Source organism: Corynebacterium nasorum, from assembly GCF_022347325.1.
In the GTDB taxonomy this organism is placed as follows: domain Bacteria; phylum Actinomycetota; class Actinomycetes; order Mycobacteriales; family Mycobacteriaceae; genus Corynebacterium; species Corynebacterium kefirresidentii.
In genome coordinates this window covers 1-56864 of sequence record NZ_JAKRDU010000011.1, presented here as the reverse complement: position 1 = coordinate 56864, position 56864 = coordinate 1, and the positions used below count along the sequence as shown (strand labels likewise).

Sequence of the window (56864 nt, the reverse complement as noted above, 5' to 3'; positions counted from 1 at the left end):
ACTGCGCGCCTTCGGATCCGTCCTTGGCCCGCGCCGTGCCGCGCCGCTCCAGCCCCCGTACCGCAGTACCGGCCGGTGCCGTAGGCATTGCAGGCGAGTTTTCCGCGGTTTACCCACGCGTCTCCCCAGGTGGCTGGCAGCTGCTGGGCACCACCAATACGCCGATGTGGGATTCCAATGCCAACCCGCCAGCCTTGGTGCAGCCGGGCGACCGCGTGCGCTACCGCAGCGTGGATAAGCTACCGGAGCTCGTCGATCACTCTGCGCGCTCTAAACGCGCTCCTGCCCGCCTGCCGCGCATGGAGGTAATCGATGCCGGCCTACTCACTCTCTACCAAGACTTGGGGCGCCCAGGCGTGGGCGACCTCGGCGTGACCCCATCGGGTGCTGCGGACCGCGCCGCCGCCGCGACCGCCAATGTGGCCGTGGGCAACCCGCGCGGAGCAACCGTGCTGGAAAATATTGGCGGCATTAAGCTCCACGCGCTCACCGATACCGTCATTTGCGTCACCGGTGCGACCGCCCGTGTCCGCCTTGGTGAGATGCCGGTTCACCTCGCCCGTCCTGTCCTGGTCACGGCCGGGCAAACCGTCACGGTGGATCCCGCAACGGTAGGCATGCGCAACTACGTCGCTATTCGCGGCGGCATCATCGCCGAATCCGAGCTTGGCTCCGCAGCCACCGACGTCCTGTCGGGCCTCGGCCCAGACCCCGTCACCACCGGCGATGTCATCGGTGTGCTGCCGCGTTCTACCGGCATGACCGATGCCCAGCTTTCCAACCCACTACGAGTACGCGAAAGCTCCGATGGCAAGACCCGCGCTACCTTGCGCTGCGTGCTCGGTCCCCGCGATGACTGGTTTGGCGATAATGTCTCCGCCTTCCTGGATGCTGAATGGACCGTCACCTCAGATTCCAACCGCGTGGGCCTGCGCCTCGATGGCGATGAGCCGATTGAGCGCGTTAAAGACGGCGAACTTCCGTCCGAGGGCATGGTCGCCGGATCCATCCAAATCCCGCCCAATGGCAAACCCGTAGTCTTCCTGCGCGATCACGCTGTGACCGGTGGCTACCCCGTCATCGCCACCGTTTTGGAAGAAGATATTGATATTGCCGCGCAGCTGCCGCCCGGCGCACGCGTGAATTTTGAACTCGTAGCACCTCAAGCCTTGAACACTGGAGATAAAAATGCAGATTAAAACCGTCCTCATTGCTAACCGCGGCGAAATTGCCGTGCGTATCGCCCGCGTCGCCCGCGACCTAGGCATTAAGTCCATCGCCATTTACTCCGAAGCAGATGCGGGTGCTTTGCATACCCAGGTAGCAGATGAAGCTTATGCGCTGCCGGGCAATACGGCTGCCGATACCTACATGAACGTACCCGCGCTGCTTGATATCGCGGTGCGTGCCGGTGCAGATGCTATTCACCCAGGCTATGGCTTTTTGTCCGAAAACGCCGACTTTGCCCGCACGGTGACTGAAGCCGGAATGATTTGGATTGGCCCTTCGCCCGAGCATATTGAGTTACTCGGTGACAAGATTGCTGCCCGCCGCGTGGCCGAAGAGGTCGGCGCACCACTGGCACCTGGTACTTCTGATCCCATCGATGATTGGCAAGAAGCCCGCACCTTTGCCGAAGAGCACGGTCTGCCCATTGCCATCAAGGCCGCTTATGGCGGCGGCGGACGCGGCTTGAAGGTCGTAGACAATATGGAAGAAATCGAGGGCGCGTTCAACTCCGCTGGCCGCGAGGCCATGGAGGCTTTCGGCCGCGCGGAGTGCTACGTAGAAAAGTTCCTCACCCACCCGCGCCACGTCGAGGCCCAGGTGCTGGCCGATACGCACGGCAATGTGCGCGTGCTCGGCACCCGCGATTGCTCCACCCAGCGCCGCTTCCAAAAACTCATTGAGGAAGCCCCAGCACCCGCGCTTTCCGACGCCCAACGCAACGGCATCATCGAAGGCGCCCGCTCCATTTGCGCCAAGGTGGGCTATGTCGGTGCCGGCACTGTCGAGTACATCGTCTCCGAAGACGGCACCATATCCTTCCTCGAGGTCAATACCCGTGTGCAGGTCGAGCACCCCGTTACCGAGGCGGTCACCGGTACCGATATCATCGCTGAGCAATTCCGCATCGCGGCCGGCGAGCCGCTGTCCTTCGATGAGGATCCACAATCCCACGGCCATGCTTTTGAGTTCCGCATCAACGCCGAAGACATCCTCAATGGCTTCGCTCCGTGCCCTGGCACCATTGTCTCCTTCGAGCCGCCGACCGGCCCGGGCATCCGCGTTGATTCCGCGGTACGCTCTGGCTCCATCATCCCGCCCTACTATGATTCGCTGATTGCCAAGCTGGTGGTATGGGGCCCGACCCGCGAGATCGCCTTGGCCCGCGCCCGCTTTGCCCTGCGCGAATTCACCGTCACCGGCGTGCGCACCGTGCTGCCGTTCCACCGCGACATGATGGATGAGCCCGCGCTCATCGGTACCGCTGCTCCGGCAGAGGATGCCGCTGCCGCGGGGGCTTCCGAGATTGGTGTCTTTACTGACTGGGTTGACCACAACTACCGCCCATCTGCCGCCAACCAGGTGGAAAAGGTCGAAGCCATCTACACCCAGCGTCGCAATGTTGCCGTGGAGATCGATGGCAAGCTGGTCAACGTTGGCGTTCCAGTAGATTTCCTTGCCGCACCGGGCGCCGCCTCGGCCGGCGGCTCTGCATCCACGGCACCATCTTCGGCTGGTGCGCAGTCCACCGATGACAACGCAGTCACCTCCCCATTCGAGGCCAACCTTGTGGCGTGGAACGTCGCGGACGGCGATACCGTAGCCGAAGGCGATGCCATCGCCACCGTAGAGGCCATGAAGATGGAATCTGCTATTAAGGCGCCGCGCGGCGGCACCATCAAGCTCTTGGCTGCTGAGGGAGACCGTCTGGATTCCTCGAAGGTTATTGCGACCATCGATTAATGCTCGTGTAGGGGTTGTACACCTCATATTCAATGTGAGGTGCACAACTTTTTAGTACAGTTGTGAGCATGCTTTCCCAGTCTGTCGCCTCCGCGTTGCGCGAAGCCATTTCCGCAGGCGAATTCCAGCCCGGCGAGCGCCTCAGCGAGGTCAAGGCAGCCGAACGCTTCAACTGCTCGCGCAATACCCTGCGTGAGTCCTTCACGAGGCTCGCCGCGGAGCGCATTGTCGAGCGCATCCCCAACCGGGGTGTCTTCCTCGCAATGCCAGATGCAGACTATATCCGTGATCTCTTCGCCGCCCGCGCAGCCATCGAACCGGCGGCGGTGCGTTGGGGCGCTTTTGCCGACGCCCCCTCACTCGTCACCCTCACTTCCTCTGCCTTCGACTACGCGGCGCGCGGCGAGCACCAGGAAGTCTCCGCCATCAATCAGCGCTTCCACCGCACGCTGGTGGCCGCGCTAGGCTCCCCCACCCTGAATGAGCAGATGGATAATCTACTCGCCCGCATGCGGCTTACCTTCCTCTTGGCCATCCCGCGCTACCCGCAACTACATGCGGACCATATTCAAGGAAATATCACCTTGGCCACGCTCATCGCAGATGGAAAACGGGATGAGGCTGCCACGCTTACGTATGACAGCCTCATGAATACGTGCGGCAAGATCCTCGCCGTGCTCGAGGATTAAGGAATGAGAAAATCTTGATCGCGGGCATTTGTCACTAACATTTGCCCCGGCGCGTGCGTGATAGCCAGGCGCGGCTTGGATTCCATCACGATGGCTTGTGGGGTGACACCACAGGCCCAAAAGACCGGTAGGCAGCCGTCTGTTACTTCTACCGGCTCGCCAAAGTCTGGACACGAGAGATCCGCAATGCCGATGGCCGCTGGGTCACCTACGTGCACTGGGGCGCCATGAACCGAGGGGTAGCGGGAGGTAATGCGCACGGCATCGGAGACTTGTGCGGCCGGGATAGGCCGCATGGACACCACCATGGGACCGGAAAAGACCCCGGCCGGGGTGGTAGGAATCGAGGTCTTGAACATCGGCACATTGCGCTGCTGGGCAATGTGCGCGACCTCTATGCCGTTATCCTGCAGGGCAGTTTCAAAGGTAAAGGAGCAGCCGATAAGGAAGCTGACCATGTCTGGGGTGTAGTACGAGGTGGCGTCGCCAAGCGTGGCACTGTGCTCACCGTTTTCAAAGACGCGGTAGGCGGGGATATCGGTGCGGATATCTCCACCTGGAAGTAGCTCGGAGGTGTACTGCCCCGCCTCTAGCACGCCCACAATTGGGCACGGCTTGGGGTTGCGCTGGGCAAAAAGCAAGAAATCGAAGGCGTATTCCTGCGGCACCGCCAGCAGATTAGCCTGCATAAAGCCACGGGCATGGCCAGCGGTGGTGGCCATTTCATGGGTGCGCGCATACTCGCGCACCTGCTCCGGGGTCCGCATTAAGCCCATAGTTCGGTGATGCCGGAAAAGGCCTTGAAACCAATAAAGATGGTCAGTACCCACGCCAAGGCGCCAATGACCAGAAGCCACTTGGGGTACTTATAACCATGCAAAAGGTCGCGGCGGCGCCAGGCCACCCACATCACGAGGGCAAAGCCAATGGGCAGGATAAGGCCGTTGATGGCACCAGCGAAGATGAGCAGCTTCTGCGGAGCGGAGTTAATGGCCACGAAGACCACCGTGCACACCACAATGAAGACTATGGTGAGGATATTACGGGTGCGCGTCGAGGTCTCCTGGGAGGTCACAAAGGACACCGAGGTATAGGCCGCACCGATAACGGAGGACAAACCGGCAGCGAAGAGGACTACGCCGAAGGCACGCAGGCCGAACTCGCCAGCGGCATGGTAGAACGCATCGGCCGCGGTGTTGTCATCGGAAAGCGCCACCCCAGTGGCTACCACGCCGAGCACCGCCAAGAAGAGGAGCATGCGCATGATGCCGGTTACCACGATGCCGCTGACCGAGGTATAGGTAATGTTCTTGACGTTTTCCACGCCGGTGTGGCCAGAATCAATGAGTCGGTGCGCGCCGGCAAAAGTGATATAGCCGCCCACGGTGCCACCGATGATGGTGGTAATGACGAAGAAGTCAATCTCGCCTGGCGCGACGGTATTCTTTAGTGCCTCGCCCACCGGTGGTTGGCTGACCACCGCGACGTAGAGCATGAGCAGGATCATGACCGCACCGAGGACGGCAACAAGGCGGTCAAGTGCCATGCCGGCTTTGCGGGAGAGGAAGATAAAGACGGCGATAGCTGCGGCGATGACGCCGCCGATGCGCGCATCGATGCCCAGCATCGCGTTGATACCGAGGCCCGAACCGGCGATATTGCCAATATTGAAGACCGCGCCGCCGATAAAAACGAATACGGCGAGGACCCAGCCCAGGCCGGGGAGAACGGTATTACCCAAGGTATTTGCGCGCATGCCGCTTACACACAGCACTCGCCACACATTGAGCTGGATGGCAATGTCAACGAGGATGGACAGCATAATCGCAAACGCGAAAGAAGCCCCCATCTGCACGGTAAAGACCGAGGTCTGGGTCAAAAATCCCGGACCGATGGCGGAGGTGGCCATGAGGAACATGGCACCGGCCATGGCGCCGAGGCCCTTTGGCGGGGTCTTGTCCTCCGCCCGCGCCGGAGTGGCGTGTGATGTCTCAGCACTCACTAGATTTTACCTTTCGTGATGCAGGTCGCATTAAATTTGTGATGCGCATCATCTTAAGGGTTGCTATGCCTTTTGTTCAACAACTTTTATGCTTTGTGGGGTGGCGCGGGGGTGATCTAGGCTACTTTCCTGCCGCGTTTTCCCAAGTGGCTAGCAATTATCCGCAATGCCTCGTCCGACGCTTTCACCTCGCTGGAACCAAAGCGCAGCACCACGTATCCGCGGTTTTCTAGCGCTCGCTGCCTTTTTATCTGCTGCTTGACCACGTGGACGGGCTCCTTGCCGTAGGTACCGTCATATTTGGCATCGCCATCGACCTCGACCACCAGCCAGCCATCGAGACAGAGATCCGCCCGATACTTCCCGAGCAGCGGTTTCTGCGGCTCAATTTTCACCTGCGGGAAACGCTCGATAATGAGGGCTCGCAGATAGGACTCATAGGGCGATTCCGATCCGCCATACGCGTGCTCGATAACCTTACGCATGGCTGCTTGTCCCCTAGTGCGCTGCATTCTTGCCAGTTCTTCGCGCAAGTCATAGGTGGTGACGCCGTGTTGCCTGAGAGCAGAATCGGTAGCTACCAGGCCATCTGGGAAGCCGTGTAGCCGGGCGATTTCGAGGCAGGTGCGGGCGGGATGCGTGGTGCGCACACCTGCTACCGTCACCGTGGATTCCTGGAGGGACTTTACCCGGCGGTACCGATAGCCCTTCGCGGTGAGCCTGCGTGGGGGAACGCTTCCCGAAGGCACCGCTAACTCCACCTCCTCCCCTTTCCTGGAAATTACCCACATTCCCCACAGCCGCGCGGCCGATTTACTGATGAGGACGGCGCGGTGGGTGCTCCACCCGGCAGCGACTACTTTGGCGAATTGTTGTTTATGGCGCACCCATTGCCTCCAGGTGGCCGTGGGAACGGCGACCCAGGGCGCTATCTGGGTGAGCTCACCGCACTGGAGGGCTAAGTGGTGCGGACTTTCGGCTCCGGCGTAACGAAGGTTGATGAAGTGATCTGTAATCATGGTTTCATCTTCACTGCTGGAGGGGCGGAGCACGCGTTATGGGGCTCAGGAAGGTGAACTTCCGAGAACCTTCAGTGAGAGGCGGAACTTTAGGTCCAAGGTAATCGGGCCGAATTGAGAGCGTTGAGGCTGAGTTGAGGGCGGGTTGTGCTCAGATCGGCTCGATCACATTCGACCTAAGGGGAAGTAGTTCAATGCGGTGGTGTGCGGGGATAATTCAGCAGCGCGGTTAACCGTGCTTTACTAGAGATAATGGAACCCATCGAGCTCTCAGAACTTACCGGTACGCAATCGCGCACCTACGGTACCCGCAAGATCACCTCGGACATGGTCTCGGCACCAATCCATGTTGCGGTCGCGCTCTGGGACGAGCGTTGGGATTCCGCCCCCAACGGCACCATCGAAGGCTGGGTCATCGCGGTCAATACTAAGCAGACGCGTTTTGTGCGCCGCGGCCAGACTAAGAAGGGCGATATCGTCGATATCGCCGTACGGGAGGTCAAACGCGCACTCAAGGGACTCGACGGACGGGTGTGGATTGTCACTGGTCGCAGGCAGAATGCGTTGCGAGCGGCACTCACGGCAGACGGTTTCACGGTGACGGGAAGCTTTGCGGAAGAAAATAGGGCTTCGAAGAGCGCGAGCTCCGTGCGCCGAAAACAAGCCGGCCTTACTGCACGGAAGGCGCGCAAGATGGGTGAGGCACCGAAAAAGAAGCAAGCGACACAGGTAGAGACGCCGAAAGCACACTGGTGGCCGAACTTCTCGCGCGCCTCCTCATGGTCCAAGGGCGACGTGGTTCGCATAGCCACCGACGCTTCCTCGGATACCGTATTCAAGGGGTCGATGTGCTTCGTTGCGGGCAACGGCGACTACCGGTTACGAACTCGAGAAACCAAGGCGAGCACGGATGAGCTCGAGCTCGAAGCACTGACGCTCGCGCTGAAATACCTGCTCAAGGTGGGTGCGCGCAAGGCGGTTATTGAGTCCGATTCCGTAGCCGCTTTGGAGGCGGTCGAGCAGATTGTGCATAAGCGCGGCTCTAAAGCATCGCGGCCGGGGCGCACGTGGCGAGGGGTGTCTTCGGGTGCGCGGTCCCGATTCCAGCAAGCTTGGGGCGATATCCAAGGCCAATGCGAGGTCGACATTCGCCGTGTACTTGGGCATGCGGGTGATCCGCTGAATCGGGCGGCCGACCAGATTGCGTACATGGGGTTGCGCGCGATTGCGCATCCGATGAAGCAGTCTCGCGAGACTCTGCGCGAGGGGATCCAGAAAGCTCTCTTGGCGTTGTGACCCGAACGCTTAGGGCTTTGGGGTTGATCTGATCAAGCCGAATTGAGGGAATTAAGGCCGATCTGAGGCGGCCCGGCCTTCAGATCAGCCTGATCAGTATGGACCCAACGACAAGAGGCGCGCTGGGAGGGTCGCGGCTAAGCCGAGCCGGGCCGCGGAGTCAGACCAAGCGCCTGGCGCCTTCACCCGGACGCGCAACCAAGAAGGTAGGTTCCGGAAAGCCGCGCGAAACCGCAGCATCATAAATGGCTTGGGCGGTGGACTCGACGGAGGAGTGCGGGATGAGCGCGATAACCGCGCCGCCGAAACCACCACCGGTCATGCGAGCGCCCAGCTCGCCGGCCGCGGTAAAAGCGGAGTCGAGCTCCGGAGTGGTGACCTCATAAAGGTCGCGCAGAGAGATGTGGCTCTCGCGCATAAGACGCCGGAATGTATCTAGATCGGAAGATGCCAGCGCGGTAGCGGCATCTAGGGTCCGGTTGGTTTCTTCCACCACGTGGTGCACGCGGCGGCGATAGAGTTCCGCTTCGGCGGGATTGACGGTGGCGGCAAAGTCCACGGCATTCGAGATCTCGCGGATGGAGCAACCGGCGGCAGATTGGACGGCGTCGATGATGCCGCGGCGGGAGGCGTATTGGCCGTCGGAAAGCGTGTGCGGGGCATTGGTGTCCGCGATGAGCAGCACCATGTCTTGGGCCTCGATATTGAAAGGCACGCGCTCGACGGCGCCAGTGGAAAAGTCCAAAAAGAGGGCCTTGCCGCGCTGGCCAAAGAGACTGGCGTTTTGGTCCAATCCACCGGTAGAGGCGCCGACCACCTCGTTTTCGGCGCGAATGCAGGCTTGCGCCAGCTGGCTGCGGGCAGCGTCATCGGGAGAATGCCCGTGCGCGAGCTCATACGCGGCCACGGCCGTGGAGCACTCGAGGGCGGCAGAGCTAGACAGGCCAGAGCCGACGGGGACATCGGAGACGATGGCGATATCAAGGCCCGTGCATGACAGCGTGCCCGCCGCGGTAGCGGCCCACACGGTGCCAGCAACGTAGCCGGACCAATCGGCGGGGTGGCCCGGACGAACATCGGCGAGCGGCACCTCCGCATGGGCGATGGAGCCGTCGAACTCGGAAGCTATGCGGATAAGCCCATCGCTGCGAGGCGCGACAGCAACGGCGGTATTTTGCTCCAGCGCAAAGGGAATGGAGGCGCCGCCAGCGTAATCGATATGCTCGCCGATGAGGTTCACGCGGCCGGGAGCGGCCCACACGCCGGCGGGCTCGGGCGAATCCGGGAAGGCAGAGGCGAAGAGGGCGCGCGCAGCGGCAGCGAGCTCCTCATCGGTACGGGTCTCAATCCAGTTAAGCATCCCAGATCTCCTTGAACCGGGCGGCAATGCGCTCCGGGGTGGTGTCATTAATCCACACCGCCTGCGAAGACTCGGAGCCGGCGAGGTACTTCATGCGGCCGGGCGATCGCATAAGCGAAAAGAGCTGCAGGTGCATGCGGATGCCTGGGCGCAGTGCCTTGTCCACCGGTGCCTGGGTCCAGCCGGCGATATAGGGGGTCTTGTCCACGCCATCAAAGAAGCGATCCACCGCGGAGTACAGCTTCTTAAGCAAGGGCGCGAGGTCGGCACGTTGGGCGTCGCTAAGCGCGGCGAAGTCAGGGATGTGTTCATTGGGCAAGACCATAGCTTCCAACGGCCATTTGGCGGCGGCGGGGACGAAGACGGTGAAGTGCTCGGTCTCAGCAATGATGCGGGTGCCGGCGGCGCGCTCACGATCGAGGAGATCCTGAAAAAGGTCACCGTCGTAGGCTCGGGCGGAATCCACGATGGAGCGCAGGCGCGGCGAGAGGAATGGATAGGAATAAATCTGGCCGTGCGGGTGCTGGAGGGTCACGCCGATTTCTTCACCACGGTTTTCGAAGGGGAAAACCTGCTGCACACCGTCAATCTGGGACAACGCGGCGGTGCGGTGAGCCCAAGCCTCAATAACGGTGCGAATGCGGGATTCGGGCAAATCCTTAAAAGAAAGGGCGGGATCCTCGGTAAAACAGACCACCTCACAGCGGGCGCGCGCAGGAAGGCGCGGCACCATGCCAAGCAGGTTATCCTCCTCGGGGTGCTCGATGTCGGCCGCGGTAGCAAAAGACGGGAAGCGGTTTTCAAAGACCACCACGTCATAGCTAGGGCTGGGGATCTCCGTGGGCAGCTGGCCTTCGCGCGTGGGCGCTAGCGGGTTCTCATTGGCCGGTGGCAGGAAGGTTCGGTTCATACGGTGGGCGGCAAAGGCCACCCAGTCTCCTGTCAGGGGATCCCGGCGCATCTCAGAAGCAGGGGCGACGGTAGGGATATCGCGGGAATCAACGAGCACGCGATCAGGGTGGGGTTGGTCGTCGAAGTAGAGGATTTCGCGGCCGTCGGCAAGCGTGGCGGAGGTAATCTCAACCATTAGTCTTCTCCTGGGATGGTGATGGGCTTCAGGCGTGCCCACAGCACAAAGGCGGCGGCCACGGCCAGCAAAGCAAGGCTTGCCCATAGGTTATCGCTGACGTTTTTGGCCTGCCCGGTATCTGGGTTAATGCCTGGGTCAAGGAAGAAATAGCAGCCGAGCAAGATGAGGCCGTAGAGGCCGAGGAGTGCGGCGATGACGTTGCGCAGGTCGAATGCGCCCGCGCGCTTTTTCTCAGACATGTTGGGCTCCTTAGGCAAAGATGACGTTGAGTGCTACGGCCATAACTAGGCAGATAATGCCCAGCGGGACGGTCTGTTGGTACCACGGCAAGGACTTTTCGGTGTAGTCCTCAAAGTGGTCCTTGGGGGTTACGGAGGAAACGAAGCCGACCAGCTCGGCATCCGGCTTGGGCTGGGTAAACAAGGTAACCACGATGGAGACCACGATATCCACGGCGAAGGCCACGCCGGCCGCGACGAAGGCGGTGCCCTGGCCTGGAAGATTAATCATGTCCGTGAAAGAAGCGACGTACCAGAAAACGATGGCGGAACCAGTACCGGCCACCAGTCCGGACCAACCAGCGTGCGGGGTCATGCGCTTCCAGAACATACCCAAGATGAAGGTGGCAAAGAGCGGCGCATTAAAGAAGCCAAACAGGGTCTGCAGGTAGTCCATGATATTGCCAAAGTTCTGTGCCAAAAGCGCGGTGAAGATGGCAATAGCGGTGGCGATAACCGTAGCGATGCGGCCGAACTTCAAGTAGTAGTCATCCTCGCGGTCCTTGACCACGTAGGTCTGCCAGATGTCATAGGAAATGACGGTATTAAAAGCCGAGATATTTGCCGCCATGCCGGCCATGAACGACGCCAAGAGACCGGCAATTGCCACACCCAATAGGCCATTGGGTAGCAGGTCGCGCATGAGCAGCAGGATGGCGTCGTTCGGCTCGGCGCGCTCCTCCATCAAGTCAGCCACGGACACGGAAGCAACCATGCCCGGAATAACCACCAGGAAAGGTACGAACATCTTGGGGAAGGCACCGATAATCGGGGTCTTGCGGGCCGCGGAAATAGAATCCGAGGCCATGGCGCGCTGGACTTCTACGAAGTTGGTGGTCCAGTAGCCGAAGGAGAGCACGAAGCCTAGGCCTAGGACGATGCCGATGACAGACCACACCGGGTTTTCGAAGCCGGAGATGTCCGTGCCCGGCCAGGTGTGGAAGTGAGAGTCATTGGCCACGGCGTCTTTTAACCCGCTCCAGCCGCCCACGCGGTTCAACCCAATAATGGTTAGTGGGGCAAGCGCGGCGATGATAACGAAGAACTGCAGCACCTCGTTATAGATGGCGGCCGAAAGGCCCCCCAAGGTGATATAGGACAGCACAATAAACCCGGCGACCAAGAGCGATACCCACATCTGCCAGCCCAATAGGGCCTCTACGATGGTGGCCAGCAGGTACAGGTTCACACCTGCAATGAGCAGCTGGGCTACGGCAAAGGAAATCGCGTTGACCAAGTGCGCGGCATTGCCAAAACGTTTGCGCATAAATTCCGGCACCGAGCGGACCTTGGAGCCGTAGTAGAACGGCATCATCACAATGCCCAAAAAGACCATGGCGGGGATGGCACCGATCCAGAAGTAGTGCATGGTTTGGAAGCCATACTCCACACCATTGGCGGACATACCGATGATTTCTACCGCGCCTAGGTTGGCCGAGACGAAGGCCAGTCCGGTCACCCAGGCGGGCAATCCTCGACCGGAGAGGAAGAAGTCGATGGAACTAGACACCCTGGCCTTGGCGGCCCAGCCGATACCTAGAACGAAGAGGAAGTAGATGGCTACCAATAAGTAATCCACCCAAGAGGCATCGAGCCTCAATACGGATTCAGCAGTCTCCATGGCTGACCTTTCTAGTTATTATTTTCTGCTGCCAGCAGCAGCGTATAAGTCTGCGAATTTTGAGCACTCAAGCGCGCGAGGTCTTCCCCGCTACGCAGCGCATTCGGCGGCGCGCTCATGGGCTCTACCGCAAGCGCCTTGCCTGGGCCTTGTTCCCGCGGGAAGTCGGCCGGGGTAAACATCTGCACCCAATTCAGGCCCTCGCCCATCTCCAGCCGCACGCCTTTTCCACCGGCTGTATATATGGCCGTCAGCGGCCCTTCACCGTGGAAGCAATCGTCCCAATCCACCTCGGCGATGGTTTGGTTGACAATGCGCACCTGCTCCGTCTTACCCGTGGGCAGGTTGCGCGCGTCTAGCACGTGGCGCTTGCCGACGTCCACGCTCAGCACCGCTTCCTCCGCCCCAGCTCCCTGAGGGGAGAGGTAGAGGTGGAGCCCATAGGCGAAAGGAACCTCGCCGGGGTCCGCGGTGCGGGCGGTGAGCTGGTGGTGCAATCCTTGCTCATCGAGAGCATAGGTAGCCTCCAGCTGAATGGCCCATGGCCAACCGTGCCGCGGCTCAATGTCAAAAGCGAGGATCACTCGGCTTTCTGTGCGTTCTTTTACCCGCCACCAGTCCACCGCGAAGCCGTGGATGGCGTTATTGCGCTCCGGCTCCGTAATTTCTAGCTGGTGGGCGCTCCCCTGCCATTCAAACCAGCCATCTTCGGTGCGATTGGGCCACGGCGCCAGCACCACCCCGGCCATGAGCGGTGGTTTACCGTCGTAGCTTTCCACCAAAGGCGCACCGCGATAGGTCAGCGCCTTGATTGCACCGCCGAACAGAGCAATCTCGGCCGCGTAATCGCCATGAGAAATGGCGACGCTGGGGTATTCAGCGTCAGAGCCAGCCGCTCCTCCACTGGTCATAACAAAGACCTTTCTGGCTATAACTTTCGTTGGATTTAGCCTAGGAGCACGGCAAAGCGCCGGTCAATCGTTTGCATAATAAGGAGCGTATATCTACCGTTTCACCAGCTCACCGCCATGGAGTTAACCTGCAGTTAACCTCTTTCGGGGGTTGAGGACACCTGGAAGGGACTCAACAGCCCCCCCAACTAAGCAGCAGTGCTATCTACACACCCGCCGCCACGCTATTCGCGCTGCGGAGTGCGGGGTAGCTAGAACTTCACGCAGATAGTTACGCGGCATTAACCGCCACGGGGTGCGCGCGGGATGCACGCGCACAGCAATACCTAGGTGCCGGGCCCACAGCGTTGTGCGCAGGACATGAAAATCATTGGTCACCACCTGCAAAACGGCGTGCGGGGCCAAGCGGTGTGCATTTTCCAGGTTCTCATTGGTACTCGTGGCGTCTGGCTCCACCACTACTCGCTCAGCAGGTACGCCGCGCTCAATAAGATAAGTGGCCATCGGACCTGCCTCGCCGCGACCAGAGACAATAATCTGCTGGCCATGATAAAGGGCCAGCGCTTTAGCCAGACGCGAACGCAACATAGCGCCGGGATAGCCGTGGGTTACGCGGGAACCCAACACGAGGAGCGGGTCAGACATGGATACCAGCATAGACTCGCCACACCTTGACAGAAAGATAGAAAAGGCCTTAGGTTTAACTCGAGCATGCAATCGATTGCATCCCGTAGGGCCAGACGATGGCTCATACGCCTTAAAACCCAAGGAGGTCAGCATGGCCGGAACCACCCTTAAAGACGTGGCCGCTGCTGCTGGAGTATCCATTTCTACCGCGTCCCGCTCACTCTCGGGCAACCCTGCTATCTCTGAATCCACGCGCCAACGCGTCAAGGACACGGCCGTCAAGCTGAACTATAGGCCCAACGCCCAGGCCCGCGCCTTGCGTAGCTCTCGGTCGAATGCCATCGGCCTAGTCATCCCCAGCCTGGATAATGCCTATTTCGCCGCGATGGCGGCAGCCGTTGAAGAGGCCGCCGATAAACATGGTCTAGCCACAATGATTACCAGTTGCGGCGAGGAACCACAGCGGCTAGTCAAGGCCCTCGATGCCCTCATGGAACGCCAGGTGGACGGAATTATCGCCGTACCGCTCGAAGGTGCCGAAGAAGCGCTCGAGCAGGCGCGCACCTACCGGCCGCTCGTGCTCATTGACCGGACCCTGAGCCAGATTCCCGCAGTGCTATCAGATCCACACAAGGGAATCGAACAGGCCGTGGAACAGCTCAAGGAGAAAGGGCACACGCATATCGGCTACCTGTCCGGCCCGCAGGAAACCTCCACCGGCCGGCAGCGACTCGAAGCATTCAAGGCCGCCACGCGTGGGATGCCTACCCACATCCACCACGGCAGCTACCGCCACCGCGAAGGTTATAAGGGAGCCATCGCGCTCCTGCAGGAGGGCGTCACCGCGCTTATTGCCGGCGATTCCATGATGACTGCCGGTGCACTAGAGGCCTGCCATAATGCGGGTAAGCGCATCGGAGAAGAGATCGCGCTCGTGGGCTTCGATGATTTTATCTACCTGCGCTTCCAGCCCTCCCCCATCTCGGTAGTGGACCAGGATGTTGCACGGATGGGCGAGACCGCCACGGCTAAGCTCATCGCGGCTATTAACGAAAAGCGCCAGCCAGAGGGCGAAGTGCTAGACACCCGCTACATCCCACGCATGTCCACCGCCCACCACCTCAATGAGGCCACGCCATGAGTGACCACGTATTGCGCTTAGAAAGCGTAACCAAATCCTTTGGCCAGGTAGAAGTCATTAAAGACGTGGATCTCACCGTCCGCCGGGGTCAGGTCCAAGCCTTGCTGGGTGAAAACGGCGCCGGAAAATCCACGCTCATCAAGATGATTGCCGGTGTCCACCAACCAGATTCCGGCCGCATTGTGGTGGATGGCGCAGAGGTTAAAATCCCCGACACCAAGGCCTCCGAGGCGCTGGGCATCGCCACCATCCACCAAGAGCTCAACCTCGTTCCCACCATGTCGGTGGCCGAGAACATCATGCTCGGGCGCACCCCGCGCCGCTTCGGGTTGGTCAACCACAAACACCTCAAGGCACAGGCCCAAGCCGCGCTGCATCTCATCGGCTTGGACGTGGACCTGGATATGCCGGTGGGTGAGCTCGGCGTCGCCAAGCAGCAGCTCGTAGAAATCGCAAAGGCGCTGTCCATGAATGCGCGAATTCTTATCCTGGATGAGCCCACGGCCGCGCTCACCGGTAAGGAGGTCGATGCCCTCTTTGCCGTGCTTGAGGAGCTCAAGGCCAAGGGCGTGGCCATGATTTTTATCAGCCATCACTTGGAGGAACTAGCGCGAATTGCAGAGACCATTAGCGTGCTGCGCGATGGTTCTTTCATTGCCGAAGTCCCTGCCGATACGGACGAGGACGAGCTGGTCCGGCTCATGGTCGGCCGCGAGATTGAAAATCAATACCCGCGCAAGGTTCCCCCTGAACACGGCGAGGCCCTACTAGAAGTCTCCGAGCTGACTTCCGACGGCGCCTTTCACGACGTCACCTTCTCCGTCCATGCCGGCGAAGTCGTCGGCCTAGCCGGACTCGTGGGTGCTGGCCGTACCGAGGTCATTCGCGCCATCGCAGGCGCCGATCCTTACGATTCCGGCTCCATCCGCGTTGGCGGCACGCAGCTGCGCAGCGGCGATATACGCGCCGCCATCCGCGCCGGCGTGGGCCATATCCCGGAAGACCGCAAGTCCCAGGCGCTCGTCCTTGACGCCTCCGTGGGCGATAACCTGGGGTTTGCTACCCTCTACCCCACTGCCAAGACAGGGCTTGCAGACCGCAGCGGCCAACGCCGCCGCGCCGGTGCGGTAGCGGAAAAGCTGCGCATCCGCATGGCCGATCTCTCGCAGCCCATCCGGAACTTATCCGGTGGCAACCAACAAAAGGCGGTCTTCGGCCGCTGGGTACTGGCCGGTTCCAAGGTCCTCCTGCTCGATGAACCCACCCGCGGCGTCGACGTCGGCGCCAAGGTGGAGATTTACAACATCATCAATGAGGTCACCGCTGCCGGCGGCGCCGTGCTCATGGCCTCCTCCGATTTACCCGAGGTGCTCGGCATGTCCGATCGCATCCTCGTCATGTCCGGTGGACAACTCGCCGGCCAACTACCCAAGGACTCCACCCAAGACGAGGTCATGGCCTTCGCCGTATCCAATGTGACCTCCGCTACTTCCGCCGCTGCTGCCGCACCTGCCGGAACTGACCCCAAGGATGAAGCTTGACCAAGAATCGAGTAGTTAACTGGGCGATGAATAATGGCGCTCTCGTTGGCCTCATTGCCCTGTGCATCGCGCTTTTTATCGCTACCCCGTACTTTCTTACCGTGGCGAACCTGCTCAATATCGGCATCCAGGCCGCCACGGTGGCGATCTTGGCCTTCGGCATGACCTTTGTCATCGTCACCGCTGGCATCGACCTTTCGGTAGGTTCGGTCGCCGCGCTCGGTGCCATGGTCTCGGCCTATATGTTCTCCACCGCTGGCCTACCTGGCTGGCTCACGTTGCTCATCGGCCTTATCGTAGGCGCGCTGGCCGGTGCCATCTGCGGCATGGCCACCGCGTGGGGCAAGATTCCGTCCTTCATCGCAACGCTGGCCATGATGTCCATCACCCGCGGGCTTACCCTGGTCATCTCTCAAGGCTCTCCCATTGAAACCGCCCCAGCCGTCAACGCCTTTGGCGGCGATATCGCGGGCTTCCCAGTGCCAATCATCATGATGGTCATCGCCGGGCTCATGTGCTGGTTCATCCTAGAGCGCACGGTACTCGGCCGTTCCATGTACGCCATCGGCGGCAACCTCGAGGCCGCCCGTCTCTCGGGCCTGCCGGTCAAGCGCATCCAGATCGCCGTCTTCGCACTCTCCGGTTTCTTTGCCGCCTGGGCCGGCATGGTCATGGCAGGCCGCCTCGAATCTGCGCAACCTCAGGCCGGCACCGGCTATGAATTGGATGCCATCGCGGCCGTCGTCATCGGCGGCGCCTCGCTCTCCGGCGGCCAGGGCAAGGCCACCGGCACGCTGGTCGGCGCGATCCTTTTGGCCGTTATCCGCAACGGTCTGAATCTGCTCAATGTCTCCTCGTTCTGGCAGCAGATCGTCATTGGTTTGGTCATTGCGCTGGCCGTCGGCTTCGACGTTATCCGTAATAAGACGGCCAGCTAAGGAGCACCCACCATGAAAAAGCTCATCGCCACCCTTCTCGTGCCTGCGCTTGCGCTTGGCCTTGCCTCCTGCAATCGTTCGGAAGAAGACCGCAACCGCATCACGCTAGCGCTGTCGACACAGACCAACCCCTTCTTCGTTGAGCTGCGCCACGGCGCACAAGATAAGGCCAAGGAGCTCGGTGTTCCGCTGGATATCCAGGACGCCTCCGATGACCCCGCCCAGCAGGTCAATCAATTAGGAAACGCCACCTCGATGGGAGCAAAGGTCGTCGTGGTTAACCCCACCGATTCCGATGCCGTCGCCCCGGCCGTGCGCGGCATCAAGGATGACGGCGTGCCGGTTATCGGCGTGGACCGCGACGTCAACGGCGTAGAACTGGATTCCATGGTGGCCTCCGATAACGTCGCCGGCGGCGCACAGGCGGCGGATACCCTCGCCCACTCCATCGGGGAAAATGGAGAAATACTTATCCTGCAGGGAACCGCCGGTACCTCCGCCTCGCGCGAGCGCGGCAAAGGCTTTGCAGAGCAGATTGCGAAGTACGGGGATATTCGGGTCGTCGGCAAGCAATCGGCGAATTTTGACCGTACGGAGGGCCTCAACGTCGCCACCAACCTGCTGCAAGCCAACCCCAATATCAAGGCGATCTTTGCCGAGAACGATGAAATGGCGCTCGGCGCGGTCGAAGCCTTGGGCTCGCGCGCCGGTACTGAGGTAAAAGTCGTGGCTTTTGACGGCACCTTTGATGGCCTCAAGGCAGTCAAAGATGGCAAGCTGGAAGCTACCATCGCCCAGCAGCCCGCAGAGCTTGGTGCCCGCGCCATCGAACAAGCCGCAGCGCTCCTGCACGGTGGCACGGCGGAGAAGAAAGTCCCCGTCGAGGTCATCACCGTCACCCGCGACAATGTAGAGGATTTCCAATGAGCAAGCTAACCGTCGTCGGATCCATCAATGCCGATCTCATCGTCCACGCCGAGCGCCACCCGCAGCCCGGCGAGACCCTGCTGGGCTCCGGCGGCGAGATTTTAGCTGGAGGCAAGGGCGCCAATCAGGCCGTTGCGGCGGCGCAGCTGGGCGCCAACGTGGCCTTTGTGGGCGCGGTGGGCTCCGATCCTTATGCCGAGCCCGCCATGCACTATATGCACACCTCCGGCATCGATCTGAGCGCTGTAGAGCAGGCCGATACCAATACCGGCCTCGCCGTCATTACCGTCTCGGCCGATGGCGAGAACACCATCGTCATCTCCCCCGGCGCCAATGCGCTTGTCGACGCCCCCTTTGTCACCGCCCGCGCCTCCACCATCGCCGATGCCGACGTGGTGCTCCTCCAAGGCGAGATCCCAGCCTCTGGTTTCCAAGCCGCCGTGGAAGCGGCCCAGGGCCGTGTGGTGGTTAACCTTGCTCCGGTAGTAAAGGTCGACCGCGACTCGCTTCTGCAGGCCGATCCCCTACTCGCCAACGAACACGAAGCCGGGCTTATCTTGGACCAGCTCGGCCTGCCAGCTGAAGGCGCCCCACGCGAGCTCGCCCACCGCCTGGTAGAGGCAGGCTTCCGTTCCGTTGTGCTGACCCTTGGCGCCCACGGCGCCTACGTTGCTACCCCGGATGGCGGCGCGGATATCCCCACCCCGCGCGTGACTGCCGTGGATACCACCGGCGCCGGCGATGCCTTTGCTGGTGCTTTCTGCGCCCAGCTCCTCGCTGGAGCCTCGCTTGTCGATGCCGCTACATTCGCCGCCCGCGTCGGCGCCTTCGCCGCCACCGGTAACGGCGCGCAGCCCTCCTACCCCACGACCGCATCCACTTTGCCGGAGGTCACCAATGCGTAAGTCCGGTCTCCTTAATCCCGCGCTCGCCGGTGCCGTTGCGCGCCTTGGCCACACTGATACCTTTGTCATCGCTGATTGCGGCCTGCCCATTCCTCACGATGTTCCAGTCATCGACCTCACGCTTACCTTCGGCATCCCCACCTTTGCCGATACGCTGGCCGCCCTCCTCGACGAAGTCGTAGTCGAAGCCGCCACCATCGCCGATTCCACCCCGACCGAGGTGCGTTCCTTGCTTCCCGCAGTACCCCTCACCGAGGTCTCCCATGACGACCTCAAACGCGAAGTTGCCCGCGCCTCCTTTGTCGTGCGCACCGGTTCCACCACGCCGTTTGCCAATGTCATCTTGCGCTCCGGCGTGCCCTTCTAGCGTTCGTCGACGTCACCGCGCAGAAGACAAGCACGCTTTGCCGAAACCTCCGCGGTTGTGGCTAAACGTGCTTGCTTTATTTACTTCTTTTCCTAAGAGCTACTCTCCCAGCAGCTTGTCGCGCAGGTTCTTATCCTTCTGCTCGACCTCTTCTGCCATGCGCTTTTGGTAATCCATCATCTTGTCCTGGATGGCGGGGTCACCTGCCCCGAGGATGCGCGCAGCAAGCAGGCCGGCGTTTTTTGCACCGCCGATGGAAACGGTGGCGACCGGCACGCCACTAGGCATCTGCACGATGGAAAGAAGGGAATCGAGACCATCGAGATCCTTCAAAGCGCGCGGGATGCCGATGACTGGCAGCGGCGTGGCCGCTGCAACCATGCCGGGCAAGTGCGCGGCGCCACCGGCGCAGGCGATAATCGCTTTCAGGCCGCGGGTATGGGCTTCTTTTGCGTATGCGAGCATCTTTTCTGGGGTGCGGTGAGCGCTGACCACGCCAACTTCGAAGGGGATGCCAAAGTCTGCGAGGACCTGGGCGGCGGGTTCAACGGTGGGCCAATCAGAATCAGAACCCATGATGATGCCTACGTGTGGTTGCATGCTGTCCTTTCTACAAGCAGAGTTTTATGCCCATTCGGCGTGCACGAGAAAGTGCGCTGCCTGACGGGCGATGGTCAGGGTCTCGTCGGTGTCCTCACCGGTAACGTTGACGTGGCCAATCTTGCGGCCGGGACGGTGATCCTTGCCGTAGAGGTGAATCTTGGCCTGCGGGTAACGCTTCATTACTTCACGAACGCGCTCCGGCATGGGCATGGCAGGATCTTCGTCGGCTCCCAAGACATTGGCCATCACGGTAACGGGGGCAAGCGTGTCGACTGCACCCAACGGGAGGTCGAGCACCGCGCGCAAGTGCTGCTCAAACTGGGAGGTAACGCTGCCATCCTGGGTCCAGTGGCCGGTGTTATGCGGGCGCATGGCCAGTTCGTTGACGGAGATATCCTCGCCTTCGGGGCCGTCGAAAGCAAAGAGTTCGACGGCCAGCACGCCGGTCACGCCGAGGGACTCGGCGATGGTGAGACCCAATTCGGAAGCGCGCTGGGCGAGTTCCGGTGCGAGGCCAGGGGCTGGTGCAATTGCCTCGGCACAAATGCCGTTTTCCTGGCGGGACTGGGTAATCGGCCACACCTTGGCCTCACCGGAGGGGCGGCGGGCAACGAGGATGGACAGCTCACGGGTCAGGTCCACCTTTTCCTCAGCCATGAGAGGGGTTCCGGCTTCGAGCAGCTCGGAAACCAGCTCAAAGCAATTATCAGCGGTGGGGAACCACACACCCTTGCCGTCGTAACCACCGCGGCGGGCCTTGAGGCACACGCGGCCATCGACGGCGTCGAAGAAGGCGCGGGCATCGGCCACCGAGTCGATCGCAGCAAAGCGTGGCACGGGGGCACCAAATGCGGCAAGCTTTTCGCGCATCTTTAACTTGTCCTGCGCGTAAATGAGGGCGGTGGGCTGAGGTTGGACGTTAAAACCGGCGTCGATAAGCGCGGCGGAGTGTTCATTGGGCACATGCTCGTGCTCGAAGGTAATGGCATCCGCGCCCTCGGCCACGCCGCGCAGCTCCTCCAGGGAGGTATAGTCCCCCAGCACCACGTCCGGGGTGACCTGCGCCGCGGAAGAATCCGGCTTGCTGGCTAGAATCCGCAGGTGAATATCGAGCTCCGCGGCGGCCGGCTGCATCATGCGGGCCAGCTGGCCGTCGCCACAAACAGTTACAATAGGCTTTAAGTCACTCACGTCCCCCAATACTAGCCTGGATACTATGTTCACTCGTCATACCATCTTCCAAAATTCACTCATGACCGCTTTGCTTGATGGCATTTATGACGGCGAAATGACCATTTCAGAGCTGCTAGGTAAGGGAAACTTCGGCTTGGGCACCTTCGATGGCCTCGACGGTGAGATGATCATTTTGGACGGCACCTGCTACCAACTGCGGGGCGATGGTTCCGCACAGATTGCAGATTTGGATCAGCGCACCCCCTATGCGGTAGCCACCAATTTTGTTCCTCGCATTACTGCCGACGCCCCCGCGGGCCTGCGCCGCGATCAGCTCTCCGCCTTTATCGATAGGCTCGAGCCTTCCGCCAACTACATGTATGCGGTGCGCATCGTGGGCACTTTTAAGGAGGTCACCACCCGCACGGTGGTCAAGCAGGAAAAACCCTACCCACCGATGTCAGAGGCCGTCGGCGGAGATAAAGAGCTGCACTTTCAGAACGTCGAAGGAGTCATCGGCGGCTTCCGCACCCCCGTTTATGAAAAAGGAATTTCGGTGCCAGGCTGTCACGTGCACTTTATCGACGCCGCCCGCACCTCCGGTGGGCACGTTTTGGACTACGTAGTAGATAAGGCAACGGTTGAGCTTTGCCCCGCCTCTGATTTAGAGCTGCGCCTGCCGCTGACGCAGGAATTTAGCCGCGCCAACCTCTCGCCGGAAGACCTGGATAGCCAGCTGCACACCACTGAGGTTAAAACCAAGGGCGATCATTAATAATCTCAGCCACGCGCTTGGGCTTAGCAACATTAGGGAAATACATGGCGCGGTCCCAACCATGGATGGCTAGAGACACTCCGCCGCGTCGTTTTCGAGCACCGCGAATATCCTGCAGCGGAATCGAATCGATAGTGCGCCCCTCGCGCGCGATGACGCGCCTATTGGTCACTATGAAGCGCTTGCGACGGGCCTTATAAAGCGGGATGACAAAGCGCCAGATTCCCAACAGCGCCCACACCGCGACCAGTCCATTGCGCAGCATCGGGTCTACTGCTTGGACATCGCACCAACCGATGGCAATCCACAGTAGACCGGTAATGAGGATGAGCTCGAGAAAAGGGAAAATCAATGCGCGAAAAGGCGCGGAGACATCTGCGCGCTTGATCTCGCCTTGGCCCATCTTCATTAATCCCATAGCTATGGATGCTACCTCCCGTGTCTCTTGTGCGGTCTACTGCTGTGGGCGCAGATGCGTGACATCGCCCGCGGAATAGTACTCACCAGCGACCATGATGCGGCCGTCCTCGCCGATTTCATCCACGTGCCCAATAACATCGCCGGATGGAGTTTCTAGGCGCACCTGTTGTCCCAGTGAGGAACACACCGCACGGTAATCGCGCAGGAGCTGCGGATCGTGGTTCTCCCACTGCACAATACGACGGCGCAGGTTCTTCAGCACGTTAATGGCGAGCTCGGTGCGGTCGGTATCGCGGCCTTCGAGCGCGAGCGAGGTGGCCTTTTCAATCGGCAGGTCCTCGCGGGTCAAGGTGACATTGATGCCCATTCCTACGACGACGCGCGCAGAGGGCGCGGCACCGCCTACGGCTTTATTGAGCTCCGCCTTATTGACTTCGGTTTTATTTACTTCCGCCTTGTTGACCTCAGCCTTATTAAGTTCAGCCTTGCCCACTTCCACCTTGGTGAGCTCGGTCTTTGGCGCGGCTTTGAAAGCCTGGCCCACGGGTCCAGCCTCAGCGAGGATGCCGCACAGCTTATTGCCATCGATATGCACATCATTCGGCCACTTGAGCACGGTGCCCTCGATGGAATCGGTGACCGCCAAGCCCGCGGCCAGAGGTAGGGTGCCCAAGTGATCGAGAGATTCCGGCAGCAAAAGCACAGAGAAAATGACTTGCGAACCGGCCGGCGCGGTCCAAGAGCGGCCAAGACGTCCCTTGCCGGAAAGTTGTTCGTCGGCAAGCAGCACGGTGCCATCCGCAACGTTGGTGGCCTGCATCAAGTCGGTATTGGTGGAGCCGGTCTTTTCCACGAAATCGATGGTGGTGAAATCATCGGCCAATGCGGTGCGAATGCGTTCCAAATCAAGTGCAGTCATAAGCCTTAAGGATACCGGCCACCAATGGTGCTAGTGTGTTGCGCATGGCAAAGGTCACTTTTGAAAAGGTCAATATCACCTACCCTGGCGCGAGCGCGCCCACGGTAAAGGACTTGGACCTCGAAATCGCGGACGGCGAGTTTCTGGTGCTCGTTGGTCCTTCGGGCTGCGGTAAATCCACGACGCTGCGCGCACTGGCGGGATTAGAGCCGACATCGAGCGGCCGCATCACCATTGATGGCAAGGACGTGACCAACTTAGAGCCAGGCGATCGCGATATCGCCATGGTCTTCCAGAATTATGCGCTTTACCCACACCTGACAGTAGAACAAAACATGGGCTTTGCTTTGAAGCTGGCAAAGTTGCCCAAGGCCGACATCAAGTCCAAGGTACACGCAGCTGCGGAGACACTCGGTCTGACCGATTACCTCAAGCGCAAGCCCAAGGACCTTTCCGGTGGCCAGCGCCAGCGCGTGGCCATGGGCCGCGCCATTGTGCGCGAGCCGAAGGCCTTCCTCATGGATGAGCCACTATCCAACCTGGATGCCAAGCTGCGCGTCCAGACCCGCGCCGAGTTGGCCAGCCTGCAGCAGCGACTGGGTACGACGACGATATACGTCACCCACGACCAGGTAGAGGCGATGACCATGGGTGACCGTGTGGCGGTGCTCAAGGACGGCGAGCTGCAGCAAGTTGCCCCGCCGCGCGAGCTTTATGACGCCCCCGCAAACGAATTCGTCGCCGGTTTCATCGGATCGCCAGCCATGAATATCTTTGACTACAACGGCGGCCGCGTAGGTGTACGCCCAGAAAAGATGTTTATCAACAAGGGTCCAGTGGGTTTCCAAGGCGTGGTGGACATTGTGGAAGAGCTGGGCGCCGAGTCCTATGTCTACGTCACCGAGGGCGAAAACCGCTTTGTTGCTCGCGCCGAAGGTACCCCACCACAGCGCGGCGAAGATGTCGTACTGACATTCAACCCGCGCGAAGCACTCCGCTTTGACCCAGAAACGGGGCGCCGTATCTCACAGGATTAGCCCCACGGCGGACACTGGGCCACAGTGCCGCAGGTACGTAGTCCAACCTCCCGCCGCCCCTTTACTACCCCCATTTAGAGTTAAATAGGTCAAAATTATCCACCTTTCGATTTCCGTATTTTAGGTTTAAAGAACCGAAAGTTTTCCGAAAGGTGAATTCCATGAAGAGATTCCTGCTTCGCACCACCGTTGCGACTACTGCAGTTCTGGCTCTGGCCGGCTGCTCTTCGTCCTCCTCCGATTCCGCTGCGGGCGATTCCTCCGAAGGCGGGGCGGATGCGCACGGCCCCATCACTTTTGCCATGGGCAAAAATGACACGGACAAGGTGACCCCCATCATCGAAAAGTGGAACGAGCAGCACCCAGACGAGAAGGTCACGCTCAAGGAGCTGGCCGGCGAGGCTGACGCCCAGCGCGAGACCCTCGTGCAGTCCCTGCAGGCGGGCAGCGATGACTACGATGTCATGGCGCTGGACGTCGTGTGGACCGCGGAGTTCGCTGCCAACCAGTGGCTCCAGCCGCTCAATGGTGATTTTGAAACCAATACGGATGAGCTACTGCCGGCCACCGTAGAGTCCGCCACCTATAACGACGTCCTCTACGCGCTGCCGCAGAACACCAATGGTCAGCTGCTTTTCCGCAATACCAAGCTCGCGGATAAGGCTCCCGAGAAGTTCGCAGATCTCAAATCTGCATGTAAGGCGCTGGAAGACGGCAAGAACTGTCTGACCACCCAGCTCAAGCAGTATGAAGGCCTTGCGCTCAATACCGCTGACTTCATGGAAGGCTGGGGCGGCTCTGTCTTGGATAAGGACGGCAATGTCACCGTGGATTCCAAGGAAGCCAAAGACGGCCTTCAGGCCATGGTGGATGCGTACAAGGAGGAAACCATCTCCAAGGACTCCACCGCCGCCACCGAGGAAGAAACCAATATGGCCTTCACCGAAGGCAAGACCGCCTTCGCCGTGAACTGGCCATATATGTACTCCAATGCGGTTGATGCCGGCGTCGACGTCGAGGTCCAGGCCCCACTGGGCAAGGACGGCGTAGGCGTTTCCACGCTGGGTGGCTACAACAACGGTATCAATATCAACTCCAAGAATAAGGGCACTGCGCTCGACTTTATGAAGTTCATCATCAACGAGGACAACCAGAAGTCCTTCGCGGAGCAGTCCTTCCCACCGGTCTTGGCCTCCATCTACGATGACCCGCAGCTACAGCAGGAGTTCCCATACCTGCCGGCGCTCAAGGAGTCCTTGGAGAACGCGGCACCGCGCCCGGTTTCCCCGTTCTACTCGGCGATTTCTAAGGCCATCCAGGACAATGCCTACGCTGCATTGACGGATGACAAGTCGGTCGATGATGCCACCGCCGATATGAAGGCGGCCATCGAATCGGCTTCCCAGGGTTAAATTCCCAATCCGGGTGAGGTAGGCGGGCATACCGCCGCCTCACCCTTTGTGGTTTTCACTCCCCTATTGGGGATAGAATCTAGCCAATAGACAGCATTTCTTTAACAGAAAGGCGGACCAGCGTGGCTATAGCTTCGCCGACTGCGTCCAAGGGGACGCCGAAAGGGGCGTCGGCAAGAGCGCCGAAACCCCAGCGCAAAAATTACGGGCGCGTGGCCGGGCTGATTGCTCCGGCGCTCATCGTACTCGCCGTCATCATCGGCTACCCCATCATCCGCGCCATCTTCCTGTCCTTCCAAGGCAATAGGCACCTCAACCCGCAGACGGGACTTTTTGAGGAAGGCGGTTTTGCCGGACTGGAAAATTACCTGTACTGGATCAATAACCGATGCGTTTCCGGTACCGGCCAGATTTCCACCTGCCCACCGGGCGTTATTGCCACGGATTTTTGGCCCGCAGTCAAGATTACGCTCTTTTTCACCGTCGTTACCGTGCTGCTGGAGACCATCCTGGGTATGCTGATGGCGCTCATCATGAACGGTGATTACCGCGGCCGTGGCCTAGTTCGTGCGGCGGTACTTATCCCCTGGGCCATTCCAACGGCCGTCACGGCCAAGCTATGGCAGTTCATGTTTGCCCCGGATGGCGTCGTCAACTCGCTGCTTGGTGCACAGATCGCCTGGACCACGGACCCGTTCTACGCCCGCCTGGCCGTCATCATCGCGGATGTGTGGAAGACCGCCCCGTTTATGGCACTGCTTATCCTGGCGGGCCTGCAGATGATTCCTAAGGACGTCTACGACGCCGCCCGCGTGGACGGCGCCAATCGTATCCAGACGTTCTTCCGGATCACCCTCCCGCTGGTGCGCCCGGCGCTCATGGTGGCCGTACTCTTCCGCACCCTGGACGCACTGCGCATGTATGACCTGCCGGTCATCATGATTTCTAGCTCCTCCAACTCCCCTACCGCGACCATCTCGCAGCTGGTGGTGGAGGATATGCGCCAAGGCAACTTCAATTCCGCCTCCGCGCTCTCCACCCTCATTTTCCTTCTTATCTTCGTCGTCGCCTTTATCCTCATTCGCTTCCTTGGTGCGGATGTCTCCGGCAGGAAGGCAGCTAAATAATGCGTAAATTCGGACACTTCGCCGGCATCATTTTCATCATGTTCTGGGGCCTCGCTCCCTTCTACTGGATGCTGGTAACCGCGCTGCGGGATCAGCGATTCACCTTTGATACCACGCCATGGCCTACCCATGTCACGCTGGATAATTTCCGCGATGCCTTGGCTACCGATAAGGGAAATGACTTCCTTGCCGCGCTCGGTAACTCGCTTCTCATCTCACTGATTACCACCGCGGTGGCCGTGCTCATCGGTGTCTTTACCGCCTATGCGCTCTCCCGTTATGACTTTCCTGGCAAGGGAATCGTGACCGGCATTATTCTGGCCGCCTCCATGTTCCCGGCGATTGCCTTGGTCACCCCGCTCTTCCAGCTCTTTGGCAACCTGGAGTGGATTGGTACCTACCGCGCAATGATCATCCCCAATATTTCCTTTGCGCTTCCTCTCACGGTCTATACGCTGCTGAGCTTCTTCCGCCAACTTCCCTGGGAACTGGAAGAAGCAGCCCGGGTAGATGGAGCCTCGCGTTCTCAAGCTTTCCGTTTGGTGCTATTGCCACTGGCGGCGCCAGCGCTGTTTACCACCGCGATCATCGCCTTTATCACCACGTGGAATGAGTTCATGCTGGCCAAGCAGCTCTCCACCACCGATACTGAGCCGGTGACCGTGGCCATTGCACGCTTCTCCGGCCCCTCGGCCTTTGAGTACCCCTATGCCGCGACCATGGCCGCTGGCGCGCTGGTTACCATCCCACTGGTCATCATGGTGCTCATCTTCCAGCACCGCATCGTCGCTGGCCTGACCGCAGGTGGTGTCAAGGCCTAATGCGCAGGGCCATGCTGTGGGATACCGCGCTGGGCTTCCTTGGTTTCTTCAGCATCCTCGCGGTTATTCAGGCCATCATCAACATCTTTCACGACTCCCCCGCCATCTGGCCCGGTCTCGTGGCCGGAGTACTGTGCCTTCTTACCTACCTAACCTGGCGGGCCAAAAGAAAGGACCTTTCATGAGCTGGTACCACAATGCAGTCTTCTACCAGGCCCTCGTCGGCTCGTTTAAGGCCGATGGTGATAAGGAGGTAGGAACGCTGCGCGGGGTCATCGATAAGCTGGACTACCTTCAATGGCTCGGCGTGGACTGCCTGTGGCTGTCGCCGTTTTATGCCAGCCCCTTGCGCGATGATGGCTACGATATTGCGGACTACTACTCCATCCACCCAGATTATGGCACGATGGAGGATTTTGAAGAGCTCATTGCGGAGCTGCACCGCCGTGACATGCGCATCATGACGGACTTGGCGCTCAACCACACCAGCTCCGATCACCCATGGTTCCAGGCCTCCCGCACGGATCCCACAGGCCCCTATGGCGATTTCTACGTCTGGGGCGATGACCCCGAGCGCTACCCCGAAATCCGCGTCATTTTCACTGACGTGGAAACCTCCAATTGGACCTGGGATGAAAAGCGCGGCCAGTACTACTTCCACCGCTTTTACTCCCACCAGCCGGATTTGAACTACGATAACCCGGCCGTGCAGGAGGAAGTATTCAAAATCTTGTCCTTCTGGATGGATAAGGGCCTAGACGGCCTGCGCCTCGATGCTATTGCTTATCTCTTTGAGCGCGATGGTGTAGGCGGAGAATCCCTGCCGGAGACCATCGAGTTTGTGGAAAAGATTCGCTCCTTCATGGACGCGCACTACCCGGAAGCCGTGCTCATAGCGGAGGCCAACCAGCCGCCGGCCGAAACCATGCAATTCTACGGCCAGGGCGAGCGCTTCCACATGGTCTTCAACTTCCCGGTCATGCCGCGGTTGTATCAGGCTTTGGCGCTTGGCGACGCCACCCCGGTCTACTCCATCCTCGACGAACTGCCTTCCCTACCGGAAGGCTGCCAGTGGGGCACCTTCTTGCGCAACCACGATGAGCTCACCTTGGAAATGGTGGACGATACCGTGCGAGATCTGATGTACCAGGCGTACCTGCCAGAAGACAGTATGCGCGCGCACGTGGGTATTGCCCGCAGGCTTATGCCGCTGATGAACGGCGACCGCCGCAAGGTGGAGCTGATGTTCTCCCTATTGATGACCCTGCCGGGCGCACCGTTTATCTACTACGGCGATGAGATTGGCATGCTCGATGACACCTCGCTGCCGGACCGCTATGCGGTGCGCACCCCAATGCAGTGGGACGATTCCGAACACTCCGGTTTCAGCATCAACGCACCATCCCGGCTGCCGGTTGTAGGCGGAACGTCTGTGGCCGCCCAAGTTGAGGACGCCGCCTCGTTGCTCAACACCGTCCGCTCCATGATCGCCGAGCGCCATGCCCACTCTGATCTCGGTACCGCGCCGTGTGAGCCGGTTGAGACCGGCGAAGAGGCCGTCCTTGGTTACCAACGCGGCGATCTGCTGTGCCTGCACAATTTCAGCGATCGCTCCATCGATCTCGGCCCAGTGGAGCTCGGCCCTTATGGCTACGCTTGGCTACCTGCCTAACCCCTGTCCTCTCGACTCAAGCTTCCGAAAGCGCCTAGCCGAAAGAAAAGCGCCTCGCCAGTCCTTTCAGATTGGCGAGGCGCTTCCTTAATGGGGTATTAGTTCCACTCAGGGGCGTCTTCCAAGCGCAGCTCAGAGTAGCGCGCTTCTGGCACGGAGGCCGAGTACGGCTTGCCCTGGGCTTCCCACTGCTGGTCAGAGTTGCAACGAACGTCCTGACCGTCAGTATCGAGCATGGTAAAGCCCCACACCAGCTTGCCCTGCGAATTCGCTGGCAGGGTGTACGGACCAACCACCTGGTTTAGCTTCCAGTGCTGCTCACTGACGTAGTTGAAGCCGTAGGTCTTGGTCAACACCTTGGCCAGATCACCGGTACCCTCAACGGAGCCGGAGACCTCGATGGTCTGGGTGCGGGCCTTGGTGACGGTGTGCTTGACCGGCACTTCCTCGGCATTGCGATTAGCCACGCTCGTGGCGTCGGTCTGCTTGAACCAGCGGCGCTTTGCCGTGACGTAGGTGCCGTTTTCACCCGGCGTCGAGCAATGTGTGCCCGGCTTATAATCTTCGTTCCAGCGCTGGGGCAGCTCGAAGTCCCCACCGAAATCAGCGGCGTGGGCAACAGGAGCGGCCACCAGGCTCAGCGCCGCGAGGACGCTAGCGATGGACGTCTTGCTCACGATTAGCCCCAATCGTTGTTGTCACGAGTGGAAACCTCGACGTGGCGTTCCTTCGGCAGAGAAGCCGTGAAGGTGCCGCCATTAGCCTGCCACTTGTGGTCGGAGCCACACACGGTCTTCTGACCTTCGAAATCAGAAACAACCCAACCGGCGCGCAGCACGGCAGTCTTGCCCGGAGCAATGTTGTACGGACCAACCTGCTCGCCTACCTCGTAGGACTGGCTATCGGTGTAGCTGGAAGAGAAGGTGAAATTAATGAGATCCAACAGCTTGAAATCGACGCCAGCAGACACGTTCCAAGTCTTTGTCTTGGTCTCCTTGATAGAACGGGTGACAGGCAATGGCTCATCGTTGTAGTTGGACACAGTCCAGGAACCGGCGGAGCCATCAAAATAGGTGCGCTTGATCTTTACGGTCTGGCCGGTGTCACCTGGGTTGGAGCAGCGCTCGCCGATGGTGGTCGGGTTAGCTGGGCCTAGGTCGCGCTGTGGTAGGGCGTTAGCGGCCGGAGCGAAGATCAGGCCGGAGGCAACGGCGAGAGCCGCGGTGGTAGAAGCAATCTTGGACTTGAACATGGAACTTTCTCCTTGTGTAGGTGTGGTGGGGTTTAGTAGATGGTCTGGGTCGGAACCGGCAGGTCGCGGAATTCGTCCGGAGTGACGTCCTCAGTACGGGTATTGCCGGCCTTATCGGTGATCTTGGCCTCTGCCCAGAACCCACTCGGGGCGGAGGTCTGCTTGTAGTTAGAGGTGAGGTCGTAGTTTCCGCTCTTGCCGCAGTGAATCTCGCGGTAGTTGATGCGGGTCATGGTGGTGCCATACTCCACGCGCACGCGCTCGCCTGGCTTGAGGTCAACGTGCTTGAGCTCGGTGCCGACCGGCATGTAGGCGCGCTTTACGGCACCGACGGACTCCAGCCAGCCCTTCGGAATATCGCCGCGGTTGCCCTGCCAGTTGGTGTACGGGGCGTGCTCGGCGCCAACGACGAAGTCAGTCACTGGGGCGAATTCATAATCGCCCTTGGACCAGTTGAGGAAGTCGGTGGAGTAGCCGGCCTTGCGGTAGGTCGGCTTTACAGCGGTGATGTCCAGCGGGTACCAGGAGGTATCGCCAGCTTCACACTTATCGCCTTCCTTTGGCCAGGATGGATCGCGCTGCAGTTCCGCGGCCGGCTGCATGATCTCATCCTTTTTAGGATCGGCAATCTTTTCTAGGCTCGGGCCGGATACGGAGGTGTAGTTACCCTCGATCGGCTTGGAGTTTGCCCCCGGAGAGCGGGAAGGAATTTCCATGGCCAGATCGGACACGGAGCCATCTGCCTTAATGATGTAGGCAAAGGCGTAACGCTCGGCCGGGCCCTTACCGCGGATGACGTTGGCACCCGGGATGTTTTCCAAGCGGTCATCATTGCAGCCCACGAACATGGAGATGAAGTCCTTTTCGATGACCCCGTACTCGACGCGGAAGGACTCACCCGGCTTCAGCTTCACTGGGCCAAAAGTTTCTTTATCGCGCCAACCATTGGTCATCTTCAGACCAATATCGGACTTGGCGGTGGTGTCCCAACCAGAAGGCAGCTTGGCCTTAGAATTGGCATCAATCTCGTGATTGGTACCGGTTTCTACCTCGGCGGTGTAGGGCACTTCTTGATTGGTGGTGTTTTTGAACTGCAGGGTGCCATCGCTCATGTAGCGGCGGCCGGTTTCTGCAAAGCGCCATTCGCGCTCGACATTGTCGCCAGCGGCACTGCAGCTCTTATAGAGGTTGGAAATGGGATATGCCTGCGGCATCGGGGGAATATCTCCCGCGTGCGCCACTGGCGTGAAGAGAGCCGCTACGGCGAGCGGTGCGAGCAAGCGCAGTCCCTTTTTAATCACCAGAAGACCATCCTTAATAGATCGTTAAAAAACAGGGGAAACATTCATGAAGACTCAGATAATAATAAGGGATTACAAGACTCACATCAATAGTTGAATGAAAACTTTTCTAATCTTTTTACCTCCCTTGAGGTGCAACAATTAGCGCTCACCTGCCCAGCGCCCTAAAATGTTTACACTGGTCACCACCCCCACAATAGGGTAAGCGAGCGGGGTGCCATTCAAGGAATTCCCAGGTTTAAGGCTTAGTCCACGGTGCGGTGGCAAGTACCACATAAACGATTTTCACTCCTCGCTCTTGCTGCCTTTCATTCCGCATTGACCGGGGTGCGCTAGTAGTGTGGGGGCCTATGACTGACCTGAAAACCACCGCCGGCAAGATCGAGGACCTGGACGCCAAGCTTGCCGAGTCCCGCGCACCGCTGGGAGAAGGCGAGCCGGCCGCCCGCACCCGCGTGACGCAGCTGCTCGATGAGGGCTCCTTTGTGGAAACGGACGCACTGGCCCGCCACCGTTCCACCGACTTCGGCCGCGAGCATGACCGCCCCTATACAGATGGCGTGGTTACCGGCTACGGCACCATCGATGGCCGCCGAGTATGCGTCTTTAGCCAGGACGGAGAAATCTTCGATGGAACGATGGGTGAGGTTTATGCCGAAAAGCTCACCAAGATTTATGACCTCGCCATCAAGACCGGTGTTCCCGTTATCGGCATTTATGAATCCACCGGCCCGCGTGTACAAGAAGGCATCGTCACCATGGCTGGATACGCCCGCCTCATGGCGCGTGTCTCCCAAGCCTCGGGCCTCATTCCGCAGATCTCCGTTATCGCGGGCAATACCAGCGGCATTGCGGCGTTCGCGCCGACGTTTGCTGATGTCCTCATAGTCACCCAAGGCACCGCCCTCCACCAGGCTGCCAGCCACGTGGCCGGCGCGGAGCCAGAGACCTTTGGCGGCGCCGCAGCCCACGCAGAGTCCGGCACCGCTCACCTGGTGGCCAGCGACGACAAGCAGGCTTTGTCCCTCGTGCGCGACGTTTTGGCTTACTTCCCCGCCAATAACCGCGCAGAGGCGCCGCGTGTGGATGCCGGTAGCGTCGCGGACTTTGATCTCAATAGCGTCATCCCGGATACCGCCGCGCAGGCCTATGACATAAACGATGTCATTGAGGCTGTAGTCGACGAGGGGTCATTCTTCGAACTCTCTGCAGAAGCGGCCCAAAATATCGTCACTGGCTTTGCCTACATCGATGGCCGCACCGTCGGCATCGTTGCCAACCAGCCGCTAGCATTGGCCGGTGCACTGGATTCCGCCGCCGCAGAAAAAGCCGCGCGCTTCGTGCGCACGTGCGATGCCTTCAATACTCCCATCGTGGAATTCGTGGACTCCCCAGGCTTTGTGCCTACCCCGGAAGAGGAAAAGGCAGGCCTGCTTCGCAGGGCGTCGAAGTTTGCCTATGCGCAGGCCGAAGCGAGCGTCGGCAAGCTCACTGTAATTACCCGCAAGGCTATTGGCCCGGCCTACGTATTTATGGGTGCAAAAGACCTGGGGGCGGACCTGGTCTACGCGTGGCCCACCGCAGAAATTGCCGTCACCCAAGCCTCCCAGGCTTCCCTGGCCATCTATGGCTCTGAGGAAAAGGAAGAAGAGATGGACGAGCTCTTCTTGCACCCGTATGCCGCTGCGGAGCGCGGGCTGGCCGATAATGTCATCGAGCCTTCCGCCACCCGCCACTACCTGGTGGAAGGCCTGCGTCTGCTAGAGCGCAAGGCCGTGGCGCAGGTACCCAAGAAGCACGGAACTGTTTAGGAGGCGAGATGTCTACGCCTGAAATCAAGGTAGTAAAGGGCAATCCCACTGAAGACGAGCTCGCGGCCCTGCGCACGGTGTTGGCGCAGATGAGTGCAAAGCACTCGGGTGCTACCGGCGAGCGCAATGAATGGGGCAACCCGGCTGAGCGCTTCGAGCGCTTTGGGTCGCAGCGCATTTATAATCCCTCCGCTTTCCATACGGTGCGGTACTTCTAATGCGGCTCATCCTCGCCTCCCAATCGCCCTCGCGTGCGTCCATCTTGCGCGGCGCGGGCGTAGAACCTGTCTTGGAACCGGCCGACATTGATGAACGCTCCCTTGAAGCCTCGCTCGCCGGCCGCCCACCGGCCGATATCGTGGCGGCCCTAGCGACAGCCAAGGCCGAAAAGGTGGCCGAGCGCTACCCCACCGAGCCCGTCATCGGCGGCGATTCTATGCTGTTGCTCGGCGGCGAGTTACAAGGCAAACCGCACACCGAGGAAGCCACCATCGAACGCTGGCACCAGCAAGCCGGCCGCACGGCCGAGCTGCTTACCGGCCACTGCCTCCTCTTTGGCGATAGGCGCCATGTGGAAACATCTACCACCACGGTTCACTTTGCCCACGCCAGCGAAGCCGATATCGCAGCGTATGCCCGATCCGGTGAGCCACTCCAGTGCGCCGGTGCTTTTACTTTGGAGGCAATGGGCGGCTGGTTCATTGACCGCATCGAAGGCGATCCTTCCTCCGTTATTGGGCTTTCCCTGCCGGTGGTGCGCCGCGCGCTGTATTCATTTGACCTTAACGTCTCCGATTTCTGGTAGCTGCGCGCCGGCGTCGCTACAGTGGGGTGGCATGGAAATGAAAGACATGCTTGCCCCGAAACCCATTGAGCTGCCAGCCGATCCCGGTGCGGACTCCACCTCGGATCTCGCCGCCGGCATCGTTGCCCATCCGGATTCTCCGCTGCTGTGGGCCTTGCTTGCTGAGCAAGAGCTTAAGCAGCAGGAGGGCGCTGAGCCAGCCGCTTTCATCACCGCCTACGCCTACGCGCGCACGGGCTACCACCGTAGCCTGGACCGCCTGCGCGGGAATGGGTGGAAGGGCTGGGGCCCGGTCCCCTTCTCCCACGAACCGAACCAGGGCGTGCTGCGCGCCATCGCCGCCCTCGGCCATGCCGCTAAGGCCATCGGCGAGGACGATGAGTACGACCGCATTCGCCAAATGCTTTCCGACGCCGACCCAGACAGCGTCGCCACCCTCCTCGACTAGACTTGGAGAGCCGCCATGCCTGCCGTGCCTCCTCGCCGCTTACGGCGATTCTCTGCCGCCCTACTACTTGCCACCTCCCTGCCACTAGCGCTTAGCGCCTGCAGTTCCCAAGAAGATTCTTCTTCCTCCGAACAGCCAGTCTTTTCCAGCCAAGCACCGGCCGAGACTGAAGCATCCGCAGGAGACGAGGCCGCTGCTACTAAGGCGTCATCCCCGTCAGACTCAACCGACAAAGGTGAAAAGGCCACCACGCAGCAACAGGAAAAAGGCAAAGACCGCACATGCACAGAACTGCCCAACGACCCGCGCACGGTCTATGCCTCTGGCACCGCACCTGGGCGCATGCCCGCTGACGATGGCAGCGATTTCAACTACTGGATCGCCGATATCGACAACTCCTACGACCCCTGCGCCACGATCAGCTGGATCATTTTCCGCGGCTCAATGGGCGATGTGGAGGGCCCAACAGGCACCGGTGCCTCGATTGCTGATGGGCTAGCCCTCTATGTCAACGGCGCCCCGGCCAAGGACATGTCCGTCTTCGACAGGGTAGAAAGCGTCACCCCAGTCTCCGACGACCAAGTCGACTTCATCTGGGGAGAGCGCAGCCGCTCTACCGCGGAGGGCATTACCGCGCACCACACCGTGCGCTTGCAGGCACAAGGCGACACCATTGCACCAATTTCTGGTGAAGTCGAGGAATTCAACAAGATGTGGGTTGATCTTCCCAGTTACCAGCTCGGAACCTACGATTAGCCTTTAGCCAGCCCACATAAGGCCTAGGGCTGTACGACACACGCCCCAGCTCAATCTGCTGGGGCGTGTGTCATTTCTTGCTGTGCTACTCGCCTTGTTCAGCGAGTCACTCATCGCAAAAGATTAGTCCATTTTGTCGAGAATATCACCAGTGTTTTGGGCAATCCGCACGTTTGCCACCATGGCCTCCAGGAACAGCCTGATAGCCACCATAAAGGCGTAGTAGATAATGGTGCACAGGACTGCTAGGAAGATGAACGCGAAGATGCTTCCGAAGATGGCGGAGGCGGAATCCTCCTGGATGCCATAAATGCCCATGCCGGTAGCGAATAAGAAGGCCCCGAGAAGGTGCAGAATCCACATGATCCCGCCAAGAATCAAGGCGACCTTATAGATTTCCTTCACGTGGGTGATGGTCAAGAAGTGCTTGAACTCGAATTCAAAAAGTCCACCCAAGAGCCCATCCTTTTTGCCCAAGCTCTTGAGAGCACCGCTCATGCGACTGTTCTTATTACCCAGATCTTGGCCAGAATCGGCAGGAGCAGCGCTAACCGAAGGGAACTCTCCGAATCCTTGGCCCGTGCTCTGCTGTTGAGCGTAACCGCCAAAAGCCGGTTGCTCGTTCGTGGACTGGACGGAACCGAATTGGTTGCCGTTCGCAGCAGCGTCCGTTGATGCCGAATCCGTGAATGGGTTCTGCGCACGGGAGGCAGCGCCCTGACCTGCGGCGGAGGACTGCATGGCCCAGAAATCGGAGTTGCCGGTACTTGGAGATGCCGCAGAAGCAGTCGAACTGTCCTCCTCGGCTGGCTTCTGAGAGGAAAGATCCCGCGAGTTTCCAGAATCACCAAACTTATCAGTGTGACCAAATGACTTCGTTTCATTTACATCGAAAGAGCCAAACTCCTTGGTCTCATTCACCTCGGCAGCGCTGGCTCCCTCAGCGTTTTTCGCAGCATCCCCAGCGCGGTGGTGCGGAGTTTCGGAAAAATCGCGCGGGGAAAAATCCTTCGGGAAACCGTCGGAATTGAAGTCATTATCAGCCATTATGCGGTCCTCAAAATGTTTTAGGGATGGTAGGAAAATGCCCCACGGTCTCCCGTGGGGCTACTTGGCAGGATACAGCGTGCGCTAGGCGTTCGCGTCCTGCACGCGACGAATCGCCTCGGCGGCAACCTTTTCTTGGATTCCCATGTCCAGCTCGGAAGTGAAGCCAACGCAGGAGCAGTTGATCTCGCCGAGGACGTAGTTGTCGGTGCCATCGGGGGCGTCGTCAAGCATGAAGTCCGCGGTCCAAATCAGCGGAACATCCTTGGTATCGCCGAGCTTCTCTGCGATAACGGGGCGCGCCTTATCAAACATCTCCAGCAGTTCCGGCCACGATTCCGGCTTATCGTAGGTGTACTTGGCACCGGAGAAGAGCGTAGCGGAGAAGTTATCGCCACCCTCCGCCGGCTTCTTGTGCACGATAAATACCGGCTCATTGCCCACGAGCAGGATGCGGATTTCGCCCTCTACAATGCGCGGCATAAAGCGCATATCCACCAGCATGCCGTTATCGCCCACAATGTACTGGTCACAGAAGTCCATGAAAGCGCCCAGCTTGTAGTCATGGGTCTGGTTATCCACTGCCTCAGTGCACTTCAAAGCGGTATCGAGCGGAAGTGCGGTCCCCGGTTCAACGGACTGGGCAAGATCCTGGTCCGCGAGGCGCACGCGCCAGATGCCTTCACCCGTGGAACCGCGGTTTTGCTTGAGCACGCGCTCGCCATAGGACAAGGAGGTGGGGAAGGTATTATGCAGCTCTTCCACCTCGTAGTACGCCGCAGTATCGTCCGGCACTAGCGGGGTGTCATTGAGCTTGACCAGTGCGTCCTTGGCGCCATAGGCCATCATGTCCGCCGGAGTGGACATACCTACCAGGCCGGCATCTGCCAGCTTGCTCAGCAATTCGAAGTAGCCCTTCTCACCTCCGGGGATATTGCCGGGGTTGACGCGGGAGATATAGGCATCAAAGTTTTCAGAAACCTGAGTGTAGATCTCTTCAGACTTGTCCGGATGGAAGTAGATTACCTCTGCCTCCCAGCCTTGTTCCTTGATCGCATTGACGATTGGCATGGTGTCCTTGCGGTGGCCATCTGCGCCTTTATCCGAGCCGCCTTCTACCTCAAATACAACAATTGCCTTGTGCACTTGCAGTTCCCTTCATAGGTGGTGTTCATAGCACGTTGTCGCACCATATCCCGAGTTTATCCCAGCTCTTCTTCCTCCGCGCGCCCAACTGCCCCCTCCCTTTAACCCCGCCGGCCGGCGGCCCCAATCACCGGTTAAAACCTGTATCTCAGGCCACAGGATTAATGCCCGAGTGATCATCACGGGAAAAATCGGGTTAAAGTGGTGGGAGCGAATTATTAACCCTTATAGGAAAGGCAGGCGGACAGTGGCTGACGTTGATCCCTATCCCCCATTCCAGGAATACGCACATCCCGAACGCCTCGTGTCTGCACCGTGGCTGTCCGCACGCCTAGGCATCAAAGGCCTGCGCGTTATTGAGGTGGATGAAGACTCGCTCCTCTATGACATTGGCCATATCCCCACTGCCACCCGCATTAACTTCCGCACGGAACTACTTAGCCCACTTACCCGTGATTTCATCGACGGAGAAGAATTCACTTCCCTAATGCGAGAGAAGGGCATTAACGCCGACGATACGATTGTTCTTTACGGCGACAAGTCCAATTGGTGGGCTGCCTACGCCCTGTGGGTATTTACCCTCTTCGGGCACAAGGACGTTCGCCTGCTCGATGGCGGCCGCAATGCGTGGATGGCCGAGGAACGCGATACCTCTTTCATGGTTCCAGACTTCCCAGCATCCGAATATCCCGAAGTAAGCCGCGATGACTCTATGCTGCGCGCCTTCGTAGATCAGGTGCGCGAGACCGAAGGCACGCTCGTAGACACCCGCAGCCCAGAAGAGTTTGCGGGCGAGGCCACCGAACACGATCCCAATGGCGATTCCGCCTACGGCACCACCATGCGCCACGGCCATATCCCTAGCGCGATCAACCTCGAGTGGGATCGTTCCACCTACCCCAACTCCTGCTTCCGCTCGGCCGAAGAGCTTCAGGTCAATTACGGAATGTTGGAGCCTGAATCTGCCACAATCCTCTATTCCCACGTGGGCGCCCAAGCCGCGCATACGTGGTTTGTGCTCACGCATCTTTTGGGATTCACAAAGGCGCAGGTCTACGATGGTTCGTGGTCTGAGTGGGGCAATATGGTGAAAATGCCGATTGAGCGTTAGTTTTTCGGTTTAGCCGTATAAGCCCATGTCCACACTGGATGTGGGTTTATTTTTGTTCAAAAATGTCCCCCTTGCGTGCGTGAAAATTAACTCATGCTTTTGTGTGCAAGAATAGATTGCGTATTCAACCTAATGTGTTCAGGAGGTTGCTGCCGTGGCAGTAGAAACCAAAAAGATCTCAAAGGTTCTCGTAGCGAACCGCGGTGAGATCGCCGTTCGCGTGATCCGCGCGGCCCGCGACGCTGGCATTGCTTCCGTCGCCGTCTACGCCGAGCCAGACGCCCAGGCACCCTTTGCCTCGCTTGCCGACGAAGCCTTTGCACTCGGGGGCACCACTTCTGCCGAGTCCTACCTCGTCTTTGACAAGATTCTGGAGGCCGCAGAAAAATCCGGCGCGGATGCCATCCACCCGGGCTACGGTTTCCTATCCGAAAACGCCGACTTTGCTCAGGCCGTCGTTGATGCCGGATTGACCTGGATTGGCCCCTCTCCTGAGTCCATCCGCAACTTGGGCGATAAGGTCACCGCGCGGCACATCGCCGAGCGCGCCGAAGCCCCTATGGCCCCGGGTACTAAGGATCCGGTGGCTGGCGCCGATGAGGTGCAGTCCTTCGCCATGGAATACGGCCTTCCCGTTGCCATCAAGGCTGCCTTTGGCGGCGGCGGCCGCGGCATGAAGGTGGCCTACTCCGCAGAGGAAATCCCCGAGCTCTTTGAATCCGCTACCCGTGAGGCAACCTCCGCCTTCGGCCGCGGCGAGTGCTTCGTAGAGCGCTACCTGGATCGGGCCCGCCACGTCGAGGCCCAGGTGCTGGCAGATAAGCACGGAAACGTAGTGGTCGTCGGCACGCGCGATTGCTCCCTGCAGCGCCGCTTCCAAAAGCTAGTCGAGGAAGCCCCCGCGCCTTTCCTTACCGATGAGCAACGCACCTCCATCCACGAGTCTGCCAAGCGCATCTGCCGCGAGGCCGGCTACTACGGCGCCGGCACCGTTGAGTACCTGGTGGGCGCCGATGGCCTCATTTCCTTCCTGGAGGTCAATACTCGCCTGCAGGTGGAGCACCCCGTATCCGAGGAAACTACCGGCCTCGATCTCGTGCGCGAGCAGTTCCGTATCGCTGAGGGCCACGAGCTCTCCCTGCAGGAAGACCCCACCCCGCGCGGCCATGCCTTCGAGTTCCGCATCAACGGTGAGGATGCCGCCGCAAACTTCATGCCAGCCCCCGGCACCATCGTGAAGTACTCCGAACCAGCTGGTCCGGGCGTGCGCGTAGATTCCGGCGTCGTCCAGGGGTCCGTCATTGGTGGACAGTTCGATTCCATGCTGGCCAAGCTCATCGTCTGGGGGCCAGACCGCGAGACCGCACTGCGTCGCTCCGCCCGCGCCCTATCCGAGTACACGGTTGAGGGCCTGCCCACCGTTATCCCGTTTGACCAGGCTATCGTTGCTGACCCAGCTTTCACTGCAGTAGATGGCAACTTCGGCGTCTACACCAAGTGGATCGAAGAGGAATGGGATAACCAGCTTCCCGCCCACGATGATTCCACTGATGCCGAAGCCGCCGAGGCAGAACCTTCCCAGGTACACACCGTGGAGATCGACGGCCGACGTATCGAGGTAGCCCTCCCCGCGTCCTTCAGTGCCAACGGCACCCCACGTAAAAAGAAAAAGCGCAAGGGTTCCGGCGCCAAGGCCGCCGTTTCCGGCGATGCGGTTACCTCCCCAATGCAGGGCACGGTCATCAAGGTCAATGTGGAAGAGGGCCAGGAGGTCGCCGAAGGTGAGGTCCTCCTCGTTCTCGAGGCCATGAAGATGGAAAATCCCGTCAAGGCGCATAAGGCCGGCACCGTTACCGGTCTGGCAGTAGAAGCAGGCGCTTCTACCACCAAGGGCAGCGTGCTGCTGGAAATCAAGTAGCCTACCCCGCTAGCCTTGGAAGAATGACTGCTTCTTCCCTCGGCGTACGCTTGGCCAAGGAAGAGGATCGTGATTATCTCGCGGTCCTCTTCCCTTCTTATATCTCTGAGTGGTCCCCCATCGTGGACGGCGGTGTCCTCGCCTTGCCCATGTCCGCGAACGAGGATCCCACCATTGCTCCCCGCGGCGCCGCGCTTTTGCGCTACTACCCCGCCGCTGACAAAGGCCCAGCTTTCTTGGGCGATCCCTTAGCCCACCCGCTTGACGACGCCGCCTGGCTCACCCCCTTCGATCCCGAGGAAATCCCCGAGCTCGTCGTCGCCACCGACGATCCAGCCGCCCGCACCCTGCTCATTAGCAACGCCATCGACCTCGCGGCCGAGCAGACCGCTCCTGGTATCTCGTCGGCCACGCCCCTACCTGGTTTCGAGGAGCTTGCCCCAGGTAAATTCTTCCGCCGCTTTTAGCCCCCAGGGTCCAGCCGCCTGTCTGCTAACCTGGCAACAATGTTGACAATAGATGCAGACTACGGACATTCCGCCCCCTTGGGGCACCTCAATCGCAGCTTTAATGCCGGTCGCGTATACGGCCTAAAAGGCCCGAATGGTGCGGGTAAATCTACGCTGCTGCAGACGTTGAGCGGCGAGATTGCCCCACTAAATGGCACCGTTTTCATCGACGGTGCCGCACCCGGTAGCGCGGAGGCGGCCGGTTCCATTATCTCCGTCGGGGACCCAGTATTCCTCCCCGATCTCACCGTGGGTGAGCACTTTAGTTTGCTATCCCACCGCACCGGCGTGGACTTTACCGAGATCCATGAGCTCTGGGCCCTCGACCAAGCCATCCTGAGTTCTGCGGTCAGCGATCTTTCTTCGGGCCAGCGCCAGCGCGTCTACCTCGCAGCCCAGCTCTATCAGCCGGCCAAAGCCCTGCTTATCGACGAGCCCGAACGCCACCTCGACCACACCTGGACCGCTTTCTTGGCCGAGGAGCTACGCCACCTCGCAGCCGATGGCCGCTGTGTGGTGCTCGCTTCCCATTCTCCAGTCATCTTCGATGCCTGCGACGAGGTGGTGGAGATATCATGAAACTTCTCTCCACAGCCTCCTCAGCCATCTATTACGCCTTCATCGCGGCACTTATCGCGAGCGTCAGCGTTTACGCCTGGCACAATGCTGCAGCGCTTCTGCCCTCGCTCGCGCAGCGCACGGCTGCCGCCCTTCCTGCCACCGCAATCATTGGTGCCGGGTTCGGCTCGCTCGCCCTCATCGTTCTCCTCGAGGCGCTCTATCCGCTGCGCAGCCTTTCGCTCGGGCGTTGGGTCTATGCGGATAGGCCGCGGGGGCGCATGGGAGGCGTCGATAAGCTGTCTATTGCGCAACTCGCCGGCATAAGCCTCCTTGGCCTCGCCCTGTGCACGTCACTGCATCTTCCACTCTATGCGGCGATAACCCTACCCCTGCTGCGGTTTGTCATCGGCTGGCGGTCCTTCGATCTCGCCTCGCTCCTTCACGCGGGCCGTACCCGTGCCATCGGCTCGTCCTCCTTTGGGCTACTGGATTCTGAGGTTTCTGCCGATGCCATCGCCTCCCAATCCGCGCGCCTGCGCCCGCGCTCGCGTGCCACGGCTTCGCTCAGTCTCCTTTTTGCTTGGCGCCTGTATCGCCGGTGGTACATCCCCCTCGGTGCAGTCGCCGTCATGGGGCTGACCCTGGCGCTTGCCCCACAGCTCGGCAGCCTTGCGCTCATTGGATTCACTGCCGCTTGGACCATTGTCAGCGCCGCTACCAGCCGCGCCGCCTCCTTCGGCCGCATCGTCGATGGTGCGTGGCCCGACTGGGGACTGCCGCTGGCTGCCACCGCAGGTGCTGCCGTTCTTGGCACCGCCTTCATCGCCACCGTGTGGAAGCTGTCCCTGTTCACGCTCGCAGCATGTTGTTTGGGGCTTAGCTACGCCGCCTTTAAGCGCTCCCGTCCCGCACGTGTGACCACCATGAATATCATCGATACCGGCGGCTTCGGCGCCTCCTTCTCTCCCGAGGTCTTCGGTTACTTCATGCGCGGGAGCTACGGTATTGCTGCCATCGCAGTAGCCCTTTTCCTCTAGTCTCCCTGCCCCAACACCCCAGGTATGTCACTGCGTTAAGTCACACATACCTGGGGTTTCTTTGGGATCTCATTTTGTATTACAACTAGCAATACAGATTGTGTTACTGTAAGTAATACAGAAAAGAGATTGGAGGTGACAGATGTTCATTACCCTTAACCCCGAATCTGACGTCCCCGTATTTCAACAAATTCACGATGAAATCGTTTTGGCTATCGCTCACGGACAGCTTTCCGATGGCGACAAGCTAGATCCCGTCCGCCGCGTTGCCAAAGATATAGGCATTAACCCCGCCACCGTAAAGAAGGCTTACGACCTCTTGGTTTCCGAGGGCCTTGTAGAAACCGCCGGCCGGTCCGGATCCATCGTCAGGCCTGGTTCTCGCACCGCCTCACAAGAAAAACAACTGAATGAGCAATTAAGCCGCGTAGTCGCACTCGCCCGCGCCCAAGGCTTTAGCCCAGATGAGCTCCACGCTCGACTCAGCTCCACCCTTAATGACCTGGAAGTATCACCATGATTTTCACACTTTTAATGGCCGCCACCACCCTCGTTATCACCTGGATCATGGCCACAGCCCCCTCCCTGGCCTCGCCTGGCACACCGCTCGGAGTGCGCGTGCCCAAGGCTTATCTTTCCGATCCTGCAGTTACCTCTGCCCTCGCTGGATTCAAGGCACGCACGTGGAGCTGCGGCATCTTGGCAACGGCCATGTCCCTCTTTGCCTGGAAACTGCCGTTATTAGCTGCACTACCTTCCCTCGTGGTAGCGCTCGGTGGCATGTGGGCCTACATCTCCCAACGTCGCCGCATCATCGCCGCTAAAAAGGCGGGCGGCTGGTTCGACGAGGTGGAAACCACCATCGCTGCCCGTGTTTCCCGCAAATCCATTGGCACGCCCAACTTCGACGGCTTCCCTACGCCGACTTTTCCATGGGTAACCATGCTCTCTTCCCTGTTGTGCATCGCGGCCGGTGCAATCATCGTCGCTTCCCACTGGTCCGCCATTCCGGACCCCGTTCCCGTGCATTGGAATGGCTCCATGGAAGCCGACAATTGGAGCGACAAATCAATCGGGAGCGTGTTTTTCTCCTCATTCGTGGCTCTAGGCGAGCTCTGCCTATTTGCCATTATCTGCTCTTTTATCGCGCATAGTGAGGTGTCCCCACGCTCTGAGCGCAGCATTAAAGCGCGGCTGCGTAACGAAGCCAACCTCGCTGTCACGAACACCGGAATGGGAGTACTTACTCTGCTCATCAGCGCCGGGATGGCCTTCATACAGGTAACCGGCCCTATCCCGCACTATCAACGCTTCCACAGCGCCGTGATCATCACAATGTTGATTCTCGCCATTGGTGGCAGCATCGGTCTAGTTGTATTTCTTCTCTACAAGCAATCCCGGTTATCCGAGCAATTGCGCGGCATTCCCTTTTCCGATGAAGACAAAGAATCACCGGACAATGACCACCTCTATAAATGGGGCGTAATGTATTACAACCCGGATGACCCAGCGGTACTGGTAGATAAGCGCTTCGGTACGGGAATGTCGTTTAATTATGCCCGGTGGCAGGCCAAGGTCTTTTTCGGCCTCGTGATACTCATCCTGGTCGGCTCGTTAGCATTGCCCGTCCTCCTTGGCTAAGGCAAACCTCCGCTATCATCGCGAATCAACGATTTCGTCCATCTAAAGCAAGGATTTCGTCGACGGATCTGGTCATTTGGATGGGCGAAATCGTTGATTTCTACCGCTGCTAGACACCAAGGCGCCCCGCTGCCTCGAGATAAATCGAGGGAAGCGGGGCGCTTGAGTGTGCAGTCTAGTTGATTACAGCAATGAGGTCGCCGCCTTCAACCTTGGTGGCCTGGCCGATGGCCACGCGTTCGACCACGCCATCCTTAGTGGCGGAGATGGAAGCTTCCATCTTCATTGCCTCAATGACGGCAATTTGGTCGCCGGCCTTCACCTCGTCGCCAGGCTTGGCGGTGGGATTGACCACGCCGGCGAATGGTGCGGCGACATGTCCCTCGTTGGAAGGGTCAGCCTTTTCTACGGTGGCGACGGTGGACTCGGCGTTTTCGTCGCGAACCTTCATCGGGCGAATCTGACCGTTGACATTGAGCACGACGTTACGCATGCCCTTTTCATCCGGCTCACCCACGGCGTCGAGACGCACCACGACCTGCTTGAGATCGGCGCGATCGGTGGAGCCTTCTGGGAAGTAGTGGACTACCTTTTCTTCGCCTTCAGTCAGACCGTAGAAGAAGGTGGTATCCGTCAGCGCCTCGGTATTGCCGTACTTACGGCGGAACTCGTTGAACTCCTCGAACTGCTTGGGAAAGAGCAGGCGGTTCAAGCTGGCACGGCGTTCATCCGAATTATCGGACTCGAGGTGCGGCTGCTCCTCAGCAGGAACTTCGCTGATTTGGGCGCCGGTCGCCTCGCGACCGTCGAGCACCTTATCGCGCAGTTCCGGCCAACCACCAGGAGGGGTACCGAGCTGTCCGCGGAGGAACTGGTTAACCGAGTCCGGAATATCAAACTTCGTCGGGTTAGCGGCGAAGTCTGCAGGATCTACGCCCGCGCCAACAAGGTGCAGGGCAAGATCGCCCACGACCTTGGAAGATGGGGTGACCTTGGTCGGACGCCCCAGCATCTCATTGACCGCTGCATAGGTGTCCTCGATGACCTCGAAGCGATCCGCCAAGCCAAGAGCAACGGCTTGGGCACGCAGGTTGGAGAGCTGACCGCCTGGAATCTCGTGTTTGTACACGCGACCGGTCGGGCCAGGGATGCCGTTCTCGAACGGGGCGTAGAGCTGGCGCACGGCCTCCCAGTACGGCTCGAGATCGGAAACTGCCTGCAGGTCGATGCCGGTGTCGCGCTTGGATTGGGAGAAGGCCGCAATAAGCGCCGACAGCGATGGCTGCGAGGTGGTTCCTGCCAGCGGCGCGGAGGCGCCGTCGACAATGTCGGCACCAGAGAGCGCAGCCGCATAGTAAGTGGCCATCTGTCCACCGGCGGTATCGTGCGTGTGCACGTGCACCGGCAGATCGAATTCCTTGCGCAGCGCCATGACCAGCTTGGAAGCAGCCTCTGGGCGAAGCAGACCCGCCATATCCTTGATGGCGAGGATATGGGCGCCGGACTCCACAATCTGTTCGGCCAGCTTGAGGTAATAATCCAGCGTGTACAGGTTCTCCTTCGGCGAGGCAAGGTCGCCGGAGTACGCCATGGCCACCTCAGCAACGGTGGTATTGGTCTCGAGAACGGCCTCGATGGCGGGGCGCATCTGGGAGACGTCGTTAAGTGCGTCGAAGATGCGGAAGACATCAACGCCCGACTTGGCTGCTTCTTGGACGAAGCCGCGGCAGACCGAATCTGGGTATGGGGTATAGCCCACGGTATTGCGGCCGCGCAGGAGCATCTGGATATTTTGGTTCGGCATAGCCTCGCGCAGCATGTCTAGGCGTACCCAGGGGTCCTCGTGGAGGAAGCGCATGGCGACGTCATAAGTCGCACCACCCCAAGCCTCCACGGAGAAGAGATTCGGGGTCATGCGAGCGACAGCCTCGGCGGCGGAAACCAGCGCAGTACTACGCACGCGGGTGGCCAGCAGGGACTGGTGGGCATCGCGGAAGGTGGTATCCGTAACCATGAGTGAGTGCTGCTTACGGATCTTTTCTGCCCACTTCTGTGGCCCAAACTCGAGCAGATCGTCGCGGGAACCGCGCGGTAGCGGCTCAGAAGAGTCCAGCTCGGGGAGCTTGTCAAAGGGACGAAGTGCCGTCGGGCGCTCGCCGTTGGGTTTATTAACGGTGGTCTCCGCAATGTACTCGAGGATTCGACCAGACTCATCGACGGCGGGCGGTGCCTTGAGGAGGTGCGGGTGTGCGTTGATGAAGCCGGTGTCCACACGGGTCTGAGTGAAGTCCGGCTCGCGCAGCAGGGCGCGCAAAAAGCCGATATTGGTGGCCACACCGGAGACGTGGAACTCGTTGAGCGCGCGCTGGGCGCGCTGCACGGCCTGCTCGAAATTGACGCCGCGACAGGTCATCTTTACCAGCAAGGAGTCGAAGTTCGGCGATACCTCTGCACCCACAGAGGTTGCACCGTCCAAACGCACGCCAGCGCCGCCCGGCGAACGATACGCGGTCAGCGTACCGGTATCCGGGCGGAAACCATTATTCGGATCTTCAGTGGTAATGCGGCACTGAAGGGCAGACCCGGTGATGGAAATCTTGTCTTGGGCGAGGTGAATATCCTCCAGCGAGGCACCGGCCGCGATATTCATCTGGGCCTTCACGATGTCGACGCCGGTGATTTCCTCGGTCACGGTGTGCTCCACCTGCACACGCGGGTTCATCTCGATAAAGACGTGGTTGCCGCGCTCATCGACGAGGAATTCCACGGTACCCGCGCCCTCATAGTTGATGTGCTCGCAGAACTTCACCGCATCCTGGCAGATGCGGTCACGCAGTTCCGGATCCATCGATGGCGCTGGGGCGATTTCCACGACCTTTTGGTGGCGGCGCTGGACGGAGCAGTCACGCTCAAAGAGGTGAATAACGTTGCCTTGGCTATCAGCCAGAATCTGCACCTCGATGTGCTGTGGCTTGATTACTGCGGTTTCAAGGTAGACGCTGCCATCGCCGAATGCGGCTTCCGCTTCGCGGGAGGCCTCGGCAGCCTTCTCGCGCAGCTGATCTTCGGATTCTACGAAGCGCATTCCGCGCCCGCCGCCACCGGCAACAGCCTTAACGAATACGGGGAAATTGAAATCCTTGGAGTATTCCACCAGCTTATCGACGTCCGTCGATGGCTCCGAGTCCTGCAACGTCGGCAGCCCAGCTTCCTTCGCCGCGCTTACCGCTGCAGCCTTATCACCAGTCAAATCCAGTGTGGATGGGGTCGGGCCAATGAACTTGATTCCATTGTCCTCACAGGCACGAGCAAGATCCGCCCGCTCCGAAAGGAAACCGTAGCCGGGGTAAATAGCATCCGCTTCCGCTTTCTTCGCGGCGCGAATGATTTCATCGATATCGAGATAAGCCTTTACCGGCTGCCCCTCGGTACCAATACGGACGGCCTCATCCGCAAACGCACGATGGAAGGAGTTACGGTCTTCACGAGGGTAGACCGCTACGGTCTTTGCCCCAGTTTCAAAGGCAGCGCGGAATGCACGCACGGCGATTTCGCCGCGGTTGGCTACCAGAATCTTTTTGAACGATGGAAGCGCGGGATTAGCCACTTCTGTGTTCCTTTCAGCTCGGAAGACGCCGCGATGCAACGCCTCCTGTTGGGTGATCCGCATCTCAGTCTAGAGGGCCACTCCTCAAATGTCTGCCCTTTTCGACGCCTAATTCGCCACACTTACCAGCCACGGAGCCACCTTGCGGACATTTCTACAGGTCGACCAGTAATAACAAGGTTGGCGATTCTGTAAATGTTGCAAATTTTTAATTCAACAACTTACACAGCGGGGACACCCGCTTTTACACCGCAGCTCCATCCCATATCACTCCTACCGTTGACCGCGGGCACCTTTCGTTATATGGTTACCCACATAAATGGTTAACCCATACACCGGAAAGGGAATCATATGCCACGAATCAGAGGGGCCGCAGGATGAGTGACACCCGGCCTATTTACCAGCAACTGGCAGGAGGGATTAGGGACATGATCATCAGTGGCGAACTGCCAGAGGGCGAACGCGCCCCCAGCACCAACGAGCTTTCCGCATTCCACTCCGTCAACCCGACCACCTCTGCCAAGGCGCTCACCGTCCTCTTCGAGGAAGGGCTGCTGGAAAAGCGCCGCGGCTTGGGCATGTTTGTACGCGAAGGCGCTCGCGAGAAGGTTCGCCATCAACGCCAAGAATCACTTAGGGAAGACTTCATCGTTCCCCTCCTGAAAGAAGGGGCCGCATTGGGATTAAGCGCCAGCGACATCGCCGACCTCATCGAAGCCGAAGGAGACCATCATGACGCACCTTAAGTTGCAGAACGTCACCTGCAAGCACCGCCTGCACGTGCCGCATCTCGATCTCAACTCCGGCATGTACGGATTGATCGGGCCCAATGGCGCCGGCAAGACCACGCTTTTGCGCACGGTAGCGGGGTTCCTGCCTACCAAGGGCAGCATCGATACCCCACAGGTGGCGATCGCGCGCACCGGCGCCGATATCTTGCTTTCCGGTTCTACTGTGGCCCAACACCTGCGGGCCGCAGAGCACGTCCGCGAAAGATTCGACGTGGGGTATGCGGAGGAGCTTTTGGATAGTTTGGGCGTCGATAAGCGCTACAAGAACCGTTCTTTAAGCACCGGTCAGCGCCAGCTAGTTGCCTGTGCCACTGCCCTGGCAGCGCGCACTCCGGTTGCCCTCCTCGATGAGCCTTTCAATGGCCTAGACGCACCGACGCGGACGCGCCTGCGAGAGCTCATCATCGCCCATGCCGCGGCCACCCCGGATTGGCTGCTCGTACTTTCTTCCCACCGAGCGGAAGACCTCGTAGGTTTGGTTGACCAGGTCATTACCGTGCAGGAAGGCACAGTCAATAAGCCCACAGATCTTGAATCTCAGCGGCCGCATTACCCCGTGCTCACAGGCAGCGCAAAGAACGTTGAGCAAGCACTCGCGCTTGCCGACGCCCTCCCCCTCCACCAATCCTCCCTCGGCTCCACCGCCAAGGTTCATGCCTGGTCCCCAGTACCGTTTCCAGCTGATACCGCAGCCGCCGCCCACGTCACTGTTTCCTACCTCGACGATGGTCAACTCATTGATTCCCTTGTCTCCCGCGCCCATGAATCCACCCGCACCTCACAAGAGGAGTCCTAGTCATGAAGCTATTGAAGTCCTTCAACCTCAACGCCACCAAAGCGCTCATCGTTATTAGCATCATCGTCATTTTGCTGTGGGTTCTCCCGTATGCCGTCCCCAGCGATCCCTCTGCCATCGGTGCCAATCCGACTGGCTGGGGAATCTTCGCAGTCTTTATATGGGGTCTCTACTGCGCCTTCGCCGCAACCGAATACCGTTCCTTGCGTGGCCTGGGGATGCGACCCCGGCAATGGCTTAGCAGCATGCACGCGACACTGTGGCTAGCCGCGCTCATTTTTGGAGCCGTCGCCTGGACCGCTTACTACATCGCGCTGCAATCGGGTGCGTACGCGAATTCTTCGTGGGCAATCACCCCCGGCGCAGTAGAAGCCAGCCTTCCGTTTTGCTACGCGGCAACCTTCGGTAGCTTCGCCTGTGGTCACCTCATAACCGGATACATTGGCGCACTCATCGGTGTGGTAGTAAGTAGCGCAAACCAAAGCTCCCTATTCGTTCGGCTCCTGCTAATCGCCGGCATCATCATCGGCTTATTCCTAGCGGATGGCATCGTGATTACTCTCGCTGAATCATTTGGAGCTGTAGAAATCGGCGCCCCATGGCCCGGCATGTTTTTCTTCGCTGGTTTAGCTGTCCTTATCTGCACCGCAGCAATTCACATCCTGGCGCGGCGTATCCAGCCATAGCCCGACTGCAGAAAAACCACGACAGAAATATCGGCTCCCCCGCTCCGGCCAACTTGACGGTGCCGGAGTCTGGGGGAGCTGACACGTTTTAGAAGGACTTCGGTGGAACCGAACGCTGCTCCTCGCCGTTATAGGCGGAAAGCGGACGGATAAGCGAGTTATTCTCGTTCTGCTCTACGATGTGCGCAGTCCAGCCGGTAATGCGGGCCATGACAAAGATTGACGTGAAGAATTCAATGTCAAAGCCCAGGATGTGATAGGCAGGTCCAGCCGGGAAGTCGAGGTTCGGTTTGATCTTGATGGAGGTGTTTTCCTCCATCGTCTTGGCCATGATGTCATACATCTCAACCCACTGGGTCTGGTCGTGCTGTTCGGCCAGCTCCTTAAACGCTGCCTCCATTGTTGGCACGCGGGAGTCGCCGTTTTTGTAGACACGGTGACCAAATCCCATGACCAATTCCTTGTTCGCCAGCTTCTTCTTGGTCCACTCTTCTGCCTTGGCAGGATCGGCAATCTCCAGGAAGTTTTTCATCACGGCCTCGTTGGCGCCGCCATGCAGGGGCCCCTTGAGCGCGCCGATGGCCGCGACGATGGCGGAATAAGTATCGGACATGGTCGAGGTCACCACGCGGGCAGCGAAGGTGGAGGCGTTAAAGGAGTGCTCCGCATAGAGGATAAGGGACTTATCAAAAGCCTCGATATCGGCACGGTTGGTCGCTGGGGAGCCTTCCTCATCACCGAAGACCATCCAAAGGAAGTTCTCCGCAAAGCCCTTCTTGCGGGAGGGTTGGATGTAGCCTTCACCGCGGCGGCGCCGGATATCAAGCGCAATGATGGTGGGAATCTTGGCCATAAGCTCCAGCGCGGTGCGGCGGATATGCTCGGAATCCTTGGTGTATTCCTCTGGGTCTTGGGAACCGATATAGGAAATGGCGGTACGCAGTACATCCATTGGGTGACACGATAGCGGCATGGACATGATGAGGTCGATGACGTGGCGCTCTAGGTGGCGCAGGGCCTTCTCGCGGGCGGAGAATCGGATAAGCGATTCTTGGCCTGGTAGTTTGCCGTTCCACAGCAGGTAGGCCACTTCCTCAAAGGAGCAGTAGCGAGCCAGCTCCTGGACGGGATAACCGCGGTAAGTCAATGAGTTGGTCTCGGGGACGACCTTGGAAACGGCAGTCTCATCGACGACGACGCCGTATAGGCCCTTGCGGATTTCGGGGGTGTGGTTCTTATCAGACATGGTGGGAAATCTCCTTAGCTTTCAAAAGTGGGCTGGTAGGTGTCTTTGGAGTAGGTGAATACGGATTTATCGAAGTCGTTGTATTCCTCGTAGCGCACCAGTTCATAAAGGCGGGAGCGGTGTTGCATGCGCTCGAGCCAATCGGTTTGAATCCCGGTTTCTTGCACATCGCGTAGGAAGTCTTCGGTCGCCCCCATAGCCACGCGGAAAGAGGAAACGGGCCAAATAACCGCGTTATAGCCGAGGTCTTCTAGCTGTTGCGCCGAGAGCAGCTCGGTTTTGCCGAACTCGGTCATATTTGCCAGCAGTGGGGTATCCACCGCGACGCGGAATTTCTCAAAATCTTCCGGCCGGTACAGCGCCTCGGTGAAGATGAGGTCTGCTCCAGCATCGGCATAGGCCTTGGCACGGTCGATGGCATCATCGATGCCGTTTACTCCTGCGGCGTCGGTGCGGGCGCAGATAATGAAATTCGGGTCGCGCCGCTCGTTGACCGCGGCGCTAATGCGGCGGACCATGATGTCTTTGTCCACCACTTCTTTGCCGTCGAGATGCCCGCAGCGCTTCGGGTTGACCTGGTCCTCAAGGTGGCAGCCGGCAAGACCAGCGTCCTCGAGTGCGGCGATGGTGCGGGCGGCGGACATGGGTTCGCCGAAGCCAGTGTCGGCGTCGACAAGCACGGGCAAATCCGTCGCACGAGCAATCTGCCCGGAGCGCTGCGCCACCTCGCTCAGGGTGGTCAGGCCAATATCGGGAAGACCCAAATCATTAGCCAGCACCGCACCGGAGACATAAACGCCGCCGAAACCACCGATATCTTGGATTAGGCGCGCGGTCAGGGGATTGAACGCGCCCGGCAGACGGGTAATGGTGCTGGATTCAAGGTCAGCGCGGAAATCCTGGCGCTTTTCCGCGGCAGTTTTCAAAGAGCCAAATAGTCCTGCCATTAGAAGATTCCTTCCGCTTTCTTAGGCGCGCTGGCCACATGAGCATCAGTCACCCTAACGTTAAGTTCGGTCAGGTCAGTGAGGTTTTCCAAGTTCTGGACCGCATTGAGGAAACGTTCTTGTTCGGCCTCGTCCACGATGCCGGCCGCAAGCTTGGTGAATTTCTCTATGTACTGCTCGCGGGCAAAAGGACGCGCGCCCAGCGGGTGGGCATCAGCAACTGCGCGCTCATCTTCTACCACGGTGCCGTCTTTGAAGGTGATCACCGCCTTGCCGCCAAAGGCCTTTTCAGACAGGTCGTTGGAATGATAGCGGCGGGTCCACTCGGGGTCTTCGACAGTGGAAATCTTGTGCCACAGCTCGATGGTCTCCGGGCGGTTGGCGCGCTCGGGGGCATAGGAAGCCTCGTGGTCCCACTCGCCATCCTCGAGGGCTATGGCAAAGATGTACATGATCGAGTGATCCAGCGTCTCGCGAGAAGCAGAGGGATCCATCTTTTGTGGATCGTTGGCACCGGTACCGATGACATAGTGCGTATGGTGCGAGGTGTGCAGAACAATGGACTCGATGTCCGCAGTCTGCAGGCCCTTTTCTGCCAAGGTTTTCTTTAGCGCAAAGGCCATATCGATGGGCGCTTGGGCCTGGTATTCAGCCGAGTGTTCCTTGGTATAGGTATCCAAGATGGCGCGCTTTTCCTCGCCAGGTTCTGGCAAGGGGACCGTGTAGGTGCGCTCCGGCGAATGCAGCATCCACGCGATGAATCCATCCTCGCCTTCCCAGATGGGCGCCGGCGCACCTTCTCCGCGCATCGCCCGGTCAACGGCTTCAATAGCCATCTTTCCCGCGAAGGCTGGGGCGTAGGCTTTCCAAGAGGAAATCAAGCCCTTACGGGATTGCCGAGTGGCGGTAGTGGTGTGCAGTGCCTGGCCCACCGCCTGGTAGATGGTGTCCTTATCTAGTCCAAGCATGGTGCCGATACCGGCGGCTACAGAAGGGCCAAGATGTGCCACGTGGTCAATCTTGTGCTCGTGCAGGCACATACCTTTCACGAGGTTGACCTGGATTTCATAGCCGGTAGCGATGCCCCGGATAAGGTCTCGGCCGCTCAGCCCCTTATGCTGGGCGGTAGCAAGCAGCGGTGGGATATTATCCCCGGGGTGCGAGTATTCAGCAGCCAGGAAAGTGTCGTGGTAATCCAGCTCGCGGACTGCAGTGCCATTGGCAAGCGCGGCCCATTCGGCCGAGTAAGTACCATCCACACCAAATACCGTGGAGCCTCCCTTAGTTACTGGGTGTGCCTGAGCCATGACGCGGGCAGAGGTTACCGGGCCACGCGCTACGGACGCCATGCCCACGGCCGCATTATCAATAATGCGGTTGATGATCATATCGGTGGTCTCGGCGGGAACCTCTACCGGATCCGCGGCTACTTCTGCCACCTTGTACGCCAGGTGCTCCTCATAGGGGAAATCCTCAGCGGATTTATGGGTTCTTACCTCGTGGTTCTTCACTAGATGGATCCTCCTCCACTCTGTAAATGCGTTGTGAATCACACTAAATGCTTGAATGTGCTGCGCGCTATAAGTATGGTGTGTGTAATCTAGCGGAATGAGTCAGTGAAATCTGCAAAGTTTGTGGTTTCAACTGCTCATGGCGGTGAAAGGCGGCATAGCAACCGATGACCAAGCATTATGCGGGGGCACGAATCCATGCACTGCGCAAGCAACGGGGACTCACACAGGTAGCGATGGCCAAACAGTTGGGGCTGTCCACCAGCTACCTCAACCAGCTCGAAAACGACCAGCGCCCGCTTACCGTCACCGTGCTTATGCAATTAGCCCAGCGTTTTAACCTGGACCCCGGCTATTTTGCGAACGACCGCGATGCACGCACCATTACCGACCTGCGCCGGATCTTCCCCGAGGCCACCGAAGACTCCTTGGCCGACCTCGCCTCGCGCTTTCCGGAGCTCATGCCACGCTTCGTCGATATCGCCACCCGCGCTCCGGCGCGCGAGCGCTCCCCCTTTGAGCTCGTGCGAGATTTTTTCTACGACGCCCATAACTACATTCACGAGCTCGATGTGCTGGCAGAAGAGCTCGCCGGCCAGCTCGGTGACCGGGTGCTACGCCGTGGCCGCCTAGCTTCCCGCATGCAGGAGGACCTTGGCGTTACCGTCCGCTTTTCCCGGCCGGGCCCACGCCGCAGCTTCAACCCTGACACCCGAGAGCTTGCGCTTCGCGACGGCCTCTCCGAAGCCCAGCTAGTCTTTGAAATGGCGCTCCAATATTGCCTGCTTGCCTACCGCGATGTCTGCGATAACCTCGTCTCCGAACTTCCGGCAGGCGAAGCCCAAGAATTAGCTACTTTAGGTCTCGCGCAATACTTCGCTGCTGCGGTCACCATGCCCAATCAACCGTTCCTCTCGATGGCTGAGGAAACCCGCTACGATATCGACCTTTTGTGCAACTACTTTGGCACCGGTTTCGAAACCACCGCGCAACGCTTGGCTACTCTCCAGCGCCCAGGCCTTAACGGCGTTCCCTTTTCCTTCATCCGCACTGACCGCGCTGGGAATATCTCCAAGCGCCAATCCTCCACCGCCTTCCACTTCGCCCGCTCAGGAGGCTCTTGCCCGCTGTGGGTAGTCCACCGCGCCTTTGAAACGCCCAACCGCATCACTCGCCAGGTAGCCGCCATGCCAGACGGCCATGCCTACCTGTGGATAGGCCGCTTTGTGCAAGGAACCGCAAAATCCTGGGGCACCCCACGCAAGGAATTCGCCGTGGGCTTAGGCTGCGATATCTCTGAGGCCGACCGCATTGTCTACGCCGATGCTCTTAATCTAGATGTATCCGCCGCCACCCCTATCGGCCCTGGTTGCACCGCGTGCCCGCGTGAACATTGTCCCCAGCGTGCCCTTCCACAAGCAGATCGCCCCATCCAGGTTTCGCTCAATCGCACCGCCGAGCATTCCTACTCCACCTTCTAGCAACGCATGCAAAAGCGCCCGCCCTAGGCTGGTTACCAAGGCGGGCGCAAAAGAAAGGAACCGAAAGAAACTTTACTCCAGATCGTCGTGAGCCACGAGGCGTCGCGCGGCCTCGGTAATGGTGCCGGACAGAGACGGGTAAACGGCGAAGGAATCGGCCAGCTGATTTACGGTGAGCTGGTTGGTCACGGCCATGGCGATGGGCAGAATGAGCTCGGAGGCGGTCGGTGCAACGATGACGCCACCGATAACGCGGCCGGAGGTCGCGCGGCAGAAGAGCTTGACAAAGCCGTGCTGGAGCGAGCGCATCTTGGCGCGCGGGTTGGTATTCAGCGGCATGGTGATGGTGCGGGCGGCTACCTCACCGGCCTCGATTTCTGCCTGGGTGAAGCCTACAGCGGCAATCTCTGGGCGGGTAAAGACGGCGTTAGCCACGGTCTTTAGACGCAGAGGGGACACACCCTCACCGAGGGCGTGATACATAGCTACGCGGCCCTGCATTGCAGCAACGGAAGCCAACGGGAAGAGGTCAGAGCAGTCGCCAGCGGCGTAGATGCCCGCGATATTAGTGCGGGAGACGCGGTCAACCTGAATGTGGCCAGACTTGGCGGTTTCCACGCCAACGTTCTCCAGCTTCAAGTCCTTGGTATTCGGGATGGAGCCGATAGACATGATGACATGGGAACCGGTAATTTCGCGGCCGTCTTGAGTGGTCACCAGCACATTGCCGTCCTCGGTGCGATTGACGGTTTCCACGCGGCAGTTCTTTTCCAGCTCAACGCCGCGCTCGCTAAGCACGGTCTCGAGGACGTCGG

Annotated in this window: 54 protein-coding genes and 1 pseudogene (1 of these 55 running past the window's edge); 32 read left to right on the top strand and 23 right to left on the bottom strand. The window is 59.6% G+C overall.

All coding sequences use genetic code 11. The features are described from left to right. From MHK05_RS09220 to MHK05_RS09210, 3 genes are all read left to right on the top strand, one after another. A protein-coding gene (locus MHK05_RS09220) for a 5-oxoprolinase subunit B/C family protein (protein ID WP_023020732.1) crosses the window boundary here: on the top strand, positions 1-1199 show its 3' portion. 376 nt of this gene lie to the left of the window's left edge; the window shows 1199 of its 1575 coding nt (coding positions 377-1575); its start codon lies beyond the left edge, outside the window; it ends in the stop codon at positions 1197-1199. Continuing rightward, complete coding sequence (locus MHK05_RS09215; protein ID WP_023020731.1) at positions 1189-2970, top strand: acetyl/propionyl/methylcrotonyl-CoA carboxylase subunit alpha; 1782 nt, start codon at positions 1189-1191, stop codon at positions 2968-2970. The genes MHK05_RS09220 and MHK05_RS09215 overlap by 11 nt, the downstream gene beginning before the upstream one ends. Positions 2971-3038: 68 nt before the next feature. Continuing rightward, positions 3039-3659 (top strand): GntR family transcriptional regulator, encoded by a 621-nt coding sequence (locus MHK05_RS09210; protein ID WP_239206261.1) that lies wholly within the window; start codon positions 3039-3041, stop codon positions 3657-3659. On the opposite strand, the gene MHK05_RS09205 is transcribed toward MHK05_RS09210, so the two are convergent. From MHK05_RS09205 to MHK05_RS09195, 3 genes are all read right to left on the bottom strand, one after another. Continuing rightward, on the bottom strand, positions 3656-4435 hold the full coding sequence (locus MHK05_RS09205) for a putative hydro-lyase (RefSeq protein WP_374048524.1): 780 nt from the start codon (positions 4433-4435) through the stop codon (positions 3656-3658). The genes MHK05_RS09210 and MHK05_RS09205 overlap by 4 nt on opposite strands. Continuing rightward, entirely contained in the window at positions 4426-5589 is a 1164-nt protein-coding gene (locus MHK05_RS09200; RefSeq protein ID WP_034656254.1) for an NRAMP family divalent metal transporter, read from the bottom strand. The genes MHK05_RS09205 and MHK05_RS09200 overlap by 10 nt, the downstream gene beginning before the upstream one ends. A gap of 188 nt (positions 5590-5777) precedes the next feature. Beyond that, positions 5778-6680 (bottom strand): endonuclease domain-containing protein, encoded by a 903-nt coding sequence (locus MHK05_RS09195; protein ID WP_023020727.1) that lies wholly within the window; start codon positions 6678-6680, stop codon positions 5778-5780. Positions 6681-6932: 252 nt separating this feature from the next. Here MHK05_RS09195 and MHK05_RS09190 point away from each other — a divergent pair, with 252 nt between their 5' ends. Continuing rightward, positions 6933-7976, top strand: coding sequence for an RNase H family protein (locus MHK05_RS09190; protein WP_200288139.1), 1044 nt, complete (start codon positions 6933-6935; stop codon positions 7974-7976). A gap of 160 nt (positions 7977-8136) precedes the next feature. Here MHK05_RS09190 and galK read toward each other — a convergent pair whose 3' ends face one another. From galK to MHK05_RS09160, 6 genes are all read right to left on the bottom strand, one after another. Beyond that, positions 8137-9336, bottom strand: a complete 1200-nt coding sequence (gene galK, locus MHK05_RS09185) for a galactokinase (protein ID WP_239206257.1) — start codon at positions 9334-9336, stop codon at positions 8137-8139. After that, a complete protein-coding gene (galT, locus tag MHK05_RS09180; protein ID WP_200288140.1) occupies positions 9329-10423 on the bottom strand; it encodes a galactose-1-phosphate uridylyltransferase in 1095 nt (364 codons plus the stop codon). Before galT ends, galK begins: the two co-directional genes overlap by 8 nt. Next, positions 10423-10665, bottom strand: coding sequence for a hypothetical protein (locus MHK05_RS09175; RefSeq protein ID WP_023020723.1), 243 nt, complete (start codon positions 10663-10665; stop codon positions 10423-10425). The genes galT and MHK05_RS09175 overlap by 1 nt, the downstream gene beginning before the upstream one ends. Positions 10666-10675: 10 nt before the next feature. Continuing rightward, complete coding sequence (locus MHK05_RS09170; protein WP_200288142.1) at positions 10676-12325, bottom strand: sodium:solute symporter family protein; 1650 nt, start codon at positions 12323-12325, stop codon at positions 10676-10678. Positions 12326-12336: 11 nt separating this feature from the next. Then, positions 12337-13236 (bottom strand): aldose 1-epimerase family protein, encoded by a 900-nt coding sequence (locus tag MHK05_RS09165; RefSeq protein ID WP_200288144.1) that lies wholly within the window; start codon positions 13234-13236, stop codon positions 12337-12339. Between the two features lie 201 nt (positions 13237-13437). Next, complete coding sequence (locus MHK05_RS09160; protein WP_239206255.1) at positions 13438-13881, bottom strand: YdcF family protein; 444 nt, start codon at positions 13879-13881, stop codon at positions 13438-13440. Positions 13882-14014: 133 nt separating this feature from the next. Here MHK05_RS09160 and MHK05_RS09155 point away from each other — a divergent pair, with 133 nt between their 5' ends. From MHK05_RS09155 to rbsD, 6 genes are read left to right on the top strand one after another with little or no spacing between them, the layout of a single operon-like run. After that, complete coding sequence (locus tag MHK05_RS09155) at positions 14015-15004, top strand: LacI family DNA-binding transcriptional regulator (protein ID WP_239206253.1); 990 nt, start codon at positions 14015-14017, stop codon at positions 15002-15004. Continuing rightward, complete coding sequence (locus MHK05_RS09150) at positions 15001-16545, top strand: sugar ABC transporter ATP-binding protein (RefSeq protein WP_239206251.1); 1545 nt, start codon at positions 15001-15003, stop codon at positions 16543-16545. Before MHK05_RS09155 ends, MHK05_RS09150 begins: the two co-directional genes overlap by 4 nt. Then, positions 16542-17483, top strand: a complete 942-nt coding sequence (locus tag MHK05_RS09145) for an ABC transporter permease (protein ID WP_411338994.1) — start codon at positions 16542-16544, stop codon at positions 17481-17483. The genes MHK05_RS09150 and MHK05_RS09145 overlap by 4 nt, the downstream gene beginning before the upstream one ends. Positions 17484-17495: 12 nt before the next feature. After that, entirely contained in the window at positions 17496-18410 is a 915-nt protein-coding gene (locus MHK05_RS09140; protein WP_239206249.1) for a substrate-binding domain-containing protein, read from the top strand. Next, positions 18407-19315, top strand: coding sequence for a ribokinase (locus tag MHK05_RS09135; RefSeq protein ID WP_239206247.1), 909 nt, complete (start codon positions 18407-18409; stop codon positions 19313-19315). The genes MHK05_RS09140 and MHK05_RS09135 overlap by 4 nt, the downstream gene beginning before the upstream one ends. Then, positions 19308-19682 (top strand): D-ribose pyranase, encoded by a 375-nt coding sequence (gene rbsD, locus MHK05_RS09130; RefSeq protein ID WP_239206245.1) that lies wholly within the window; start codon positions 19308-19310, stop codon positions 19680-19682. The genes MHK05_RS09135 and rbsD overlap by 8 nt, the downstream gene beginning before the upstream one ends. A 99-nt stretch (positions 19683-19781) precedes the next feature. On the opposite strand, the gene purE is transcribed toward rbsD, so the two are convergent. Together purE and MHK05_RS09120 are read right to left on the bottom strand one after the other, a co-directional pair. Continuing rightward, on the bottom strand, positions 19782-20282 hold the full coding sequence (gene purE, locus MHK05_RS09125) for a 5-(carboxyamino)imidazole ribonucleotide mutase (RefSeq protein WP_200288152.1): 501 nt from the start codon (positions 20280-20282) through the stop codon (positions 19782-19784). Between the two features lie 24 nt (positions 20283-20306). Beyond that, positions 20307-21422 (bottom strand): 5-(carboxyamino)imidazole ribonucleotide synthase, encoded by a 1116-nt coding sequence (locus MHK05_RS09120; RefSeq protein ID WP_234288198.1) that lies wholly within the window; start codon positions 21420-21422, stop codon positions 20307-20309. A gap of 79 nt (positions 21423-21501) precedes the next feature. Here MHK05_RS09120 and budA point away from each other — a divergent pair, with 79 nt between their 5' ends. Further along, the gene (budA, locus tag MHK05_RS09115; protein ID WP_023020711.1) at positions 21502-22233 is read left to right on the top strand and encodes an acetolactate decarboxylase; all 732 of its coding nucleotides are present in this window, start codon (positions 21502-21504) and stop codon (positions 22231-22233) included. Here budA and MHK05_RS09110 read toward each other — a convergent pair. Together MHK05_RS09110 and MHK05_RS09105 are read right to left on the bottom strand one after the other, a co-directional pair. Next, entirely contained in the window at positions 22211-22651 is a 441-nt protein-coding gene (locus MHK05_RS09110; RefSeq protein WP_023020710.1) for a hypothetical protein, read from the bottom strand. The genes budA and MHK05_RS09110 overlap by 23 nt on opposite strands. Positions 22652-22687: 36 nt before the next feature. Further along, on the bottom strand, positions 22688-23572 hold the full coding sequence (locus MHK05_RS09105; protein ID WP_023020709.1) for a biotin--[acetyl-CoA-carboxylase] ligase: 885 nt from the start codon (positions 23570-23572) through the stop codon (positions 22688-22690). Between the two features lie 44 nt (positions 23573-23616). Here MHK05_RS09105 and MHK05_RS09100 point away from each other — a divergent pair, with 44 nt between their 5' ends. From MHK05_RS09100 to MHK05_RS09080, 5 genes are all read left to right on the top strand, one after another. Continuing rightward, complete coding sequence (locus tag MHK05_RS09100; protein WP_200288156.1) at positions 23617-24609, top strand: ABC transporter ATP-binding protein; 993 nt, start codon at positions 23617-23619, stop codon at positions 24607-24609. A gap of 161 nt (positions 24610-24770) precedes the next feature. Then, positions 24771-26021, top strand: coding sequence for an ABC transporter substrate-binding protein (locus tag MHK05_RS09095; RefSeq protein WP_200288158.1), 1251 nt, complete (start codon positions 24771-24773; stop codon positions 26019-26021). A 122-nt stretch (positions 26022-26143) separates the two neighbouring features. After that, positions 26144-27148: a carbohydrate ABC transporter permease gene (locus MHK05_RS09090; protein ID WP_375545479.1), complete on the top strand. Its 1005-nt coding sequence runs from the start codon at positions 26144-26146 to the stop codon at positions 27146-27148. Beyond that, the gene (locus MHK05_RS09085; RefSeq protein ID WP_023020705.1) at positions 27148-27969 is read left to right on the top strand and encodes a carbohydrate ABC transporter permease; all 822 of its coding nucleotides are present in this window, start codon (positions 27148-27150) and stop codon (positions 27967-27969) included. The genes MHK05_RS09090 and MHK05_RS09085 overlap by 1 nt, the downstream gene beginning before the upstream one ends. A gap of 181 nt (positions 27970-28150) precedes the next feature. Further along, the gene (locus MHK05_RS09080) at positions 28151-29641 is read left to right on the top strand and encodes an alpha-amylase family protein (RefSeq protein WP_049383653.1); all 1491 of its coding nucleotides are present in this window, start codon (positions 28151-28153) and stop codon (positions 29639-29641) included. A 98-nt stretch (positions 29642-29739) separates the two neighbouring features. On the opposite strand, the gene MHK05_RS09075 is transcribed toward MHK05_RS09080, so the two are convergent. From MHK05_RS09075 to MHK05_RS09065, 3 genes are read right to left on the bottom strand one after another with little or no spacing between them, the layout of a single operon-like run. Beyond that, positions 29740-30318 (bottom strand): hypothetical protein, encoded by a 579-nt coding sequence (locus tag MHK05_RS09075; protein WP_049383652.1) that lies wholly within the window; start codon positions 30316-30318, stop codon positions 29740-29742. 2 nt (positions 30319-30320) lie between these two features. After that, positions 30321-30893 (bottom strand): hypothetical protein, encoded by a 573-nt coding sequence (locus tag MHK05_RS09070; protein ID WP_049383651.1) that lies wholly within the window; start codon positions 30891-30893, stop codon positions 30321-30323. 32 nt (positions 30894-30925) lie between these two features. Beyond that, on the bottom strand, positions 30926-32194 hold the full coding sequence (locus MHK05_RS09065; protein ID WP_239206243.1) for a hypothetical protein: 1269 nt from the start codon (positions 32192-32194) through the stop codon (positions 30926-30928). A 350-nt stretch (positions 32195-32544) separates the two neighbouring features. Here MHK05_RS09065 and MHK05_RS09060 point away from each other — a divergent pair, with 350 nt between their 5' ends. Genes MHK05_RS09060 through MHK05_RS09040 form a run of 5 tightly spaced genes read left to right on the top strand, consistent with a single transcriptional unit; the run spans position 32545 to position 36014 of the window. Further along, the gene (locus tag MHK05_RS09060; RefSeq protein WP_239206241.1) at positions 32545-34005 is read left to right on the top strand and encodes an acyl-CoA carboxylase subunit beta; all 1461 of its coding nucleotides are present in this window, start codon (positions 32545-32547) and stop codon (positions 34003-34005) included. Positions 34006-34013: 8 nt separating this feature from the next. Continuing rightward, complete coding sequence (locus tag MHK05_RS09055) at positions 34014-34223, top strand: acyl-CoA carboxylase subunit epsilon (RefSeq protein ID WP_023020698.1); 210 nt, start codon at positions 34014-34016, stop codon at positions 34221-34223. Then, positions 34223-34810, top strand: coding sequence for a Maf family protein (locus tag MHK05_RS09050; protein ID WP_023020697.1), 588 nt, complete (start codon positions 34223-34225; stop codon positions 34808-34810). The genes MHK05_RS09055 and MHK05_RS09050 overlap by 1 nt, the downstream gene beginning before the upstream one ends. Before the next feature lie 31 nt (positions 34811-34841). After that, positions 34842-35258 (top strand): DUF3151 domain-containing protein, encoded by a 417-nt coding sequence (locus MHK05_RS09045; RefSeq protein WP_034655777.1) that lies wholly within the window; start codon positions 34842-34844, stop codon positions 35256-35258. Positions 35259-35273: 15 nt separating this feature from the next. Beyond that, a complete protein-coding gene (locus tag MHK05_RS09040; protein WP_239206239.1) occupies positions 35274-36014 on the top strand; it encodes a hypothetical protein in 741 nt (246 codons plus the stop codon). Between the two features lie 123 nt (positions 36015-36137). On the opposite strand, the gene MHK05_RS09035 is transcribed toward MHK05_RS09040, so the two are convergent. Beyond that, positions 36138-37061 carry a DUF4282 domain-containing protein gene (locus tag MHK05_RS09035; RefSeq protein ID WP_239206237.1) on the bottom strand — a complete coding sequence of 308 codons (924 nt, stop codon included), beginning with the start codon at positions 37059-37061 and terminating at the stop codon, positions 36138-36140. Between the two features lie 84 nt (positions 37062-37145). After that, a complete protein-coding gene (locus MHK05_RS09030; protein WP_200288168.1) occupies positions 37146-38207 on the bottom strand; it encodes a Cj0069 family protein in 1062 nt (353 codons plus the stop codon). 247 nt (positions 38208-38454) lie between these two features. Here MHK05_RS09030 and MHK05_RS09025 point away from each other — a divergent pair, with 247 nt between their 5' ends. From MHK05_RS09025 to MHK05_RS08995, 7 genes and pseudogenes are all read left to right on the top strand, one after another. Next, the gene (locus MHK05_RS09025) at positions 38455-39318 is read left to right on the top strand and encodes a sulfurtransferase (RefSeq protein WP_023020692.1); all 864 of its coding nucleotides are present in this window, start codon (positions 38455-38457) and stop codon (positions 39316-39318) included. Between the two features lie 154 nt (positions 39319-39472). Then, entirely contained in the window at positions 39473-41236 is a 1764-nt protein-coding gene (locus MHK05_RS09020; RefSeq protein ID WP_239206235.1) for an acetyl/propionyl/methylcrotonyl-CoA carboxylase subunit alpha, read from the top strand. 23 nt (positions 41237-41259) lie between these two features. Next, entirely contained in the window at positions 41260-41703 is a 444-nt protein-coding gene (locus tag MHK05_RS09015) for a hypothetical protein (RefSeq protein ID WP_239206233.1), read from the top strand. A gap of 39 nt (positions 41704-41742) precedes the next feature. Next, positions 41743-42324 carry an ABC transporter ATP-binding protein gene (locus MHK05_RS09010; RefSeq protein ID WP_239206231.1) on the top strand — a complete coding sequence of 194 codons (582 nt, stop codon included), beginning with the start codon at positions 41743-41745 and terminating at the stop codon, positions 42322-42324. Further along, positions 42321-43343 (top strand): ABC transporter permease, encoded by a 1023-nt coding sequence (locus MHK05_RS09005; RefSeq protein ID WP_239206229.1) that lies wholly within the window; start codon positions 42321-42323, stop codon positions 43341-43343. The genes MHK05_RS09010 and MHK05_RS09005 overlap by 4 nt, the downstream gene beginning before the upstream one ends. Before the next feature lie 142 nt (positions 43344-43485). Beyond that, positions 43486-43863: a GntR family transcriptional regulator gene (locus MHK05_RS09000; RefSeq protein WP_239206227.1), complete on the top strand. Its 378-nt coding sequence runs from the start codon at positions 43486-43488 to the stop codon at positions 43861-43863. After that, positions 43860-44906, top strand: a pseudogene (locus MHK05_RS08995) (DUF1648 domain-containing protein); the annotation flags it as partial. The gene MHK05_RS09000 and the pseudogene MHK05_RS08995, both read left to right, overlap by 4 nt. A gap of 253 nt (positions 44907-45159) precedes the next feature. Here MHK05_RS08995 and MHK05_RS08990 read toward each other — a convergent pair. Continuing rightward, the gene (locus MHK05_RS08990) at positions 45160-48591 is read right to left on the bottom strand and encodes a pyruvate carboxylase (RefSeq protein WP_239206223.1); all 3432 of its coding nucleotides are present in this window, start codon (positions 48589-48591) and stop codon (positions 45160-45162) included. 377 nt (positions 48592-48968) lie between these two features. Here MHK05_RS08990 and MHK05_RS08985 point away from each other — a divergent pair, with 377 nt between their 5' ends. From MHK05_RS08985 to MHK05_RS08975, 3 genes are read left to right on the top strand one after another with little or no spacing between them, the layout of a single operon-like run. Next, complete coding sequence (locus MHK05_RS08985; RefSeq protein ID WP_049359605.1) at positions 48969-49337, top strand: GntR family transcriptional regulator; 369 nt, start codon at positions 48969-48971, stop codon at positions 49335-49337. Then, positions 49324-50178 (top strand): ATP-binding cassette domain-containing protein, encoded by an 855-nt coding sequence (locus tag MHK05_RS08980; RefSeq protein ID WP_239206221.1) that lies wholly within the window; start codon positions 49324-49326, stop codon positions 50176-50178. The genes MHK05_RS08985 and MHK05_RS08980 overlap by 14 nt, the downstream gene beginning before the upstream one ends. 2 nt (positions 50179-50180) lie before the next feature. After that, positions 50181-50864, top strand: a complete 684-nt coding sequence (locus MHK05_RS08975) for a hypothetical protein (protein WP_023020682.1) — start codon at positions 50181-50183, stop codon at positions 50862-50864. Positions 50865-50952: 88 nt separating this feature from the next. Here the strand turns inward: MHK05_RS08975 and MHK05_RS08970 are convergent, their stop codons facing one another. From MHK05_RS08970 to prpD, 3 genes are read right to left on the bottom strand one after another with little or no spacing between them, the layout of a single operon-like run. Next, positions 50953-52110 (bottom strand): bifunctional 2-methylcitrate synthase/citrate synthase, encoded by a 1158-nt coding sequence (locus tag MHK05_RS08970; protein ID WP_239206219.1) that lies wholly within the window; start codon positions 52108-52110, stop codon positions 50953-50955. Positions 52111-52124: 14 nt separating this feature from the next. Continuing rightward, positions 52125-53057 carry a methylisocitrate lyase gene (gene prpB, locus MHK05_RS08965; RefSeq protein WP_086587871.1) on the bottom strand — a complete coding sequence of 311 codons (933 nt, stop codon included), beginning with the start codon at positions 53055-53057 and terminating at the stop codon, positions 52125-52127. Then, positions 53057-54568 carry a 2-methylcitrate dehydratase PrpD gene (prpD, locus tag MHK05_RS08960; RefSeq protein WP_239206217.1) on the bottom strand — a complete coding sequence of 504 codons (1512 nt, stop codon included), beginning with the start codon at positions 54566-54568 and terminating at the stop codon, positions 53057-53059. Before prpD ends, prpB begins: the two co-directional genes overlap by 1 nt. Positions 54569-54735: 167 nt before the next feature. Here prpD and MHK05_RS08955 point away from each other — a divergent pair, with 167 nt between their 5' ends. Continuing rightward, the gene (locus MHK05_RS08955) at positions 54736-56049 is read left to right on the top strand and encodes a short-chain fatty acyl-CoA regulator family protein (RefSeq protein ID WP_239206215.1); all 1314 of its coding nucleotides are present in this window, start codon (positions 54736-54738) and stop codon (positions 56047-56049) included. Positions 56050-56121: 72 nt separating this feature from the next. Here MHK05_RS08955 and MHK05_RS08950 read toward each other — a convergent pair. After that, positions 56122-56864 (bottom strand): oxidoreductase dimerization domain-containing protein (locus tag MHK05_RS08950; protein ID WP_239206213.1); only part of this gene is annotated, 743 nt, incomplete at its 5' end.

Excerpts from the sequence above, each read along its gene's own strand:
- MHK05_RS09215 (WP_023020731.1), top strand. The coding sequence starts at position 1,189 with ATGCAGATTAAAACCGTCCTCATTGCTAACCGCGGCGAAATTGCCGTG.
- MHK05_RS09210 (WP_239206261.1), top strand. The coding sequence starts at position 3,039 with ATGCTTTCCCAGTCTGTCGCCTCCGCGTTGCGCGAAGCCATTTCCGCA.
- MHK05_RS09205 (WP_374048524.1), bottom strand. The coding sequence starts at position 4,435 with ATGGGCTTAATGCGGACCCCGGAGCAGGTGCGCGAGTATGCGCGCACC.
- MHK05_RS09200 (WP_034656254.1), bottom strand. The coding sequence starts at position 5,589 with ATGGCCGGTGCCATGTTCCTCATGGCCACCTCCGCCATCGGTCCGGGA.
- MHK05_RS09195 (WP_023020727.1), bottom strand. The coding sequence starts at position 6,680 with ATGATTACAGATCACTTCATCAACCTTCGTTACGCCGGAGCCGAAAGT.
- MHK05_RS09190 (WP_200288139.1), top strand. The coding sequence starts at position 6,933 with ATGGAACCCATCGAGCTCTCAGAACTTACCGGTACGCAATCGCGCACC.
- galK (WP_239206257.1), bottom strand. The coding sequence starts at position 9,336 with ATGCTTAACTGGATTGAGACCCGTACCGATGAGGAGCTCGCTGCCGCT.
- galT (WP_200288140.1), bottom strand. The coding sequence starts at position 10,423 with ATGGTTGAGATTACCTCCGCCACGCTTGCCGACGGCCGCGAAATCCTC.
- MHK05_RS09175 (WP_023020723.1), bottom strand. The coding sequence starts at position 10,665 with ATGTCTGAGAAAAAGCGCGCGGGCGCATTCGACCTGCGCAACGTCATC.
- MHK05_RS09170 (WP_200288142.1), bottom strand. The coding sequence starts at position 12,325 with ATGGAGACTGCTGAATCCGTATTGAGGCTCGATGCCTCTTGGGTGGAT.
- MHK05_RS09165 (WP_200288144.1), bottom strand. The coding sequence starts at position 13,236 with ATGACCAGTGGAGGAGCGGCTGGCTCTGACGCTGAATACCCCAGCGTC.
- MHK05_RS09160 (WP_239206255.1), bottom strand. The coding sequence starts at position 13,881 with ATGTCTGACCCGCTCCTCGTGTTGGGTTCCCGCGTAACCCACGGCTAT.
- MHK05_RS09155 (WP_239206253.1), top strand. The coding sequence starts at position 14,015 with ATGGCCGGAACCACCCTTAAAGACGTGGCCGCTGCTGCTGGAGTATCC.
- MHK05_RS09150 (WP_239206251.1), top strand. The coding sequence starts at position 15,001 with ATGAGTGACCACGTATTGCGCTTAGAAAGCGTAACCAAATCCTTTGGC.
- MHK05_RS09140 (WP_239206249.1), top strand. The coding sequence starts at position 17,496 with ATGAAAAAGCTCATCGCCACCCTTCTCGTGCCTGCGCTTGCGCTTGGC.
- MHK05_RS09135 (WP_239206247.1), top strand. The coding sequence starts at position 18,407 with ATGAGCAAGCTAACCGTCGTCGGATCCATCAATGCCGATCTCATCGTC.
- rbsD (WP_239206245.1), top strand. The coding sequence starts at position 19,308 with ATGCGTAAGTCCGGTCTCCTTAATCCCGCGCTCGCCGGTGCCGTTGCG.
- purE (WP_200288152.1), bottom strand. The coding sequence starts at position 20,282 with ATGCAACCACACGTAGGCATCATCATGGGTTCTGATTCTGATTGGCCC.
- MHK05_RS09120 (WP_234288198.1), bottom strand. The coding sequence starts at position 21,422 with ATGATGCAGCCGGCCGCCGCGGAGCTCGATATTCACCTGCGGATTCTA.
- budA (WP_023020711.1), top strand. The coding sequence starts at position 21,502 with ATGTTCACTCGTCATACCATCTTCCAAAATTCACTCATGACCGCTTTG.
- MHK05_RS09110 (WP_023020710.1), bottom strand. The coding sequence starts at position 22,651 with ATGGGATTAATGAAGATGGGCCAAGGCGAGATCAAGCGCGCAGATGTC.
- MHK05_RS09105 (WP_023020709.1), bottom strand. The coding sequence starts at position 23,572 with ATGACTGCACTTGATTTGGAACGCATTCGCACCGCATTGGCCGATGAT.
- MHK05_RS09100 (WP_200288156.1), top strand. The coding sequence starts at position 23,617 with ATGGCAAAGGTCACTTTTGAAAAGGTCAATATCACCTACCCTGGCGCG.
- MHK05_RS09095 (WP_200288158.1), top strand. The coding sequence starts at position 24,771 with ATGAAGAGATTCCTGCTTCGCACCACCGTTGCGACTACTGCAGTTCTG.
- MHK05_RS09085 (WP_023020705.1), top strand. The coding sequence starts at position 27,148 with ATGCGTAAATTCGGACACTTCGCCGGCATCATTTTCATCATGTTCTGG.
- MHK05_RS09080 (WP_049383653.1), top strand. The coding sequence starts at position 28,151 with ATGAGCTGGTACCACAATGCAGTCTTCTACCAGGCCCTCGTCGGCTCG.
- MHK05_RS09070 (WP_049383651.1), bottom strand. The coding sequence starts at position 30,893 with ATGTTCAAGTCCAAGATTGCTTCTACCACCGCGGCTCTCGCCGTTGCC.
- MHK05_RS09060 (WP_239206241.1), top strand. The coding sequence starts at position 32,545 with ATGACTGACCTGAAAACCACCGCCGGCAAGATCGAGGACCTGGACGCC.
- MHK05_RS09055 (WP_023020698.1), top strand. The coding sequence starts at position 34,014 with ATGTCTACGCCTGAAATCAAGGTAGTAAAGGGCAATCCCACTGAAGAC.
- MHK05_RS09050 (WP_023020697.1), top strand. The coding sequence starts at position 34,223 with ATGCGGCTCATCCTCGCCTCCCAATCGCCCTCGCGTGCGTCCATCTTG.
- MHK05_RS09045 (WP_034655777.1), top strand. The coding sequence starts at position 34,842 with ATGGAAATGAAAGACATGCTTGCCCCGAAACCCATTGAGCTGCCAGCC.
- MHK05_RS09040 (WP_239206239.1), top strand. The coding sequence starts at position 35,274 with ATGCCTGCCGTGCCTCCTCGCCGCTTACGGCGATTCTCTGCCGCCCTA.
- MHK05_RS09035 (WP_239206237.1), bottom strand. The coding sequence starts at position 37,061 with ATGGCTGATAATGACTTCAATTCCGACGGTTTCCCGAAGGATTTTTCC.
- MHK05_RS09015 (WP_239206233.1), top strand. The coding sequence starts at position 41,260 with ATGACTGCTTCTTCCCTCGGCGTACGCTTGGCCAAGGAAGAGGATCGT.
- MHK05_RS09010 (WP_239206231.1), top strand. The coding sequence starts at position 41,743 with ATGTTGACAATAGATGCAGACTACGGACATTCCGCCCCCTTGGGGCAC.
- MHK05_RS09005 (WP_239206229.1), top strand. The coding sequence starts at position 42,321 with ATGAAACTTCTCTCCACAGCCTCCTCAGCCATCTATTACGCCTTCATC.
- MHK05_RS09000 (WP_239206227.1), top strand. The coding sequence starts at position 43,486 with ATGTTCATTACCCTTAACCCCGAATCTGACGTCCCCGTATTTCAACAA.
- MHK05_RS08985 (WP_049359605.1), top strand. The coding sequence starts at position 48,969 with ATGAGTGACACCCGGCCTATTTACCAGCAACTGGCAGGAGGGATTAGG.
- MHK05_RS08980 (WP_239206221.1), top strand. The coding sequence starts at position 49,324 with ATGACGCACCTTAAGTTGCAGAACGTCACCTGCAAGCACCGCCTGCAC.
- MHK05_RS08975 (WP_023020682.1), top strand. The coding sequence starts at position 50,181 with ATGAAGCTATTGAAGTCCTTCAACCTCAACGCCACCAAAGCGCTCATC.
- MHK05_RS08970 (WP_239206219.1), bottom strand. The coding sequence starts at position 52,110 with ATGTCTGATAAGAACCACACCCCCGAAATCCGCAAGGGCCTATACGGC.
- prpB (WP_086587871.1), bottom strand. The coding sequence starts at position 53,057 with ATGGCAGGACTATTTGGCTCTTTGAAAACTGCCGCGGAAAAGCGCCAG.
- MHK05_RS08955 (WP_239206215.1), top strand. The coding sequence starts at position 54,736 with ATGACCAAGCATTATGCGGGGGCACGAATCCATGCACTGCGCAAGCAA.